This is a genomic window from Candidatus Brocadiaceae bacterium, from assembly GCA_012728835.1.
GTDB lineage: Bacteria > Planctomycetota > Brocadiia > SM23-32 > SM23-32 > JAAYEJ01.
Map to the genome: position 1 here is coordinate 1 of JAAYEJ010000005.1, position 57,477 is coordinate 57,477.

The 57,477-nt window shown below is 69.3% G+C and carries 47 protein-coding genes, 1 tRNA gene and 1 pseudogene (1 of these 49 only partly in view); 25 read left to right on the forward strand and 24 right to left on the reverse strand.

The features are described from left to right. Positions 1-669: 669 nt before the first annotated feature. From GXY85_00410 to GXY85_00425, 4 genes are all read left to right on the forward strand, one after another. Positions 670-1,872: a hypothetical protein gene (locus tag GXY85_00410; protein ID NLW49291.1), complete on the forward strand. Its 1,203-nt coding sequence runs from the start codon at positions 670-672 to the stop codon at positions 1,870-1,872. 113 nt (positions 1,873-1,985) lie between these two features. Next, the gene (locus tag GXY85_00415; protein NLW49292.1) at positions 1,986-3,512 is read left to right on the forward strand and encodes a hypothetical protein; all 1,527 of its coding nucleotides are present in this window, start codon (positions 1,986-1,988) and stop codon (positions 3,510-3,512) included. Between the two features lie 371 nt (positions 3,513-3,883). Continuing rightward, the gene (locus tag GXY85_00420; GenBank protein NLW49293.1) at positions 3,884-5,377 is read left to right on the forward strand and encodes a hypothetical protein; all 1,494 of its coding nucleotides are present in this window, start codon (positions 3,884-3,886) and stop codon (positions 5,375-5,377) included. 625 nt (positions 5,378-6,002) lie between these two features. Beyond that, positions 6,003-6,707: a GNAT family N-acetyltransferase gene (locus tag GXY85_00425; GenBank protein ID NLW49294.1), complete on the forward strand. Its 705-nt coding sequence runs from the start codon at positions 6,003-6,005 to the stop codon at positions 6,705-6,707. 225 nt (positions 6,708-6,932) lie between these two features. On the opposite strand, the gene GXY85_00430 is transcribed toward GXY85_00425, so the two are convergent. Further along, on the reverse strand, positions 6,933-7,547 hold the full coding sequence (locus GXY85_00430) for a hypothetical protein (GenBank protein ID NLW49295.1): 615 nt from the start codon (positions 7,545-7,547) through the stop codon (positions 6,933-6,935). A gap of 401 nt (positions 7,548-7,948) precedes the next feature. On the opposite strand from GXY85_00430, the gene GXY85_00435 reads away from it, so the two are divergent. The 3 genes from GXY85_00435 (at position 7,949) to GXY85_00445 (ending at position 9,374) form a co-directional block, all read left to right on the forward strand. Next, the gene (locus GXY85_00435; GenBank protein NLW49296.1) at positions 7,949-8,329 is read left to right on the forward strand and encodes a transposase; all 381 of its coding nucleotides are present in this window, start codon (positions 7,949-7,951) and stop codon (positions 8,327-8,329) included. A 76-nt stretch (positions 8,330-8,405) separates the two neighbouring features. Continuing rightward, entirely contained in the window at positions 8,406-8,669 is a 264-nt protein-coding gene (locus GXY85_00440; GenBank protein NLW49297.1) for a hypothetical protein, read from the forward strand. A gap of 117 nt (positions 8,670-8,786) precedes the next feature. Next, the gene (locus tag GXY85_00445; GenBank protein NLW49298.1) at positions 8,787-9,374 is read left to right on the forward strand and encodes a nucleoside deaminase; all 588 of its coding nucleotides are present in this window, start codon (positions 8,787-8,789) and stop codon (positions 9,372-9,374) included. Positions 9,375-9,399: 25 nt separating this feature from the next. On the opposite strand, the gene GXY85_00450 is transcribed toward GXY85_00445, so the two are convergent. Together GXY85_00450 and GXY85_00455 are read right to left on the reverse strand one after the other, a co-directional pair. Then, complete coding sequence (locus tag GXY85_00450; protein ID NLW49299.1) at positions 9,400-11,367, reverse strand: hypothetical protein; 1,968 nt, start codon at positions 11,365-11,367, stop codon at positions 9,400-9,402. A 182-nt stretch (positions 11,368-11,549) separates the two neighbouring features. Beyond that, entirely contained in the window at positions 11,550-12,464 is a 915-nt protein-coding gene (locus tag GXY85_00455; protein ID NLW49300.1) for a sugar phosphate isomerase/epimerase, read from the reverse strand. A gap of 188 nt (positions 12,465-12,652) precedes the next feature. Here GXY85_00455 and GXY85_00460 point away from each other — a divergent pair, with 188 nt between their 5' ends. From GXY85_00460 to GXY85_00505, 10 genes are all read left to right on the forward strand, one after another. Then, a complete protein-coding gene (locus GXY85_00460; GenBank protein NLW49301.1) occupies positions 12,653-13,525 on the forward strand; it encodes a solute-binding protein in 873 nt (290 codons plus the stop codon). A 39-nt stretch (positions 13,526-13,564) separates the two neighbouring features. Then, positions 13,565-14,551 (forward strand): hypothetical protein, encoded by a 987-nt coding sequence (locus GXY85_00465; protein ID NLW49302.1) that lies wholly within the window; start codon positions 13,565-13,567, stop codon positions 14,549-14,551. After that, complete coding sequence (locus GXY85_00470) at positions 14,548-15,852, forward strand: ABC transporter permease (protein NLW49303.1); 1,305 nt, start codon at positions 14,548-14,550, stop codon at positions 15,850-15,852. The genes GXY85_00465 and GXY85_00470 overlap by 4 nt, the downstream gene beginning before the upstream one ends. Positions 15,853-15,858: 6 nt before the next feature. Further along, complete coding sequence (locus tag GXY85_00475; GenBank protein NLW49304.1) at positions 15,859-16,587, forward strand: ABC transporter ATP-binding protein; 729 nt, start codon at positions 15,859-15,861, stop codon at positions 16,585-16,587. After that, positions 16,584-17,423, forward strand: a complete 840-nt coding sequence (locus GXY85_00480; GenBank protein ID NLW49305.1) for a solute-binding protein — start codon at positions 16,584-16,586, stop codon at positions 17,421-17,423. The genes GXY85_00475 and GXY85_00480 overlap by 4 nt, the downstream gene beginning before the upstream one ends. A 127-nt stretch (positions 17,424-17,550) precedes the next feature. Then, positions 17,551-18,297, forward strand: coding sequence for an ABC transporter permease (locus GXY85_00485; protein NLW49306.1), 747 nt, complete (start codon positions 17,551-17,553; stop codon positions 18,295-18,297). 46 nt (positions 18,298-18,343) lie between these two features. Beyond that, positions 18,344-19,444 carry an ABC transporter ATP-binding protein gene (locus GXY85_00490; protein NLW49307.1) on the forward strand — a complete coding sequence of 367 codons (1,101 nt, stop codon included), beginning with the start codon at positions 18,344-18,346 and terminating at the stop codon, positions 19,442-19,444. Positions 19,445-19,506: 62 nt separating this feature from the next. Beyond that, positions 19,507-23,418, forward strand: a complete 3,912-nt coding sequence (locus GXY85_00495; GenBank protein NLW49308.1) for a PQQ-binding-like beta-propeller repeat protein — start codon at positions 19,507-19,509, stop codon at positions 23,416-23,418. Between the two features lie 52 nt (positions 23,419-23,470). Next, on the forward strand, positions 23,471-24,385 hold the full coding sequence (locus GXY85_00500) for a carbon-nitrogen hydrolase family protein (GenBank protein ID NLW49309.1): 915 nt from the start codon (positions 23,471-23,473) through the stop codon (positions 24,383-24,385). A gap of 158 nt (positions 24,386-24,543) precedes the next feature. Next, a complete protein-coding gene (locus tag GXY85_00505) occupies positions 24,544-25,593 on the forward strand; it encodes a hypothetical protein (GenBank protein ID NLW49310.1) in 1,050 nt (349 codons plus the stop codon). 19 nt (positions 25,594-25,612) lie between these two features. Here GXY85_00505 and GXY85_00510 read toward each other — a convergent pair. From GXY85_00510 to GXY85_00555, 10 genes and pseudogenes are all read right to left on the reverse strand, one after another. Further along, a tRNA-Leu gene (locus GXY85_00510) sits at positions 25,613-25,700 on the reverse strand. Positions 25,701-25,742: 42 nt separating this feature from the next. Continuing rightward, positions 25,743-26,315, reverse strand: a complete 573-nt coding sequence (gene pgsA / locus GXY85_00515; GenBank protein ID NLW49311.1) for a CDP-diacylglycerol--glycerol-3-phosphate 3-phosphatidyltransferase — start codon at positions 26,313-26,315, stop codon at positions 25,743-25,745. A gap of 59 nt (positions 26,316-26,374) precedes the next feature. Continuing rightward, positions 26,375-27,064, reverse strand: coding sequence for a CvpA family protein (locus GXY85_00520; protein NLW49312.1), 690 nt, complete (start codon positions 27,062-27,064; stop codon positions 26,375-26,377). 1,603 nt (positions 27,065-28,667) lie between these two features. Next, positions 28,668-28,874 (reverse strand): annotated as a pseudogene (locus GXY85_00525) (hypothetical protein). 17 nt (positions 28,875-28,891) lie between these two features. Then, entirely contained in the window at positions 28,892-29,995 is a 1,104-nt protein-coding gene (locus tag GXY85_00530; protein ID NLW49313.1) for a PilT/PilU family type 4a pilus ATPase, read from the reverse strand. A 36-nt stretch (positions 29,996-30,031) separates the two neighbouring features. Then, positions 30,032-31,081, reverse strand: a complete 1,050-nt coding sequence (dapA, locus tag GXY85_00535) for a 4-hydroxy-tetrahydrodipicolinate synthase (protein NLW49314.1) — start codon at positions 31,079-31,081, stop codon at positions 30,032-30,034. Between the two features lie 181 nt (positions 31,082-31,262). Then, a complete protein-coding gene (locus GXY85_00540; protein ID NLW49315.1) occupies positions 31,263-31,490 on the reverse strand; it encodes a 30S ribosomal protein S18 in 228 nt (75 codons plus the stop codon). 198 nt (positions 31,491-31,688) lie between these two features. Beyond that, positions 31,689-33,104: a sigma-54-dependent Fis family transcriptional regulator gene (locus GXY85_00545; GenBank protein NLW49316.1), complete on the reverse strand. Its 1,416-nt coding sequence runs from the start codon at positions 33,102-33,104 to the stop codon at positions 31,689-31,691. Positions 33,105-33,247: 143 nt separating this feature from the next. After that, on the reverse strand, positions 33,248-34,165 hold the full coding sequence (locus GXY85_00550) for a DUF58 domain-containing protein (protein NLW49317.1): 918 nt from the start codon (positions 34,163-34,165) through the stop codon (positions 33,248-33,250). Beyond that, positions 34,158-35,087 carry a hypothetical protein gene (locus GXY85_00555; protein ID NLW49318.1) on the reverse strand — a complete coding sequence of 310 codons (930 nt, stop codon included), beginning with the start codon at positions 35,085-35,087 and terminating at the stop codon, positions 34,158-34,160. The genes GXY85_00550 and GXY85_00555 overlap by 8 nt, the downstream gene beginning before the upstream one ends. A gap of 119 nt (positions 35,088-35,206) precedes the next feature. Here GXY85_00555 and GXY85_00560 point away from each other — a divergent pair, with 119 nt between their 5' ends. After that, a complete protein-coding gene (locus GXY85_00560; protein NLW49319.1) occupies positions 35,207-35,668 on the forward strand; it encodes an FxsA family protein in 462 nt (153 codons plus the stop codon). 23 nt (positions 35,669-35,691) lie between these two features. On the opposite strand, the gene hisD is transcribed toward GXY85_00560, so the two are convergent. Both hisD and GXY85_00570 read right to left on the reverse strand, forming a co-directional pair. Further along, positions 35,692-37,044: a histidinol dehydrogenase gene (gene hisD, locus GXY85_00565; protein ID NLW49320.1), complete on the reverse strand. Its 1,353-nt coding sequence runs from the start codon at positions 37,042-37,044 to the stop codon at positions 35,692-35,694. Between the two features lie 50 nt (positions 37,045-37,094). Next, positions 37,095-37,319: a twin-arginine translocase TatA/TatE family subunit gene (locus GXY85_00570; protein NLW49321.1), complete on the reverse strand. Its 225-nt coding sequence runs from the start codon at positions 37,317-37,319 to the stop codon at positions 37,095-37,097. A 157-nt stretch (positions 37,320-37,476) separates the two neighbouring features. Between GXY85_00570 and GXY85_00575 the strand changes: the two genes are divergently transcribed. From GXY85_00575 to GXY85_00590, 4 genes are all read left to right on the forward strand, one after another. Then, positions 37,477-39,012 carry a DUF814 domain-containing protein gene (locus GXY85_00575; protein NLW49322.1) on the forward strand — a complete coding sequence of 512 codons (1,536 nt, stop codon included), beginning with the start codon at positions 37,477-37,479 and terminating at the stop codon, positions 39,010-39,012. Positions 39,013-39,080: 68 nt separating this feature from the next. Beyond that, positions 39,081-41,642 (forward strand): NTP transferase domain-containing protein, encoded by a 2,562-nt coding sequence (locus tag GXY85_00580; protein ID NLW49323.1) that lies wholly within the window; start codon positions 39,081-39,083, stop codon positions 41,640-41,642. A gap of 52 nt (positions 41,643-41,694) precedes the next feature. Further along, positions 41,695-42,396 carry a ribonuclease PH gene (gene rph, locus GXY85_00585; GenBank protein NLW49324.1) on the forward strand — a complete coding sequence of 234 codons (702 nt, stop codon included), beginning with the start codon at positions 41,695-41,697 and terminating at the stop codon, positions 42,394-42,396. 8 nt (positions 42,397-42,404) lie between these two features. After that, the gene (locus GXY85_00590; protein ID NLW49325.1) at positions 42,405-43,283 is read left to right on the forward strand and encodes a methyltransferase domain-containing protein; all 879 of its coding nucleotides are present in this window, start codon (positions 42,405-42,407) and stop codon (positions 43,281-43,283) included. A gap of 5 nt (positions 43,284-43,288) precedes the next feature. Here the strand turns inward: GXY85_00590 and GXY85_00595 are convergent, their stop codons facing one another. The 9 genes from GXY85_00595 to GXY85_00635 all read right to left on the reverse strand — a co-directional run bounded on the left by GXY85_00595 (position 43,289) and on the right by GXY85_00635 (position 54,137). Continuing rightward, positions 43,289-43,696 carry an Rrf2 family transcriptional regulator gene (locus tag GXY85_00595; GenBank protein NLW49326.1) on the reverse strand — a complete coding sequence of 136 codons (408 nt, stop codon included), beginning with the start codon at positions 43,694-43,696 and terminating at the stop codon, positions 43,289-43,291. Positions 43,697-43,718: 22 nt separating this feature from the next. Further along, positions 43,719-44,858, reverse strand: a complete 1,140-nt coding sequence (gene ugpC, locus GXY85_00600) for a sn-glycerol-3-phosphate ABC transporter ATP-binding protein UgpC (GenBank protein ID NLW49327.1) — start codon at positions 44,856-44,858, stop codon at positions 43,719-43,721. Between the two features lie 18 nt (positions 44,859-44,876). Next, a complete protein-coding gene (locus GXY85_00605; GenBank protein NLW49328.1) occupies positions 44,877-45,707 on the reverse strand; it encodes a carbohydrate ABC transporter permease in 831 nt (276 codons plus the stop codon). Then, positions 45,704-46,672: a sugar ABC transporter permease gene (locus GXY85_00610; protein NLW49329.1), complete on the reverse strand. Its 969-nt coding sequence runs from the start codon at positions 46,670-46,672 to the stop codon at positions 45,704-45,706. Before GXY85_00610 ends, GXY85_00605 begins: the two co-directional genes overlap by 4 nt. A 23-nt stretch (positions 46,673-46,695) precedes the next feature. Further along, on the reverse strand, positions 46,696-48,339 hold the full coding sequence (locus tag GXY85_00615; GenBank protein NLW49330.1) for an extracellular solute-binding protein: 1,644 nt from the start codon (positions 48,337-48,339) through the stop codon (positions 46,696-46,698). Between the two features lie 7 nt (positions 48,340-48,346). Next, positions 48,347-49,231: a tetratricopeptide repeat protein gene (locus GXY85_00620; GenBank protein NLW49331.1), complete on the reverse strand. Its 885-nt coding sequence runs from the start codon at positions 49,229-49,231 to the stop codon at positions 48,347-48,349. 118 nt (positions 49,232-49,349) lie between these two features. After that, entirely contained in the window at positions 49,350-50,930 is a 1,581-nt protein-coding gene (locus GXY85_00625) for an iron ABC transporter permease (protein NLW49332.1), read from the reverse strand. 793 nt (positions 50,931-51,723) lie between these two features. After that, entirely contained in the window at positions 51,724-52,782 is a 1,059-nt protein-coding gene (locus GXY85_00630) for an ABC transporter ATP-binding protein (protein ID NLW49333.1), read from the reverse strand. Further along, positions 52,782-54,137 carry an ABC transporter substrate-binding protein gene (locus tag GXY85_00635; GenBank protein ID NLW49334.1) on the reverse strand — a complete coding sequence of 452 codons (1,356 nt, stop codon included), beginning with the start codon at positions 54,135-54,137 and terminating at the stop codon, positions 52,782-52,784. Before GXY85_00635 ends, GXY85_00630 begins: the two co-directional genes overlap by 1 nt. Before the next feature lie 281 nt (positions 54,138-54,418). Between GXY85_00635 and GXY85_00640 the strand changes: the two genes are divergently transcribed. The 3 genes from GXY85_00640 to GXY85_00650 all read left to right on the forward strand — a co-directional run. After that, on the forward strand, positions 54,419-55,780 hold the full coding sequence (locus GXY85_00640) for an NCS2 family permease (GenBank protein ID NLW49335.1): 1,362 nt from the start codon (positions 54,419-54,421) through the stop codon (positions 55,778-55,780). A 22-nt stretch (positions 55,781-55,802) separates the two neighbouring features. Further along, the gene (locus GXY85_00645) at positions 55,803-56,171 is read left to right on the forward strand and encodes an FHA domain-containing protein (protein ID NLW49336.1); all 369 of its coding nucleotides are present in this window, start codon (positions 55,803-55,805) and stop codon (positions 56,169-56,171) included. 1,146 nt (positions 56,172-57,317) lie between these two features. Then, on the forward strand, positions 57,318-57,477 hold the 5' portion of the coding sequence (locus GXY85_00650) for a Flp family type IVb pilin (GenBank protein NLW49337.1). 32 nt of this gene lie beyond the right edge of the window; only the first 160 of its 192 coding nucleotides appear in the window; its start codon is at positions 57,318-57,320; the stop codon falls past the right edge of the window.

Consider the following 57,477-nt stretch of genomic DNA (forward strand, 5'->3'; position numbering starts at 1 on the left):
CTTGAGCCGATCCCGCTCCTTCTGGCTCATCTCGATCCGGTCTCCCTCCATCCGCTCTCCTTCCACCCGAAGGAAAGCGGACATTTCTATCCGCCGAAGACCGGACATTACTATCCGCGTATGACACCGTAGCCAGTTCATGCTTGACTACCCAATGTAGTTCGTGCTATGCTCCTTGTCATAGTGCAGGCAGCACGCACCTCGTGCGCAGTGCGGCAGGTGTCAGGACGGGTGGCAGTTCTGCGTTCAGAGCGTCCGGTACCATCTGGGGTGGTGCTCCCTTCGTGCGTAGTTTGGGGGGATGATGCTGAGAAGTGCAACAACAAGAGTTGCGGGGATCGCCTGGGTTGTTACGTGGCGTTTTTGAACGAGATCAAGATGGACTGTGATACGCGGATGAGTGATTTGGCGGGAGCGTGTGGGGCTACTGATTACGAGAAGACCTGCGGGGAACATTACCACTGCTACTGTGTGGGTCCATTTTGGTTTCGGCCACCGCAATGCAACTGTGATGATGTTGAACCGCACTGGAAGGGCGCGGTCAAACCGCTTACTGCCGGCTGTTGAGGCTATGGGTGAGTGAGTGTGTGGGCTGGGAGTGCGCGAGGGGCAGGCTGTGGCCTGCCCCCTCGTTGCCGAGCGAGGGTTTGAGTGCAGGAGGCACATGACATGCGGATGCACTGGAGGAGCGTGCTGGGGGGAGCTGGGGCCCTTCTGGTGGTGTTGGGGGGGAGTGTCCTGGGTTCGAGTGACTCGCTGGTGGCAAGTGCTGTCGCGGCGTCGAAGTCGTTTGATGAGGCGATGAGGACCGGGGAAGGGGAGTGTACGGTTCGGTTTGAGGGCGTCACCACCCATGGAGCGGACGGCCAAAAACTGTCGGGCTTCGCCCGCTACGTGCGGGTCGTGAATGTGCGCTTTGTGATGGATGACCAGCACATCCGAACAGACATGCGTGATGTGCGGAACGAGGTCAATGGCGTCGATGGAGAGCTCGTCGAGCGTGTGGGGGTTGAGGATGATCGCGTGCGGAAGGAGTATAAGCCTGGAGAGGACTACGCGTACGTGCACGCGAAGACAGACTTTCCGTCCGGGATAGCGACCTTGCGCTGCGATCCACGCGATGCCTTCCTGCCGCAGGGACATAGATTGGCCGATTGGGTTGCCGAGGCAGAAGCGCGTGGGGGTGCGGTTGAGACCGAGGCGAAGGACGAGGTGGTGCGGATCAGATTCAAGGAAGCGGATGGCAGCCAGGAGGCCGTCTTTGATGTGAACGTTCAGAGCGGCGGGATTCTTGCCGAGCGGTACTACCGGGACGGCGTCTTGGGCGAGGACGTCGAGCGTCAGTTCCGCCGAGCCGAGACCGATATGGGAGTTGCCCTGGTCCCCGAGCGCGTGCGGCTGCGCGCCTACAACCCGGATGGGGGCCTTGTCTCTGAGCGCGAGATGGTCTTCGCATCTTTCCATTTCAGGGATCGGGTGTCTCAGGCGGAGTTCACGTGGCGGGGGATGGGGGTGCCGGAACACGCTCGGATCGTTGACCGGACGGCGGGGGATGCCATGTACGTTCTCGGTGGGGAGGCGCACATACAAGACGCCCTGGACACTCTGGTTGCTGGTGCCGCAGAGGAGGAGGCGGGAGGCACGCTCGGCAGTGCAGCAGGGGACGCTGGAGGTCCATCCGTGGGAGTTGCTGAAGGGCCGTCGGATTCAGATGGCCCTGTGGGCAGTGACCCGATGTCGGCCGCGCATTCTGACGGACGCAGGGGAAGCAAGGCGGCGCTGTGGACAGGTTTTGCATGTGCTGCCGTAATCCTCTGCTTGCTCGTCGGGGTGCAACGTTGGCGACGGCATCGCCGAGAGAGGGGGAGATGACAATGGGGCGTTCTGTTGCGGTTGCGGTTTGTTGCGCGATTGTGGTCCTCGGCGCGCAGGAGGCCATTGCGGAGGACGAACCGCGGTTCGACTGGCGAAAGGACTGCGGGCCAATGGCTGCCTACATGGCAGCGAGGTACTTTGAGCACAGTGTCGACTTGAGCGAGTGTGTCGCTGGCTGCACGAGGAATGAGAGGGGAATGGTCGATGCGCTGGAGGTCGTCAGGGTCCTTGAGCGCTTGGGGTTGCACGCAGTCGGTGTGCGGGCAACGCCGAGGCAGCTCATGGATGCGTTGCGGCCCGGGCGAGGCGGGATGATCCATGTGGGTGGAAACCACTTCGCTGTCGCGTGTAACCCCAAGGAAGGCTCCCTTCTGATCCTTGATTCACGCGATGCCCGGCGGGGCTCGCCAAAGCGTATGGATGCCGACACATTGTCCTCGATCTGGGATGGGGTGACCATCATCGTCTCCGGAGGGGAGATCGAGCCCTACCTACCTGCCCCTCGTGCTGCGTCGGAGGCAGATCACGAGCGGGCTAAGTCGGAGCCCCTCCCTGATCGCACTGCAGAGCCATGTTCCGGAATCCAACAGGGGACCAGCGAGATCAGGCTCGAAGCCGTGGGTCCCGACGGCGTCCGCACTCTTGCAGTACCGGTCTCAGCTTGGACACCGTCGAGTACCAGTGGGCCGATGCCGCTCGATGATGGCGCCGTTCAGGACGTCCCGGTCAAGGTTGCACTGCAGGGAGATGGTCCTGTCAGGGACCCGACGTTTTTTGTTCGTGCCGGTTGTAAGGCGGGGCTGGAGCGCGCATTGTGTACGCATCCGTTCGAGGGGCGAGCAACCGAACTGCGCGTATCGCTGCCTCCGGGCGACGATTACTTGGCGGAGGTCACATGGGAGAGCGAAGGCGCCAACGGCCTGAGTTGGTGGTCAACCCTGTACCACCCCTTTGGGCCGGATGTGGACCTGAGTCTCATCGCCCTCACGGGGCGTTGTGCTCTGGCTGGCGGCGTGGGGCACTTGGCAGACACTGGCCCTGATCCCGCGGGAGGCGGCACGCGCGTTCCGATCTACCGGGCGTTTGTCCTTTACGACGTCGGAGAGGGAACAGAGGTATTCACGCGCCACCTCCAGCAGGATCCAGCTGTCAAGGAGCAGTTTGGGTTCGACAACCTACCATCCGGTGACGCGTCGCTTGTGACCGTTGGCGTTGTCCCCGGGGGCAGGCAGAGGTTCGTCTGGCGCAGGCGCGTTCACCTTGCGCCAGGGTCGGTGAGCCGTGCTGATCTGGAATGCCCAAGGCTCGGGGATTGCGCAGTCCGAGGTAGGATCACGGGGGCGAAGCCGCTGGACGGGGCCTGGCAGGCAGTGCTGCTGAGACCTCCGTCTGCAGATCCCGTTCGTTGGGCAGGAATCATCGACATAGTCCTTGATGACGCGATCTCGCTGATTGTGGCGGATCGCCAAGGCAACTACATCTTGCAGGGGCTTATTCCGGGTCAGTACACCCTTACGGCTCTGCAGTTGTTTGGCCGGGCGCCCGGCAGCCCGATCGTCCAGCAGTCCAGTCCCCTGACGCTTGTGGCGGGCGATGAGGCGTCCGTGGACTTCGACTTGGCACGTTCACCTGACTGAGGGATCCGCCTCGGCGCTCAGGTCGCTCTCCAGCGTAGCCCTATCCTCCGGGCGGGCACTGGCGAAGATACGATGAAGAGGATACCCTGTAAATCCATTCACCCCAGCCGGACTCTAACATCCCGGGTGGTCCAGTCAAAGGGGGCAGCTCAGTGGGGCAGATTTGTCGAGTTGCCTGTAGGCCCTGGGGTGCGTTGTCACCTGCGGGAAATGCTGCCGGGATGCGCACTTCTGCGAGTGCTGAACGTACAGTGCGGATCAGGAGGCATGGTATCGCGACCTCACGGGTTCTGAAGAGTGCAGCTGAATCGACAAGCAAGACAGAGTGGAGTGCTCTGGCGCGCCGGCATCTCTAAGCAGAGGTTAGGCCGATGAAGTCACTGGGTGGTGTGGCCGTGGGCTTAGTGAGTTGGGTGACAGTGTGGACACAAGTGGTGGGTGGGTCGGTTCTTGCAGCGCCGGCGACACCGGACGCCTCCGAGCTCTGCGCGCGGATAGCCTATGCTGCTAGCCAGCGTATTGAATCGGGCGTCTTCAAATGCCACTTGGTGAAAGCGTTTGATCCGACCCCGCGGCCGAAGGGGGCAATCGAGCGGGAGGTTGAGGAGTTTGAAGCGCAACTGCGGGCCGACGTGCGGTCAGGGAGGGTGCCTGCGAGTTGGCAGGAGGAGCTCGATGGGCATCGAGCGGGGGCTTCGTGGGAGAACTTCCTGCAAGACCCTCAGGTGCAGCATCTGGTTGAGGCGAAGATAAGGAGGACGGTTCAATCGCAGCGTGACTCTCTCGTTGACTTGTCGAAGACAACGGAAGAGGAGGCTGAGCTAAGATACGTGCTTGGCAAGGACGGTCGGGTTCGCAAGGAGACCACGTACGAGTTCTTCAAGCAGGGTGCCGAGGAAATTCCACAGTTCCGGGGGCGGCTGGACATCGTGGTATTGACACCGGAGCAGAAGCGGACCTTTACCCCCGCGCACAAAGTGGGGACTATTCACCTGGGCTTCGATCAGAATCGGCGGGTTCGGTTATGGGACATGAACTGCAGGACGCCGCTTGCGGGGGGGTGTCCAGCTTCGAGCCTTGCGAAGCCGGAGAACATGGTGTCAGTGTCCGAGGAGGAGACTGGAGAGGGCAATGCGCTGCGGGTAGTGTTCAAAGACTCATTCAGCGAGCCCGGGGTGGGAAACGTACACGTGTTGTGGGTGTTGCCCGACAAAGGGTACAGGCTGCTCCGGGAGGAGGTATACATCCATGGCAAACTGATTATGAAGGAGGAGTGCAGCGGATACATTGAGATTGAGCCGGGGCTGTGGTACCCGATGCGACAGAGGTCGGAGCTTGTTAAGGCCCAACTCCCTGCGGGTATTGAGGCAGCAGTTAAGGCCGGTCGATTGGATCGGGCCTCCGAAGAGGTTTTTGCCGCGCAGACGATCCTTGAGTGCCGTTCCACTGAACGCGTGTTCTCGGTGGTGCAGTGCAACGCTGTGATCCCGGAGGACAGTTTCGCGTTGCCATTTCCCGAGGGTACACGCGTGTACGACTACGTTGCTGGCAGCGAAGAGAAGGCCCTCATATACGTTGTTGGAGAGCGCGAGGAGGCGCCGACAGCCGCTCTGCTTGAGGGGCTCGCGGAGGACACAAGCACTGGCGTTGTGGCGACAAAGGGCCCTGATGACCACAGTAGCCCATTGCCTGCAGTGCCGCGGCGACCGCCAGATGCCAGCAGAGGGGGCACGGGACGAGGATCCGGGTGGTGCGCACCGGCAGGGCTGATTGCGGTGGTTTGCGTGGGTCTCTGTATTGCTGTTATGGTGCATGGAAGGCGCAAGCGCGGAAGGGCACAGAGAGGAGGGGCGGCAGGTGACTGATGGTGTGTGTAAGGAGCGCAGGGGGGGCGGGGGCTACGCACAGCGACTGGCAAGCATCCGGCGTGCGGGAGTGGAGCCAGCGGATTCCCACTGCAAGGGTGCTGCAGACTGGGTGCGTTTCCCGTGCAGGAACCCCAGTCGGATGCTCGCTGGCATGGCGACCGCGCCGCGGGATGCAGAGCGCCGTGTCCTGGCGGAGTTCGAGCAGTTGCCGGTTCCCGCGGATGCCTTCCTCCGCGCGCCGCTTCCTGCCCGCCCTGGGGGGACGGATAGAGATCGTGACTTCGCGCGGAGGTCTGGGCTTCGAGCCAGTCCCCAGACTGCCGTAGGCCGCGCTTCGCGCCGGCCCAGTGGGGCCTGTCGGCTGTGGGGGCCTTCTGCCGTGCAACACCTCCTTGGGTCATGTTAGGCGGAGGCCGTGATCGATGGGGCGGCAGTCGCGCCCTCTGGCCATCCATGCTATACTTGCCCTGGTTCTTGGCGCGCAACCGGTGAGCTTGAGGCGGATGGGCGGCCTTGCCACGGCCAAGTCTCGTGCATTGTGGGTGACCGTCGGTTCATTGCTGGCATGTAGGCGGACGTGATGGGCATTATTAGGACGGGCTGGCCGCAAGTCAGAGGGAACTTGGCCCAGGAACTCCTGGTGGATCCCTATGTGGTCTGGCATGCGCGGGCGACCGATTCTACCGACTTTCTGCTGGTTGGCTCGACGCGGGACTCACGGAACCTCGCGCGTGTCTATCCGAGTGCTCCGAAGCACGACGTCTGGCTCGAGGCCCACGACGAGAGCGCGGCATCCTTGCTGCATGGACTACCTGCACGGCGGAGCTTGTTCTTTCAAGGAGCGACCTCTCTCGGATTGCGCCTGATCCAGGAAGCATTCGTCGGTGCGGCGGACGTGTGTGGTGTCTTCTGCGTTGCTGACCGCAGCCGGTTCCAACCGGTATTCCGGCATGAAGCCCGGAAGCTTGAGCCGCGAGATTGGCAAGCTCTGGAGCGTTGCGATGCGGAGTACGAACCTCCAGGGCCCGGCAATGACTGGGAGCGTGTGTACGGAAGCTACAAGGGCGACGAACTCGCCGGCTACGCGTGGGCTTGGTGCGCCGACGGGATGGCGGAGGTGCACGTGAAGATCCGCCCCGAGCACTGGCGCCAGGGCTACGGCCAGAGCGTGGTGTCAGCGGCGACGGAGGACATGCTCCGAGCGAACGACGTCGTCCTCTATCATGCCACGGGGGAGAACAACCTGGCGAGTCTACGCCTGTGTCTCTCCCTCGGTTTCACACCAATCAGAACAACGTTCGCGTTCACAGGCGTGCGCCGGGCATGACCTCCCAGCCTTGGGGCCTGCCCGCGAGGGAGATGATCCTGACGGGGCGTGGCGAGCCCGGTCCCCCTATCCGACACCGCGATGCACGGCAGATCGCCGGACAGCCAGTTCTGTCGCGCCTGCCAGTCCCCCAGTGCCCCAAGTGGCAGGCCACCCTCCACTACTTGGCAGCGCCAACCGTTCTGGGACGGATGTTGGTGATCAAAGAAACCAGGCGCCCGCCACTCAAGACTCAGCCAATTCCAGGGGCGGGCTCTCCCCGACGCGGTCCGCAACCAGCCCTGCAAGCCCGAGGATAGTAGGGGCAACGTTCGTGACGGTCGCATCTGCCAGCCGGGAGGGCACGTTGCTCAGAATCGCTCCAGGGACTACGGCGGGATCGACAATGTGGTCGCCGCACCAGTGTCTCTCATTGCGCGTCACAACGTCGACGCTCAGGCCGCCGACGGCCGTCTGCCAACCCATGCGATAGCCCGGTGCCATGCCGGGGATGAGGTCCGGCCCCTCGCTGCGGTGCGGGCCGTTGTGGATCTGGTGGCCTCGGTAGGCGACGCGCACAGGCTGGGTGCCAGTTTGGGGATCGCGGTAGGCCTCCAGGCGGGCGGCGATCTCTTCAATCGTCTCTGACTGTTTGGAGGGGTCGACAACGCCGTTCCCCTCGCGACCGCGGAGGTTGATGTACAAACTTGAGAACCCACAGCCATAGGCCACGGTCCGCGACCAGTCAACCAGCCTGTAGAGGGCGGCCTCGTCTTCCGTCTTGCCTGCTCTGGGTTCGGGTAACCGTTCACGGATTTCCTGAGAATCTGCCCTCGCGGTTTGCGTATCCTGCCGCATCATGGCAGACGCAGCGACATCCGAATGCCCCAACTGCAGGCGGCTCGAAGCCCTTCTGGTCGCTCTGGAAGCACGCGTGACGGAGTTGGAGGCGCACAACGCCGCGCTTGAGTCCGAGATTGCCCGGCTGCGCAAGGACTCCTCCAACTCGCACAAACCGCCGTCCAGCGATATCGTCAAGCCGCCGGCGGCCAGGCGGCGGCGCGGCAAGAAACGCCGCATCGGTGGCCAGCCGGGCCATCCGCGACACGAGCGGACGCCCTTTCCGCCCGACCAGATCGACCAGACGCGCCAGTATCGGCTCGAGTGCTGCCCCGACTGCGGAGGGCCACTCGAAGAGGTACGGCGAGCGGCTTCTGGATCGCCTGCGCGTTCTGTTCGGGATCATCCACCGGCGGCCGAGCATGGCGCCGGACCGGTTCGCGTGCGCCCTGGAGACCCAACGGAAGCTGATCGTGCACGTGGCCACGCATCCGCCGTGGGGGAAGGAGGCGCGCAACATGGCCGAGCGGTTCCGTCGACACGGCAAGGCCCACTTCCGTTTCATCACGACGCCGGGCGTGGAGCCGACGAACGACCTTGCGGAGCAGGCGCTGCGGTTTGTGGTGATCGACCGGCGGATGACGCAGGGCACGCGGGGGGAGGCCGGACGGCAGTGGTGCGAGCAGTTCTGGACGGTGCGTGCCACCTGCGCCCAGCAGGGCCGCTCTGTCTTCGATTCTCTTCACGCTGCCGTCACCGCCCATTTCGCGGGCCAGCCGGCGCCGTCGCTTCTGCCGGCTTGACCGGGAGACCCGTGAACGGTTACGACATTTCTATCTGCCGTGTATAGTGGACATTTCTATCTGCGGTTGACACGCTCTGGAAGCCGGAGACCTGGACCTGTACGCCGAATACACCGGGACGGGACTGGTCAACATCCTCCGGCGCCAGGTGGTGACGGATCCCGACGAGGTGTACGGGATCGTCGCCAGGTCCTTCCGGGAGCAGTATGGCCTGACTTGGCTGCAGCCGTTCGGCTTCAACAACACCTACACGCTGACGATGCGCCGGGAGCAGGCCGAGGCGCTTGGCATACGGACCATCTCCGACCTGGCCGACTACGTCCGCACAACGGCGCAGTAGGGCCGGCGCAGAACGTGCAGGTATGTGCGGGCACTGGCATTGCGCGAGGCCATGGGCTATCCTCGCTGGTCGCTGCCGGTCTTCGCCTGCACGGCTTTCGGAGGTGCGGCCCGCACCATGACGCCCGAAGTCTCCATCAGGATCCCGGACTGGCTGGACGCCCACCTGCGGACGCTGGATGCCGTCCACCCGGAGGGGGACGAGCGGATGCGGCTGGTGATCGAACTCTCCCGACTGAACGTCCGCCACGGCACCGGCGGCCCGTTCGGCGCGGCGGTCTTTGCCCGGGACAGCGGCCGACTGCTGGCGGCCGGCGTGAACTGCGTGGAGACGTCCGGCCGCTCGGTCGCGCACGCGGAGGTCGTTGCCATCCTGGCGGCTCAGGCCCGGCTGGGCACATACGATCTGGGAGGCCCCGGCCGGCCCGAGTACGAGCTGGTCAGCAGCGCCGAGCCCTGCGCGATGTGCCTGGGGGCCGTCTGCTGGTCGGGCGTGCGAAGGCTCGTCTGCGGCGCCCGCGACGAGGATGTCCGCAGAATCGGGTTCGACGAGGGGCCGAAACCGGCCGACTGGACAGCGGCGTTCGAGGCCCGGGGCATCCGCGTGGTGCGCGACGTCCTGCGGGACGAAGCCGTCTCGGTGCTCCGCCTCTACCAGGCGGCCGGCGGCGTGGTCTACAACGCACGGCAGGGGAGCGGGCGCTGACCTGCCGGCCCTGTTGTCGCGCCCGTCAACGCCGCCCGCCGCGTCGGGACGATGCACGGCGGGAACCGCCGCCCCTCCCCGCATCCTCCACCGCCGTGCGCATGCCTCCATCGTCCCGCCGCCGTGCCTGGGCCCGCGGCTGCTCCGTCCGGGGCTCCCGGACCGCCGGTCGCATGTGCGGACGCGGGCGGCTGTCGCGCAGCTCGGCGGCGGGCTCGGGTCGTTCGGGCATTCGCCGGGCCGGCCGCTCGGCACGGGGCTCGACACGGCGCACCTCAACGCGCGCCTCCGGGCGCCGCTCGCGGGGCTCAGGCCGGGGACGAACGATCTGCCGGGCTGCGCCCGCCGGAGCGGCTGGCGGATCGTCCGACCTCCGTCGCGCCGGCGGAGGGGCCCGGCGCGTCAGATCCTCCGCGCGACGGGCGCGGCCCGCCTCGAGGCGAGCCGGCCGGCCCCTGTCGTCGGCCCCCTCCCGCGACCCGGCGGGGCGGGCCGTCGGGGGCAGCGGCCGGTCATCGCGAGCCGCAAGGGTCGTCGCCGGCCGCGCGTGCGGCCGTCCGTGCGAGAGGGAGGCCGTCGACGGGCCGTGCACGCGGCCGGGCGGCATGCCGGGGCGGTCGCCCAGGTGAGCCACCCGCTTCCGGGCATCCGCCAGCCCGCGTGTGACGGCCGGACGGCCGGACCAACCCGAGGCGGCGACCACGGCATGGGAGCGACGGTCCAGGCGCCGGCGCACGTGCGGGTCGGCATGCCGTCCCGGCGCGGGCCGGCCACGATGACCTGCCGGATGGCCGATGCCCTTGACCGTTCGGATATCCTTCACGACGCGGCCGCGGTCCACCATGATCGCCTTGTCGCAGATCGACGTCCTGCGCGAGACGATCGCGAAGCCGAGCCGGGCGTCGAAGCAGTCGAAGGACGCGTAGTGCCAGAATCCGATGGACACGCCGGACGGACATCCGACCGACAGGCTCACCCCGAGGCCCAGCGGCGGGCAGCACACGACGGGGCGATGGTACCAGTCGATGGGCGCCCAGAGGAGGCCGTCCGTGCAGGCCACCCACTGGACGTGTGCGGGGCGCCACCGCCAGCTCGGCCGCCACAGCCAGCCGTGGTTGACGGAGAAGCTCCAGAAACCGTACCGGGAGGTGACATACTCGAACGAGCACTGCGGCACCCAGTACCAGCCCACGGGTTCGTAGTGCCGCCAGACGCCCTGGTAGTACGGCCTCCAGGTCGCCGTCGGGGCCGGCTTCCAGTAGGTGATCCCTTCGAGCGCCACCCACTCGCCGCTGCGGCCCAGTTCATAGGCCCCCACGGCGTAGTGCGGCACGGTGTCCGGCAGATGCACGCCGGCCACCACGGCGTCGCGCTGCAGGTGCCACTGCGCCAGCCTGTCGGCAAGCACCCCGGTCATCGGTTCCAGTCCCGTGAACGCCCCCTCAGGGCTGACGCGCAGCCGGAACCTCTCCTGCATCTCGGCGGTCGCCTCGCCGCTGCTCAGCACCTCGACTTTGCCGGAGAGGGCGCAGACCGTGACCCCGCCGTCCGGGGCGACGTCGATGCGCGCCAGGGCCGAGTCGGCCATGGCGAGGGCGCAGGCCGGCGTTTCCACGGAAACGACCCGGCCGGGCACCGGACCCGCGGCGACGTAGAGCGATCCCTCCCAGAGCCGGTAGCGGTGTTCGGTGATGGAGAGCACGTCGAGCCCGGACGACTCGCCGAGGCGCAGGAAGACCCGCTCCGGCATCTCGAGTTCGGCCAGGGAATCCTCCTCCGTCAGCATCGTGTCGTCGGCAGCGACCAGCTCGTTCAACTCGGCCTGCGACCAGTCGTCCTGCTGTCGCCCCCAGGTCAACAGCCCTCCCTCGAGCGCGCTGACGCGCCCGAAGGCCCGCACGCCGTCCTGCTCGACCGCCGCGACGGCCGGGAGCAACACCGCTGCGACCAGGGCTGCACAGGCAATCGTCGGGAACCAACGTGAACGTCCCATGGCCACCCCTTTCCGCCCAAATTCGGTATCAGGTCTTTATGTCCATTATAGGCGTTTGGGCACCGATAACAATACCGTGAAATGCCGTGCGCATCGCGGGCAGGCCGCGTGGGCGTCGCCCGGGGCGTCGGTCGGGCACTGTGTGCGGCCGGGGACGGCCGCGCTGCCCATCCGGGGGCGCCTCACGCGACGAACTGCCTCAGGAAGGCCGCGCTCTGGCGGAGGGATGCCTTGCGGCGCTCGAGGGACCCCTCGAACGCTCGGTCCTCGACTTCGACGCACACGGCACCCCGGTAGCCGGTGTCGGTGAGGGCCCCGAAGAACCGGCCCCAGTTCACGTCGCCCAGCCCGGGGAGCTTCGGCGTGTGGTACTGCAGGGGGTGGGCCAGAATGCCCACCTCGTTCAGGCGCTCGCGGTCCACGCGGGCGTCCTTCGCGTGCACGTGCACGATCCGGTCGGCAAACTCGCGCACGGCGCGCGCGTCGTCGATCTGCTGCCACACCAGGTGCGACGGGTCCAGGTTCAGGCCGAGGTTCGGGCTGGGGAGTTCCCTGAACATGCGCCGCCAGACGGCGGGGCTGTGGGCCATGTTCTTGCCGCCCGGCCACTCGTCGCCGGTGAAGAACATCGGGCAGTTCTCAATGCCGATGCGCACGCCGCGCGCCTCGGCCTCGCGGACGATGGGTGGCCAGCGCTTCAGGAACACGGACCAGTTGTCGTCGATCGATCTCGTGTGGTCGCGTCCGATGAAGGTGTTGACCACGCCGACCTCGAGGCGTTCGGCCGCGCGGAGGGCCTTCTTGAGGTGGCTGATGTAGACGCGCGCCTCCCGTCCGTCCGCAGCCAGCGGGTTCGGGTAGTAGCCCAGTCCGCTGATCGCAACCCCCGCGTCATCCAGGAGTTGCCGAATCCGGCGCGCCCCGGCGGCCGTCAGGCCGGCGACGTCCACGTGGGTGACGCCCGCGTAGCGGCGCTCGGCCCGGCCGGCCGGCCAGCACATCACCTCCACGCAGTCGAACCCCTCCTCGGCAGCGAAGCGGACGACCGACTCCAACTCCAGATCCGGCAATATGGCACTGACGAAACCGAGCTTCATGCCGATCCCTCCTCGAACGCAGGACGCCGGCCATCCCTGTGACCACCGGGTGCCCCATTCTACCGCCCGGCGGTCGCGCATCCAAGCCGGCAGTGGATGCCGGGATGTCCGCGGCCATTCGATTCGGCCGTCGGGAGCCGTTATATTGGGATGGAGGTCATGCTCCTCGATGTTCATGGGGTGGGATCATGTGGGTCAGACGCTGCGGTCCGATGGTGGTGTGCCTGCTCCTGGGCGTTCTGTGCGCTTCGGCGCCTTCCTGTGGCCGTTCGGATGAGCCGGAGCCGCGTGCTCGCAAGGGCGCGCCCCGTGCCGACGCCACGACGGAGGCCACTCCGACCCCCTACGACACGGGGGAGTTCGAGCAGCTCGCCGCCGACCGGACCATCATCCTGCACTGCGGCAATTCGATGCGTCCGGCGGCCGAGGTGCTGGCGGCGGCCTTTCAGAAGACGCACGGCATCGGCGTTCAGTTCAACTTCGGCGGGTCATCCGAGCTGATCGCCAGCCTGGAGCTGGGTCAGAAGGGCGACCTCTACATGCCCCACGACCCGTATGCGAGCATGCTCGACGAGAAGGGCCTGCTGGAGCGCTACGAGGTCGTCGGCTACCTGGAGCCGGTCATCGTCGTGCCGCCGGGCAATCCGGACGGCATCCGCTCCCTGCGCGACCTGGCCACGCGGCCGTTGAAGGTCGGCCTGCCCGACGCCCGCTACGCCACCTCCGGCAAGCTGGCCATGGCGGCGTTCGAGCAGATGGGCCTGGCCGAGCAGGTGCGGGCCAATATCGGCATGGAGGGCCGGAGCAACAACGACGTCGCCGTGGCGGTGGTGCACGGCCACGTGCAGGCCGGCATGGTCTGGAACTTCCTCGCCCGCTACTACGAGGGCCGGTTGGAGGCGGTGGCGCCCGGGGTGGAGTTCCCCGAGACCCGCGTGACCCTGTGCCTGCTGAAGAGCGCCCAGGACCGCGAGGCGGCCGAGATGTTCATGCGGTTCGCCTCGTCCGAAAGGGCCAAGCAGGTCTTCCGCGACATGGGCTATCTGAAGAGCCCACGGTAGGACGGATCCCCCGCGCCCGGGGACGGAGGCATCCCTGCCATGAACGGCGTCGCACGGCCCATTCTGACCATCGCGCTGGCCGTCATGGTGTCCGGCACGGGCGCCGGCCGGGCCGAGGCCTGCGTCACACCGGTATTCCAGTTCGCCCTGGAGAACTGGACGCCGTGCAACCTCGACGTGGCCGTCGTTCATCGGGACAAGCTGTCTGCGGACCAGGAGGCGGCCGCGAACCTGCTCCGCCGAGCGGCGCACGGGGACGGGAGCGCCGCGAACGTCGACGTGCGGCTCGTGCGCGCGGGCAAGGACGGCGACTCGGGCGCACCTCTGCCCAGGATCGAGCTGCGCCTTGCCGGTGCGCGGCAGCCTGCCGCTCCCGTCTGGACGGGTGAACTGACGTCCGCCGGCGCGCAAGCCGTCCTGGATTCGCCCGCGCGCCGCGAGATCGGCCGGCTGCTGCTCGGGCGCAGATCCGCGGTCTGGGTCCTGCTGGAGGGCGGCGACCGCCGCCAGGACGAACGGGCGGCCGAGACACTGGAGCGGATGCTGCCGCGACTGGAGGCGACGCTCCAGCTTCCGGATCCGACGGCCTGGGAGGCCGCCGCCGGAACCGTCGCCTCGACGATCGACTTCGCCATGGTGCGCGTGCGCCGGGACGACCCGGCCGAGGCCGTGCTGGTCGGCATGCTGCTCGGCACGGAGCATGACCTGACGGACTTCGAGCGCACGCCCATCGTCTTTCCCGTGTACGGACGGGGGCGGGTCCTCTACGCGCTGGTGGGGCCGGGCATCAACGACCGCACGGTCACGCGGGCCGGCGAGTTCCTGGTCGGGCCCTGCTCGTGCATCGTCAAGGCCGACCATCCGGGCGCGGACCTGCTGCTGTCCGTCGACTGGGCAGCGGAGGTGGTGCCCCTCGGGCGGCCGGATGCGATTGCGCCCGCCGGCCTGAGCACCTTCCTGGACCGCCAGGCCCGCGCGGCGCGCCTGCTCTCCGAGGACGGCGGACACGGGGGGGACCCGCAATGACCCTCTGGGGCCTGGTCGTCAGGGAAGCCCGGTTCCGTCTGGGAGGCTTCTGCATCGGGCTTGTCTCGGTCGTGGCGGCGATCGCGTGCCTGACGGGCGCCGTGACGCTGCTGCACGCTCACGACATCCGTTCGGACCGCGTCCTGATCGAACGCGAGAAAGCGACGCGCGAGGAGATGGCGCGCATGGAGGACGACTACCGTCTGATCATGCGCGACCTCGGCCACAACGTCCTGATCATCCACCGGGATCAGGACCTGGCCGCCCTCGTGGCCGCCGGCTACCCCGAAGTCACCATGCCCGAGGAGTATGTGCACCGCCTGGCCGACCGGGGTATCGCGACGCTCAACCACCTGCTGCCCGTGCTCCAGAAGCGGACCGTCTGGCCGGAGCACGGCGTGGAGATCCTCCTGAGCGGCACGCCGGGCCAGACGCCCAACCGCGCCAAGAAGGGGTTCCTGACGGCCGACGGCACGGCCTACCGCGACCCGATCGTCGCAACGATCCCGCACGGTGCGGTGCGGCTCGGCAACGGGGTGGCCCGGCGGCTGGGGCTGCATGAGGGGGACAGGGTGGTCCTGATGGGGGAGGAGTTCGTCGTCGACCGCGTCCTGCCGGGCGAGGGGAACGTGGACGACATCGCCGTGTGGTGCTCCCTGGAGAAGGTGCAGCAGTGGCTGGGGCTGGAGGGGCGCATCAACGGCATCCTGGGTCTGGAGTGCATCTGCGAGGTCGACCGGCTCGGGGAGGTGGCGCGCGAGGTCGGGGCGATCCTGCCGGACGTGACCGTTCTGGAGTTCAGTTCGCGCGTGAGAGCCCGTGCACAGGCGCGCGGGAGGGCCGGGGAGGCCCACCGCACGGCGATCGCGGCCGAGATGGAGCATCAGCGCCGGATGCGGCGGGAGAGGGAGCTGTTCGCCGCTGTGCTGGTGCCGGTGGCCCTGACGGCGGCGGGGCTGTGGGTCTTCTTCCTGGTGCTGGGCAACGTGCGCGAGCGGCGGACGGAGATCGGCGTCCTGCGCGCCCTGGGCGTGCGGCAGGCGACGATCATGGGCGTCTTCCTGCTCAAGGCCGTGGCCATGGGCGCGCTCGGCGCGGTGCTCGGCTACGTCGTGGGAGTCGTGGGCGGGGCCCTGTGGGGAGGTGTGGGGCCGACCACGGCGGACTTCTTCGGGTCCTTCCGCCTCCGGCTGTTCCTGGCTGCCGTTCTGGTGGCCCCGGCGCTGTGCGCCGCCGCGGCCTGGCTGCCGGCGATGCGCGCGGCCCGCCAGGACCCGGCCGAGGTGCTCAGGGACCGCTGAGCGGCGATGGAAGGGGAGGAGGCGATCGTGTCCGCAACGCTTCAGATCGACGGCGTCGGCAAGACCTACCGCCGGCCGGACACGGTCCAGGCGCTTTGCGACGTCTCCCTCCGGGTGGAGCCGGGCCGCTTCCACGTGGTCCAGGGGCCGAGCGGCAGCGGCAAGACCACGCTGCTGCTGGCCGCCGGCGGGCTGCTGGCGCCGGATGCGGGCGTCGTGCGCGTGGACGGGCAGGACCTCTACGCGTTGTCGGCCGAGCACCGGGCACGCTTCCGCGCGGAGCACATCGGCTACGTGTTCCAGCAGTTCCACCTGATCCCCTATCTGAGCGTTCTGGACAACGTGCTGGCCGCCTGCCTGGCCCTGCGCAGGCCCGGCGCCCGTGAACGGGCCGGGCAACTGATTGCCGAACTGGGCCTGGCCGGCCGCGCCCGGCACTTCCCGTCCGAACTGAGCACGGGGGAGCGCCAGCGGACGGCTCTGGCGCGCGCGCTGCTGAATGACCCCCGGCTGATCCTGGCCGACGAACCGACCGGCAACCTGGACCGCCGCAGCGCCCAGGTCGTGCTGGCGCATCTGCGGGACTTCGCCCGCCGGGGCGGCGCCGTCCTCATGGCCACCCATCAGAGCGACGTCCCGGCGGACGAGGTGCTGCACCTGGACGGCGGAACGCCCGCCGGCGGCCCGGAGACCGCGCGCCGTGCCCCCGATCCGCCCTGCGAGGACACCCGATGAACGAGCCAGGCCGGGCCCTGTGGAGGATCGCGCTGCCGGCCCTGACGGCGGTCGCGCTGGTGACCGGGCTCCTGCTGGTCTTCCGTTCCCTCGCGCCGGCAGAGGACGGCCCGCGGAGCCTTCTGGTCTGCTGCGGCGCCGGGCTGCGCCCGCCCGTGCAGGAGGCGATCGAGTTTTTCGAGCGCCGTTCGGGCGTCCGCGTCGAGGCCGACTACGGAGCCGCCAACCTGCTCCTGGGCCGGATCAAGCTCTCCGGCCGCGGCGACGTGTTCGTGCCGGGCGACGCCTTCTACGTGGCCGAAGCCCGCCGCGAGGGGATCGTGGTCGAGGAGCGCCCTGTGGCGTCGTTCGAACCCGTCATCATGGTCGCCCGGGGGAACCCGAAGGGCGTCCGCGAGGTGGCGGACCTGGCCGCGCCGGGCCTGCGGGTGGGCCTGGTGGACGAGCGGACCGCCGCCATGGGCCGCATCACGCCGGAGTTGCTTCGCAGGAACGCCGTCCCGCAGGACGATGTCCGCCGGAACACGGTTCTCGACACCGTCACGGTGACGGAACTGGCCCAGGCGGTCGCACTCGGGCACGTGGACGCCGGCCTGGTGTGGCGGCCGGTCGCCCTGCAGTATCCGGACGCCGCCGAGATCGTCGAGATCCCGCCCGACCGGAACGTGCGCTCCCCGGTCTCGGCCGCCACTCTGACGACGGCGGCGCACCCGGATGCCGCCAGCGCGTTCGTCGCGTTTCTGGCCGGGCCGATGGGGCGCGAGTGCTTCCGGCGACATCGGTACGCGCCCCCACAGGAACACGAGCCGCGGCAGGCGTCCCTGCCGGCTGACTGAGCAACGCGGAGTCGGCGCCATGTCCTCCCACTCGAACAGAAGGCCGCACAACCACACGGCGGACAGCCGCCGAACCGCCCCGGCAGGGGGGCCGCGTCTTCTGCGTCTCGTCGCGGGAGCGCTTCTTGTGGCCTACACGGGGTTCATTGCCGTGCTGCTGGTGGTCAGCCTGCTGTACGTGCGTCCCGCCGACTTCGCCGCCGTGATCCGCAGCGCGGACGTCCGGCACGCGGCCTGGCTGACCACGTGGACGTCCCTGTTGAGCGCGTTGCTGGCGCTGGGGTTCGCCTTGCCGGTCGGCTACGCACTGAGTCGCTTCCGGCTGCCCGGTCGGGCGGTGCTCGACACGCTGGTGGACGTGCCGATCATCCTGCCGCACCTCGTGGTGGGCGTGGCGCTGCTGATCTTCTTCCGCACGGCGCTCGGGCGTGCCATCCAGGGCCTGGGCCTCGCGTTCGTGTATGCCCCGGAGGGAATCGTGCTCGCCCAGTTCGTCTGCGTCTCGCCGTATGCCGTCCGCACGGTGAAGGCCGCCCTGGACGCGGTGGACCCGCGCATCGAGGACGTGGCGCGCACGCTCGGATGGCCGGCGCACCAGGTGTTCCTGCGGGTGACGCTTCCGATGATCCGCAACGGCATCGTGGCGGGCGGCGTCATCGCGTGGGCGCTGGCCATGGGCCTGTACGGCCCTCTCATGGTCTTCGCGGGGACCACGCGCAGTCGCACCGAGGTCATGGCGACGTCGGTGTACCTGGAGCTTTCGGTCGGCCGCATCGGCCCGGCATTGGCCATCGCGATCCTCCTGGTGCTCTTCACGATGGCCTGCCTCCTTGTGTTCAAGCGGCTGGCCGGGAGGACGGGCTCGCTGTGGTGAGACGACCCGCGATGAACGGAAGGGGAGGGACCGGCCCGCCGGCGCCATGCTTCGTGTAGAGCACATCGGGCTGCATCTGGGGAGCTTCGCGCTCAAGGACGTCTCGTTCGAGGTCCGGCGGGGGCAGCGCTTCGTCCTGCTCGGGCCGACCGGCTGCGGCAAGACGCTGCTGGCGGAGATCGTCTGCGGCCTGCGGGCGCTCGATGCCGGGTGTGTGCGGCTGAACGGGCGGGACATCACGCGCCGGGACCCCGCACGCAGGAACATCGGCTACGTGCCCCAGGACTACGCCCTGTTGCCGTTCAAGACCGTCGAGTGCAACGTGGCCTTCGGTCTGGAGGCGCGCCGACTGGCCCGCGCGGAGGTCGCCCGCCGGGTCGGCGAGATGCTCGAACTGCTCGGCATCTCCCGCCTGGCCGCCCGTCTTCCCAGACACCTCTCGGGCGGCGAGCGGCAGCGCGTCACCCTGGCCCGCGCGCTGGTCATCCGGCCCGATCTGCTGGTCCTGGACGAGCCCCTCAGCGCCCTGGACGAGGGCAGCGGCGAGGAGACGATCGCGCTCCTGCGCACGCTGCAGGCGGAACTGAACACGACCACGCTCCACATCTGCCACCGGCTGGAGGAGGCATTCGCTCTGGCCGACACCATGGGGCTGATGCGCGACGGCGCGCTCGAACAGGTCGCCCCGCCGCCGGAGCTGCTCAGCCGCCCCCGCAGCCGCTTCGTGGCGCAGTTCCTGCGCCTGTCCAATCTGGTCGAGGGCGAGGTGCGTGACCTGCCTGAGGGCCGGGCGTTCTGCGTGGACGGCGCGGTCTGGACGCGGACGGACCGCCCCGGCGGCCCCGCGCGGGCCGTCGTCCCGCTCGATGCCCTCTCGCTGTCGCTGACCAGGCCGCCGGACGATCCGCGTCAGGTCGTCGTTGCCGACGTGATCGCCGAGAACCGGCCGTGCGCCCTCCGTCCGTTCGTGCGCCTGGGCGGGCGCCTGCGGCTGACCGTCCCCGGCGCGTTCCCGGCAGGGGCGTGGACGGAGGGACGGACGGCGTATCTGGCCGTGCCGCGTGACCGGCTGCACGTCGTGCCCGAGGGGCCCGCGGAACCGCCGGAGCGCACCGGTGGACCGGGGGGAGACGATCTGGTAGGGTGAGCCCGAGGGCCGGGTGGACCGGCCGGTCGGGTGCCGAGACCCGGAGCAGGAGACGGGACGTGATGAGGAGCCTTACCGGCCGGGCGAACAGGCTGTCGGCAGCGGTGGTCTGCGCCGTTCTGACCGTGTGCGGCGTCCTGGCGGGCGCCGGCTGCGCTGCCGTTCCCCCCCGGGACTGGCCGATGTGGGGATACGACGCGGCGCGCAGCGGCGCCACCCCGATGAGGATACCGAAGAGACTGCATCTGCAGTGGCTGCGGCGTCTGGGCACGCCGCGCCCCGCCTGGCCCCTGCAACTGGACGACATCGGCAAGCTCGACTTCGACCTGTCGTACACGCCGGTGGTCATGGACGACCTGGTGTTCGTGGGCTCGATGGTCAGCGACCGCGTCACGGCCTACCGGATCGACGACGGAGCGGAGGTCTGGCGCTTCTACACGGATGGGCCGGTCCGCCTGGCGCCGGCCGCATGGGACGGCCGCATCTACCTCGTCTCCGACGACGGGCACCTGCACTGTCTGAACGCGCAGACGGGCGAGCAGTTGTGGCGCTTCCGGGCCGGACCGACCGACCACCTTGTGCTGGGGAACTGCCGCGTCGTGAGCATGTGGGCGGCCCGCGGCGGCCCGGTGGTCAAGGACGGAACGGTCTACTTCGCCGCCGGCGTCTGGCCGTTCATGGGCACCTTCGCGTACGCCCTGGACGCGGCGAGCGGCGCGATCGTCTGGCAGAACACGGGGGAGTCCACCAACTGGCAGCGACAGCCCCACGGAGGCGCCTACTCCTTTGCCGGCATCTCGCCGCAGGGCTACCTGGCCGCCACCGAGGACCGCCTGGTGGTCTCCGGCGGCCGCTCCACCCCGGCGCTGCTCGATCGGCACACGGGCGAACTGCTGTATCTGGACGTCTACGGCAGGGGAGTGGGCGGGTACCGCGTGGAAGCCGACGGCGAGCACTTCTACAACCACGGCGCCCGCCACCGCCTGGAAGACGGCCAGCGCGACGGCGACGGACTCCTGGTCAACGAGGTCCTGCTGGAGCGCGCCGAGCGCGTGGCCGACCGCGTGGACGGCCCCATCTTCACCGTGCTGGCCGCCAGGGGACGCGTCCTCCTGACGACGGCCGACGGCACGCTGTACTGCTTCGGCCCCGAGGTCTCGCAGGACCCCCTCGTCCACGACGAGCGGGCCGGCTTCGTCGGCCGGGCTGCCGTTTTCCCGCCGCCCGACGGCGAGCGGGGGGCCGCCATCGTCCGCCGGGCCGCCGCGATCGGCGGCGGGTATGCGCTCTTCCTCGGCGTCGGCGACGGCGAACTGATGGAGACCGTAGCCCGGCGCACGGAGCTGCACCTTGTGGGCGTCGACCCCGACCGGGAGAAGCTCGAGGCCCTGCGCCGCCACTTCGACGACGCCGGCCTGTACGGCACCCGGATCGCGCTGCTCCCCGGCCGGGCGGCGGACCTGAAGTACCCGCCCTACATCTCATCGCTGATCGTGGTCGAGGACCCGGCCGCGTGCGGCCTCTCGAACGACGAGGTGTATGAACTGCTGCGCCCCTACGGGGGTGTGGCCTTCGTCGGAGACGACGTCCTGGTCCGTGAGGGCCCGCTGCCCGACGCAGGGCAGTGGACCCACCAGTATGCCGACGCGGCGCGGAGCGCCGTCAGCCGCGACGACAGGGTGCGCCTGCCGCTCGGGCTGCTCTGGTACGGCACCGTCAGCAACAACAACGTGCTCCCGCGCCACGCCGCCGGCCCCCGCCCCCAGGTGGCCGGCGGGCGGCTGGCGATCCTGGGCGTGGAGTGCATCGGTGCCCGGGACGTCTACACGGGACGCGAACTCTGGGTCCGCTCGTTCCCGGGAGTCGGCCATCCGTTCACCAACCTCGAGTTGGAGGAGAAGTGGCGCGCCGGAGAGGACGTCTACATGAGCAACATCCCCGGGGCCGCCTACATCGGCAGCCCCTACGTCACGCTGCCGGACAGCATCTACCTCCGCTACCGTGGCCGCATCCACCGCCTGGACGCCGCCACGGGGGAGACGCTGGCCGAGTTCCCGCTCTACCCGGAGGGCACGCCGCCGCCCAATGACTGGGGCCCCGTCAGCGTCTGGGAGAACCTGCTGATCACGTGCACCGATCCGCACGAGTTCGACGACCGGAAGCTCGGCTGGAGCGAGAGCTGGAACGCCACCTCCAGCAGCCGTCTGGTGGTCATGGACCGCTTCACCGGCGAGGTGCTCTGGACGAGGGCCGCCCGGATCGGCTTCCGCCACAACGCCATCGTGGCGGGCAACGGGCGCGTCACGGTGATCGACGGCCTCTCGGAACAGGCGCTCGAGTTCATGGAACGCCGCGGCGCCGCCCCCGACGCCGCCTCCCGAATCATCTCCATGAACGCCCCCGACGGACGGGTCCTCTGGGAGGCCGACAGCGATGTGTTCGGCACCTACCTGGCCTACAGTGAAGAACACGACATCCTGCTGGAGAGCGGCAGCGCCGACGGACGCCGGAGGCTGCCCGACGAACCCGTCCCCAACGTCACGGCGCGGTGCGGCGCCGACGGCCGCACCCTCTGGACGGGCACCCTGCAGTTCCCGGCCGCCATCGTCGGAGACCTGCTCTTCCCCGCACGGCCGGGCGAGGCACTGAACCTCCGGGACGGCACCCCCGCCGCACGGCCCCACCCGATCACCGGCGAGGAGATCACCGAGCAGTACTGGAAGGCCTACGGCTGCGGCGCCGCCAACGCCAGCACCCACATGCTGCTCTTCCGCTCCGGCGCGGCCGGGTTCTTCGACCTGGAACACGGCAGCGGCACGGGCAACTTCGGCGGCTTCAAGAGCGGCTGCACCGCCAACCTCATCGCCGCCGACGGCGTGCTGAACGCCCCGGACTACACGCGAACCTGCCGCTGCTCCTACCAGAACCAGACCTCCCTGGGCCTGATCCACATGCCCGACGCCGACCTCTGGACCGCCGTGACGTTCGGCCGCGGCCAGGGGCCGATCCAGCGCCTGGGCGTGAACCTGGGCGCCCCGGGAAGCCGACGCGCCGACAACGGAACCCTGTGGACGCCATACCCCTACACCGGCGCCCCCGGGCCGGACCTCGGCCTGCTGGTCAACACCGTCGACTTCGTCGACGTCCCCGTGCGCATCGTCGGCGTCTCCGCCTCCTCCGGTGAGGACCCCGCCGGCACGATCGACGGCAATCCCGCCACGCGCTGGCGCATCGGCGACGACCGGCAGGGCCGGTTCGACCAGTGGATCGCCTACGAACTGAACCAACCGGCGGACATGGACTGCCTGGACCTGGCCTGGGCCGGCCCGCGCGGTACCCGCCTGCAGATCCAGACGAGCCCGGACGCGCAGGACTGGACAACCGTCCTCGAGATGAAAGGACAGGGGACGGGGCGGGAGGCGCGCACCTGCACCCTCGCACCAACCCGCGCCCGGTGGCTGCGCCTCACGTTCGGCGAGCACGACGAGCTGCGCGAGGACGCCAAGGGGGAACGGCTGGCCGAGTCCGCCTCCGTCTACTCCCTGCGATTGGGGGGGCTGGTCGACCCCGACGCCTATGCCTACTTCCTGCCCAAGCCCGTCTTCCGCAAGCACACGCGCCTGGTGGACGGCGCCGACGGGCTCCGCTGGGTGGCCGCCTCCGGCATCCGGGGCCTTCGCTACTTCAGACTGCAGAACGTCAACCCCGGCGGGGGGCTCTACACCGTCACACTGCACTTCGCCGAGCCCGACGACCTGCGTCCGGGCCAGCGGGTGTTCGACATCCGCCTGCAGGGCAAGGTCGTCGCCGAGGAGTTCGACGTGGTCCGGGAGGCCGGCGGCCCCGACCGCGCCGTGACGCGGACGTTCACGAACGTGCCCATCGCCGAGTCGCTGCTGCTGGAACTCCAGCAGGCGCCCGGTTCCCCGCACCCTCCGCTCCTCTGCGGAGTCGAGTTGGTTCAGGAAGGATAGTCGGAAGACGCGGCATGAACGGCAGGTTCTTCTCCAGCCCCGGGGGATCAGAATGACCAGGGGATCTTGGCTCTGCGTCGGCGGCGTGCTGCTCGCGGTTCTCGTCGTCTGCACGCGGGCAGCGTCTGCAGAAGGGCCGCCGCCGGCGACCGTCAAGGTGGCGGCCGTGCAGTTCGTCTCGGTGATGGGCGATCCTGAGGGCAACCGGGCGCGTCTGGAGCCGCTCATCCGCGAGGCGGCGGGGCAGGGGGCGAAGATCATCGTCCTTCCCGAGACGGCGATCACCGGCTATCTGTCGCACGACATCAAGACCACCTGGCAGGTGCCCGGCCGGGCCGTCACGCCCGGGCTGGCCGGTGCCTCACCCGCTGCCGCGGCGGAGACCGTCCCCGGCCCGTCCACGCGTGCCTTCGCGAAGCTGGCGGACGACCTGGACGTCTACCTGACCGTGCCCGTGCTGGAGGTCGATACGAAGAGCGGGCAGCACTTCAACACCGTCGTCCTCGTCGATCCCGGCGGTGCCGTCCTCCTGCACTATCGCAAGCTCAACCCCTGGCCCTATGCGGAGCGCGGGTGGGCCGACAGGGGCGACCGCGGCTACGCCTACGTCGACACGCCCTATGGGCGCCTGGCGCTGCTCATCTGCTACGACGTCAACTTCGAGCCGCCCGTGCTGAAGACGAAGAAGGTGGACATCCTGCTGTACCCGATCGCGTGGGTCGACGACGAGGGCAGCGACTGGTTCGATGCCCGCCTGCCGGCCATCGCGCGCGAGAACGACATGGCCGTCGTCGGCGCGAACTGGACGGTGCCCGAGAAGCCGGCCTGGCACGGCTACGGCCGGAGCCGCATCATCGACCGCCGGGGCAATATCCTCGCGCGACCTGCCGGCGATCTGGGGGAAGAGGTACTGTACGCCGAGTTGCCGGTCGCACCACCCTCCGGCAGGGCTCCGGCTGGTGAATGACCGCGTGCACAAACGGCCAGGGCCTCGGAGTTGTCGGGGCCGTACCGGCCCCCTCCGTGGTTCGCCCGCGCTTGTTGCTGTCCATTGCCCGCTGTAGGATTCCGGGGATACGCTGCGGCGTGCGGGCCGCAGGTTGTCCCTTTCGGAAGGACCTTTTCATGAACAGCAAGGAACGCGTTCTGGCGGCGTTCGAGTTTCGGCGGCCGGACCGCATCCCGCGGTTCGATGGGTTCTGGGAGTACCCCGACTCGTGGGCCGAGCGCTTCGGCCCGCGGGAGGACCAGACCGACATCTCCATCTGGGTGCCCGACGAGGGCGTCTTCCCCTCGCGCGTCCGCGTTCTGGAGGAGACCGCCGAGCACACCATCCGCGTCGATTCCTGGGGCCGGACCGTCCGCCGGCACAGGGGCGCGCACTTCGACGAAGTCCTCGCCGTGCCGATCCCCGACGGGGTGGACCCCGACACCGTGCAGTTCGATCCGCCCGACCTGCCCCTGCGCTTCGAGCGCGGGCAGAGCGAGACCGTCGGGTCCCGTGACCTCGCGCGCGACAAGGCGCGGTTCTGCGTGTTCGGCAAGACGGGCGGCCCGTTCCTGCGCACCTCGTTCGTGCGCGGCGAGACGCAGTTCCTCATGGACATGGCGGGCGATCCGCCGCTGGCCCGGGCGCTTGTCGACAAGCTGGCCGATCACTTCATCGGCATCGCAAGGGCGCAGATCGAGCGCTGGTGCCTGCAGGAGACCGGCGTCTGGATCTATGACGACATGGCCATGAACCAGGGCCCGATGTTCAGCCCCGCCTCGTTCGAACAGGTGCTCCTGCCGGCCTATCGACGCATGGTGCGCGAGTACAGGGCCGCCGGCGCGCGCTACGTGATGTTCCACTCCGACGGCAACATCCTGCCCGTGCTCGACATGCTGGTGGACGCCGGCATCGACGGCATCAACCCGATGGAAAGGCGCGCGGGAATGGACCCGGCCACAATCCGCGCGCGGCACCCACGGCTCATCCTCACGGGCGGCATCTGCAACGTCGAGACGCTGCCCCACGGGCCCGCCGAGCGGATTGAGCGCGAGGCGCGGGAACTCATCGACATGGGGCGGGACGGCGGCGTGGTCATCGGCCCGCACTCCATCGGCCCCGACGTCCCCATCGACAACTACGCGGTCTACCGCCGCACCTGCCTGCAGTACGGCGTCCTGGCGTGATCCAAGCGGAAGGAAAGGGTGGTGCGGATGGGGGGATTCGAACCCCCATGAGCTTGCGCCCACTAGGTCCTGAACCTAGCGCGTCTGCCAGATTCCGCCACATCCGCACAACGCCCACATTCTAATCGAGCCGACGGGCGCGCGCAAGTTCACGCGCGGGGCACCTCGTCGCCGGCGGCGGCGCTGTGGAGCCAGAAACGCACCAGGAAGCCGTAGGACAGCGCCGTGGTGCCCGCAAGGCACCAGAAGAGCAGGGCCTTGCCGCCCGGCAGGGCACGCCCGGTCGACTGGAGCAGCAGGTGCGCGTAGGCCAGGCCGACGAAGCCCGTCTGGAGGCAGAACTTCGTCTTGCCCATCCAGTTCGCGCCGAGGGGCCGGGCGGGGGTGGACCGTGCCTGTCGGACGGCCGTGACGGCCAGCTCGCGGGCCATGTTGAGCAGCGCGAGCCACAGCGGGACGAGGCCGCGGTCGGCCAGGACGAAGAGCACGCAGAGGACCAGGATCTTGTCCACCAGAGGGTCCAGCACGGTCCCGAACGTCGACTGCGCGTGCAGCCGGCGCGCCAGGTAGCCGTCGAGCCAGTCGCTGGCCGTGGCGACGGCGAACAGCAGCGCGGCGGCGGCAAGCGGCAGGGGGCGGTGGGCATAGGTGAGTGCGACGATCGCCGGCACGAGCGCCAGGCGGGCCAGCGTGATCGCGTTCGGGAGGCTCCGGGCCGCCATGGGAGGGGCTCCGCGAGGAATCGACGGGATCGACGGTGACCGCGCGGCCGGGATCCGGGTCAGGACTGTGCGGGGATCTGCGGCACGATGTCCAGCGTGATCTCCGGGAAGTTGCGGTATTGCCAAATCCGGCCGCGGTCCCATTTGCCGTTCTCGTTCACGTCCAGGTAGCCGTCTCCGGTGTCCGCACGGCCGTTGAGGTTCTGGTCGGTCTCCAGGGGTTCGTCGTTCAGGAGGAAGTGCCTGCCGCCGCCCATGCGGCCCTGCACGTGGTCATACACGCGCAGCATGGCCGCCCCGGTGTCCAGGGCGGGAGATGCCTGGAAGCGTCCCATGTCGCCCGGGAGGAACCGGGCGAACGGGAGCATGGAGACGAAGATCAGGAGGGCACCGGTAACGACGACGGCGTTGAGCAGCCCGGCCGCCGGCCCGGCGATACGGTCGACCATGCGGATGGCGGGGATGCTGGGCACGGTGTAGGTCACCTTCAGCCATCGGCCGAGGAAGAGGATGCCTCCGAAAAGCAGGGCGAACGAGATGGCCTCGAAGTAGCCCCTGGCCATCGGGTCGTTGCTCACGAACGCGGCGATGACGCCGGCCAGCTTATCGCTGAACGTCATGGCGCAGAGGAACCCGAAGAAGTTCCGCACCAGGGCATACGTGGAGAAGAACAGGCCGTCGCGGTAGCCGGCGATGGACATCAGCACCAACAGGGCCAGAACCAGAAGGGTGGCAAGCGTGCCGCTCATCGTGTTCCTCTCACACAGTTCAACCCTTGAGAACTCGGCGCACTTCATCCAGTGTGGTCAGGCCGGCGGTCACCTTGGCGATGCCGTCCTGGTACATCGTCCGGAACGCCGCCTTGCCGGCGGCCTCGCGGATGCTCTCGGCCGAGACCTTGGGCCGGGTCAACGCCTCCTTGACCGCGTCGGTCAGGATCAGCATGCCGAAGAGGCCCGTACGCCCCAGGTAGCCGGAGTTGAGGCAGTTCTCGCAGCCGACGGGGCGGAACCAGTGGCCCGGGTCCTCGGGGGCGATGCCCAGCTTCTGCAGCATGGCGGGGTTGGGCTCGACCTCCTCGCGGCAGACGGTGCAGAGCTTGCGCACCAGCCGCTGCGGCACGACGCAGGTGAGGGCCCGGTTCACGGGGTCGGGGCTTCCCGCGAGCTTCGCGAGCTGCACCACGGCCTGGGGCGCGTCGATGGCGACCAGGCCGCCCAGGGTCAGCCCCTCCTCGCAGGCGAAGTGCAGGGCCTTCCCGGCCCGCTCGGGCTCCTCGAGCGAGTCCAGCAGGATGGCGCCCGGGCCCTCTCGAAGCAGTTCCTCGTAGAACGCCCCGAACGGCCGGTCGGTCGGAATCGTCCAGTCCCGCACGTGCTCCACCTTGTGCCGGGCGAAGCTCAGAAGGGCGATGTCCGTCGTGAATGCGTCGATTGCCCCGGCCAGTGCAAGCAGGGTCGTCGTCTTGCCGGACTCCGGGGGACCGCAGACCAGCAGGGCGCCGCGGTTCTGGGTGACCGTTGCCCGCATGCGCTTGATGATGGACTCGTGCGCACCGAGCGCCTCCAGGCCCTGGGCGTGCAGGTCGAAGGTCCAGTCGGGCAGGGCGAGCGTGAGAAGGGGCTTGCCGCCGGCTGCCGCGATCTGCACACCCACCTGCGCCTCGCCCATGCCGGGCAGGTCGGCCGACAGCGTGCCGGTGCCCTGGCGCATGCGCCCGCCCTGGGCCAGGCCGGCCAGGTCGGCGGCAAGCGCCATGATCTGGTTGCCGAGTTCCACCTCAAAGCTCTCCACGTTGTGCAGGACGCCGTCCATGAGGAACTGGGCCACGAACGTCTCGCCCGCCGGCTGGATGCGGACCTTGCGGCTCCTGGTGGCGCCGGCACGCAGGACGAACTCCAGCAGGACGTCGGCGGCTTCCGACAGCGTCGGCTTCTCCTGGAGGACGTCCTCGGTGGTCCGGCCCGTCTCGTTCTTGAGCACGAAGGCCGGGCCCTGTCGGCGCGCGCGCGACGGCAGGGCCGCCAGCTTGCCGAGGCCCGGCACCTTGCCGACGATCGCGGCCCAGCGATGGGAGCCCAGAAGGCGGTGGCGTTCCGGCACGACGCGGTCGCGGAGCACAACGTACGTGCAGAAGGCGGCGGCAACGGTCACCAGCAGGAAGAACCCGAACGCACCGTGCACCAGCACGGACAGGGCCAAGCCCAGCCACCCGCCCGCCAGCAGGACGGTCGTGTAGATGGTGAAGTCGATCCCGACGCCCCGGGCGTCATCGCAGACCCACGAGGTGGTGTAGAGCCAGACGGCCGTCGCCACGATGACCAGCACGAGCCACAGGGGGTTGATGAAGAAGGCGCCCTGCGGCGCCGCCTCCGTGGCCTCCGCAGCGGGCACCTCGGCCGGGGCCGCTTCGGCCGGCACGTCGGCCGCCGCCTCCGCGGCCGGCGCCTGCGCGGCCGCCTGGCCGAACGCCACGCCGCCGGCGAAAAGCAGCGGGAGGAGGGCGATCAGGAGCGCCACGCTGAGCCTGCGGGATCGAGAGGCAATGGTCGTGTTCATTCCGGGGCGTCCGTTGCTTAGCCAATGGATCGGTGGGCGATGTCGATTCCCTTCAGGGCCATCTCCAGTGCGTCCTTGTTGGGCGCGTACTCGCGAGCCACCTTCTTCTCGATGAAGCCGGTGCGGATCATGTCCACGAACGACTGCGTCCAGGTCTGCATGCCCTCGTCGCGACCGACGGCGATCAGGTCGCCGATGCGGGCGTCCTTGCCCTCCTCGATGGCCTTGCAGATGGAGGGGTTCGAGAACATGAGTTCGACGACGGGCACAACGCTGACGCCTTCGCGATAGGATGGGATGAGCTTCTGGCAGATGATGCCGCGAAGGTTGAAGCTCAGGCTCTGGCGGATCAGCTTGTGCTTGGATGGCTCGAACAGGTCCAGGATGCGCCCCATCGTGCCGGCGGCGCTGGAGGCGTGCAGGGTGCCGAAGACCAGGTGGCCGGTCTCGGCGGCCGTCAGGCCGGCCTGGAAGGTCTCCGGGTCTCGCATCTCGCCCACGAGGATCACGTCGGGGTCCTCGCGAACGGCCGCACGCAGGGCGTCCGGCCAGCTGTGGCAGTCCAGCCCCAGCTCACGCTGGTTGACGATGCTCCGGGCGTCGTGGTGCAGATACTCGATGGGGTCTTCGATCGTCAGGATGTGGCAGCGCCGCTTGCGGTTGATCATGTGGAGCAGGCTGGCGAGCGTCGTCGACTTGCCCGAACCCGTGATGCCGCAGACGAGAACGAGGCCCTGCATCTCATCGGTGAGGCGCGCGAGGCTGGCCGGCAGGTGGAGGTCCTCCAGGGACGGGATCTTGTCGGTCACCAGCCGCGCGGCAAGGCTGAGTTCGCCGCGCTGGAGGAAGAGGTTGACCCGGACGCGCCCCTTGGCGAACGTGTGTCCGAGGTCCAGGCTGCCCTTCTGGTAGAGTTCGGTCATGCGGTCATGGCCGAGCCACTCTTCGACCAGGGAGTAGATCTGCTTGCCGGTCAGGGGCTCCATCTTGGCGCGGTGCAACTCGCCGCCGATCCGGTAGATGGGCGGGTTCCCTGCCTTCAGGTGCAGGTCGCTGGCACCCAGCTCAGGCAACTGGTTGAACAGGACGTCGAGCTTGATGCCCTTTTCGGTCTCGGCCATAGGGATCCTCCCGGGAGCCGATCGCGCGGCCCGCCGTCAATCGTGATAGCAGAGGTCCTGCCAGTACTCGGACTCCGACAGGCGACGTTCGATGTCCACGCCGAAGGCGTCCCCGATGGGCTGCAGTATCTCCGGGTTGGCGGCCCAGACAGCCCGCGCCGCATCCAGAACGACCTGCAGGCCGCGCTCGGTCATCTTGCCGAGCGGGCGGCGCACCGGTCCGACGGGCATTCCGAGCACTCGCATCAACGTCTTGACGGGCAGCGGGTTGCGCGCCTTGCACGCGCGCGGCCCGTAGGCGCTCTCTTCCTGCGTCTTCACCGTCACAATGTCGAACAGCGGCCTCAGGGCGGCGCTAAGCCGGTCGGCCTCGACGGCGTCTCCGTCCAGCAGGGCGCGCGTCAGACGGGAGACGGCGGCCGGAGCCACGTTGGACATAACGCTGATCACCCCGCAGGCCCCGATCGCCTCGTCGGCCATCATCGATGCGGTGATGCCGTCGTCGCCACTGAAGATCTGGAACTCCGGTCCGCAGAGCCGGCGCGTCCGGCGCATGTTGTCCGGATTGCCGGTGGCTTCCTTGACGCAGCGGACGTTCGGGCACTCCTCGGCCAGCAGGGCCAGGTCCTCCGGCAGGAGCTGCGTGCCCGTGCGGCCGGGGATGACGTAGGGGATGACCTGAACGTCGGCGAACTCGCGGGCGAGCGGCGCCATGTACTCGCGCCGGATCTCGATCGAGCTGGGGCCGTTGTAGTACGGCTCGACCAGAAGGACGGCGTTCACACCGTTCCGCACGGCGTGGCGGGTGCTCTCGGTGGATTCCGCCGTGCTGTTGGACCCGGTGCCGGCGATGGTGCAGGCACGGCCGCCGACAATCCCGGCGGTCTCGGCGATGATGCGGGTGTGCTCGGCCCAGGTGACCGTGGGGCTCTCACCGGTCGTCCCGACGGCCAGGATGCCGGCCACCCCGCCTGCCAGTTGGAACTCCACCAGTTCGCGCAACGCCGCGTAGTCGACCTCGGCCCCATCCGCGCCCGCGAACGGCGTCACGCCCGCGGTATGACACCCCTCAGGAACCCGATACACCAATGCATCCCCCTGCCAACCTGAGGCACCGACGCCCGACGGCACGCTCGTGCCGGATCCGTAGCGTCATTCTATCGCCGCACGGCTTGATGTCAAGGAAAGCGGCGCGCCGCGGGCGAAAGCCGGCGCCGCCATGGGCGCACCGCGCTCGAGCCGGAAGAGCGTGCAGACCGGCAGGGTCTCACAGGTAGGGCAGGAGCGCCAGGAAGCGCGCAAGCTTGACGGCCCGCTTCACCATGCGCTGATGGCGGGAGCAGTTGCCGGACCGCTTCTTCCCGAACAGGGCCGCCTCGCCGGACACCAGCCGCTGCAGGTTCTCCAGGTCCTTGTAGTCCACAGCCTGAATCTTGTCGCGGCAGAACCGGCAACGGTTCTTACGGGTTCGCCTCGTCCGTTTGCGTCGGGCCACTGCGCACGGGCCTCCTTCGGGTATGCGGTGCTCGTCACGTCCCTGGAAACCCCGGTGATCCGGGGATGCCGGGCAGGAACCGACATGATAGCCCCACGGCGGGCGCTTGTCAATCGCATGCGGCGTCCGTGCATGTCCCCGTGCACGCGGTGCACGCGCGCCGTGGTGGGCTCGCGGGGCACGCCGAGGGAGGCGGCGTCAGAAGCCGTCTGCGGCCTCGCGGCCCGGAGGCGGTCCCTGTTCCTTCAGGGAGTCCAGGTCGATCTTGTAGCGTTCCAGCTTGTTGTAGACGGATTTCTCGCTGATCCCCAGCAGGCTGGCCGCCCGGCGCTTGTTCCCCTCCGTCTGGCGGAGGGTCTCGATGATGCAGAGCCGCTCCACTTCCTCCAGCGGCGTGCCGGCCAGTATCCTCAGCTCGCCGGACGATGGCTCGCCTGCGGCCTGCACGCAGTCCGGAAGCTGCTCCGGCGTGATGGAGCCGTTCCGGCAGAGGACCAGGCTGCCCTCGATGATGTTCTCCAGCTCCCGTACGTTGCCGGGGTAGTCGTAGTTCATGAGCACCTGCATCGTCTCCGGCTCGACCGCCGGCACGGAGCGGCCGTTGCGCCTGGCGAAGCGCTCCAGGAAGTGCTGCACCAGCAGGGGGATGTCCTCCTTGCGGTCCCGCAGGGGCGGCACCTCGATGGTGACGACCTTGAGGCGATAGTAGAGGTCGAGACGGAAGCGGCCCGCCTTGGTCGCCTCCTCCAGGTTCTGATGCGTGGCCGCCACGATGCGGACGTCCACGGGGATGCGCTCATGGCCGCCGACGCGCTGGACGGCCCGGTCCTGGATCACGCTCAGGAGCTTGACCTGCAGGTCCAGCGGCATGTCCCCGATCTCGTCCAGGAGGATCGTGCCGCGGTTCGCCTGCTCGAACAGCCCGATGTGCTGCTGAAGGGCGCCCGTAAAGGATCCCTTCTCATGGCCGAACAGCTCGCTCTCCAGCAGATCGCGGGGGATGGCGCCGCAGTTCAGCTTCACGAACGGATGACGCGCGCGCGCGCTGTTGCGGTGCACGGCGAAGGCCACCAGCTCCTTGCCCGTGCCCGTCTCGCCCAGGACGATCACGTTGCTGTCGACTCGGCGGACCAGGTCAACGCGCTCGAACACCCGCATCATCAGCGCGCTGTTGCCGATCAGGCGCTTGCCCCGCTGGCCCACGGCCAGCAGACGACGGGTCTGGAGCGTCCCATGGCTCTTGAGAGCCTCCCGGCCGGCGCCGTCGATCGCCTCGGCCAGGCTCGTCCGCTCCAGGGGACGCGACAGGCAGCGGTAGGCGCCGAGCTTGATGGCGCGCAACGCGTTGTAGGCGTCGCCGGTCTCCGCCACGGCCACGGCCATCAGGTCCGAGTGGCGGTTCCCCGCCTGCCGGAGCAGGTCCAGGCCGCAGGCCTGCTCGTCGGAAACGTCCACGAGCAGCACGTCGACTCCGCACTCGCGCACCGCCCGCATGGCGGCCGCCGCGTCCGCGGCCACGAGCACACGCGGATACCGCTGCTCCAGAAACTGACAGAGCTTGTCACGAACAGGCGAATCCGACTCAACCACAAGGACCGTCAGACCACACCCCATCGTTCCTCCCCCCCCCTGGCGCCCATCCGACCCCTGCCGAGCGCCGTTCGTCCATAGGCGCCTGCGGCGCCCGACCCATCTGACTACGGCTGCCATGGTACGATGCGGCGAGGGCGAAGTCAACTCGGGACATGCGGGCTTCCTCAGATCGCGGCCTCGTCCCGCCTCGGCCCCCTCGCCGCAGGCCGCCCCGACGCCAGGAGGGCGCACAGGGGACGGAACCAGTCGTCCGTCGCATACATGTGCACGTGGCGGACGCCGCACCCGGTGAGATGTTCGGCCGTGCGGACGGCGTCACAAACTCCGCCGGAAAAGCGGCCGACGGCGCGGAGGATCGGTGCGCCCGTCTCGGCGTCCCGACCGGCCACGAACGCCCGGCCGCCCGCAACCGCGGCCGGGGCGACCTCCAGGCGGACCGCCCGCAGGTCGTGCTTGCGCGCACACGCGGCCAGGCGCCTGCACACCGGGGCCTCGCGGAGGGAGGGGCGGTGCAGGAAGTCGCTCAACAGCAGGATGACCGCATGGCCGCGAAGGGCGCGGATCCGCGACAGCACCGGGCGGATGTCGGTCGTTCCGGCGCCGGCCGGCGCACAGAGGGCGCGGCTCACAATGCTGAGGACATGGCGCTCGCCGCTGCGGCACGGGATCGCGCGCACCGCGTCTCCCCCGAAGAGGAACGCGCCAACCCTGTCCCCACTGCCCGCCGCCGCCAGGCCCACGGCCGCCGCCAGGGTGCAGGCCGCCTCGCGGGGCGTCCGCCCGGCTGCGCGCACGTCCATCGAGGCGCTCACGTCCATGGCGATGACGACGTTGACCTGCCGCTCCTCGGCATACCGGCGGACGTACGGGCGCGCACGCCCGGCGCTGGCCGGCCAGTCGATGCGCCGCACGTCGTCGCCCGGCTCGTAAGGCGTCAGCTCCAGAAACTCCAGGCCCGACCCGCCGACGGCGCTGCGATAGGCGCCCGCCAGCGCCGTGCGCACGCGGCGCAGAACGTGCAGGCGCAGCCGGCGAACGCGCGCAAAGACGTCCGGCGGCACGAGGGGCACGCAATCAGACATCCCCGGCCTCCCGGATGGGGGAGAGTGCCTCCGCCCCGCCGGATGCCGTCAGCTCCACCACCACGGCCTCCGGAGGACAGAGGAGACGGAAGGGGGTGGCCGGGGAGGCCCCCAGGCCGTTGCCGAGCACATAGGTCGTGGGGCCGCTGCGGAAGGCGCCGCTGGCCAGGCGCCCGGGCAGGGTGGAACGCGTCACCAGGGCCCCGACGATGGGAAAGCGCACCTGTCCTCCGTGGGTGTGCCCGCAGAACGCCAGGCACGCGCCGCGCCGGCCGGTCTCTTCGCGCACATCCGGGCTGTGGGAGAGCACAACGACGGGCAGGCCGGACGGAACGCCCGCCCAGGCCGCCGAGTGGTCCGGCTCCTCCACAAACGCGTCCTGGAGCCCGACGATCGCCAGGCCGACGCCCTCCTCCGTGCGCACGACGCACGACTCGTCCTCCAGCACCCGCACCGAACCGGCGGCGAGCGCCTGCTTCACGTCCGCGGCCGGATTTGCCCGCGAACGCTTCCTGCGCCTCCACCGGGGCAGCAGGCGCATATAGGCTTCGGAGACGCCGTAGCGCCAGTAATCGTGCCCGGCCAGCACGGCGAAGGAGCCCAACCGCGGCTGGAAGACCCGCACGGCCCGGGCCAGGCTGCCCACGCCGCCCGCCCGGTCGATCAGGTCGCCGGTCCAGACGACCAGATCGTACGGTTCGCGTCGGGCCAGGTCCTCCAGGAAGCGCAGGATCGGCTCGTCGCGGCCGTGGAAGTGCGTATCGCTCAGGTGGAGCACCTTCAGGGCGGGCAGCCCCAGCGCCGCCGCATCGAATCGGAAACGGCGGGTCCGGAAGCGGCGGGGCTCGACCCAAACCGCCCAGACGGCCACGGCCAGGCCCGCAAGCAGGGCCGGGAGCAGGATCGCTGCGGGAATGGTCATGGAACTGACACCGCGGGCCGTGGTCGCGTAGAATGGTGCGGGAACAGGCTCCACCCGGAGGTCAATCTACCGTCCGCATCCGGGCGGTGTCAAACCCGCACCGAACGAAGGTGGTGGCCATGCTGTGGCGGCTCATGCTGGTGATGACGCTGGTGCCGCTGACCGAGCTGCTTCTGCTGCTCCGTCTCGCGGACCTCTTGGGCTTTGTCCCCACCGTGGTGCTGGTGGTCGGCACGGGCGTCGCCGGAGCGGCGCTGGCTCGGGCGCAGGGCCTGCGCGCGGTCGAGGGGATACGCCGGAAGCTCGAGCAGGGGGAGATGCCGGCCGACGATCTGGTCCACGGCCTTCTTGTGCTGGTGGCCGGCGCGCTGCTGCTGACGCCCGGCGTCATGACGGACACGGTCGGGTTCCTTCTGCTCGTTCCCCCGGTCAGGGCGGCCGTGGCCGGATGGATGAAGCGCCGGCTGTCCGCCCGGCTGGCGGGCGGTCGGGCGTTCATCCATGGGGGGTGGGAGTTCGGACCGATCCGGGAGAAGCCGCCCGACGGCGCGCCGCCCCTTGAGGACGTGGAGGAGCCGTAGAACCCCGGCCGGCTCAGGCGGGGTCAGCGGGCGGGGGGGGCCTCGCGCCCCGGCAGCATGCGCACTTCGACCGACCGCGCGTGCCCCTCGAGCCCCTCGGTACGGGCCAGCCGGGCGATGGTCTGTGCGTCGTCCTCCAGGGCGGTTCGGTCGTAGCGGATCACGGCGACCCGCCGCAGGAAGTCGTTGGCGCTCAGGCCGCTGGCAAACCGGGCCGTCCGGCTCGTCGGCAGCGTGTGCGATGGCCCGGCCACGTAGTCGCCGACGGCGACGGGCGTGTACAGTCCGACGAAGACGGCGGCCGCGTTGCAGACCTTCTCCGCCACGGCCTCCGGGTCGCCCGTCATGATCTGCAGGTGTTCGGGCGCCAGCCGGTCGGCGACCTCCGCACATTCGTCGATCGACCTGCACACGATGACGGCCCCGTATTCGCTCAGACAGCGGCGGGCCGCGTCGGGATGCGGCAGGCCGGCCAACTGCGCCTTGATGGCGCGCAGGGTGTCCTCGGCGAACGACTCCCGGTCGGTCAGCAGCACGGCCGAACCCGGGTTGTGCTCGGCCTGGGCCAGCATGTCCGCAGCCGCGCACTCGGCGTCGGCGGAGGCGTCGGCGATGATGACCACCTCGCTCGGTCCCGCCAGCATCTCGATGCCGACCTGCCCGAACACCTGCCGCTTGGCCGCGTTCACGTAGGCGTTCCCCGGGCCGACGATGAAGTCGACCGCCGGCACCGACGCCGTCCCGTACGCCAGCGCCCCGATGGCGTAGGCGCCGCCCAGGCGGTAGACCTCGTGCACCCCGGCCAGATGCGCGGCCAGCAGGCGGTCGTCCGACACGGTGCCGTCCGGGCGCGCGGGCGTGGCCATGGCGATGCGCCGCACTCCGGCCACGCGTGCCGGAACAGCCGTCATCAACACGCTGGACGCCAGGGACGCCGAAGACCCGGGGATGTAGACAGCCGCCGACCTCACGGGCCGGTAGCGCACCGAAAGCACCCGGCCCCGGTCATCGGTCGGTTTCGGAACGCGCGGCAGGATCGATTCCTGGAAACGCCGAATCCGCTCGGCGGCCAGTGTCAGCGCATCCACGAGGGCCGCCGGACTGCGCGCCACGGCGCCCTCGATCTCCTCCGGACGCACCCGGAGTTCGCCCGGCTCCAGCCGGCAGCCGTCGAACCTCTCGATCCCCTCGATCAGGGCCTCGTCGCCCCGCGCGCGCACGTCGGCCAGGATGCGCCGCACGGTCTCTTCGACAGGCTCGCCGGCAGCCTGGGTGGACGCGCGCAAACCCTCGTCCAGACTGAGCTTACGCATCAGCGACTGGAAACGGTGGTCGAACGCGGCGTCGTCCGTGCGCCATATGTGCAAGTGGGCCACCGAGACACCTCCGTGTTCAACGCGGGGACAGCGCGACGCCGCGCGGCCGCTCAGCCGGCCGGGTGCCGGGGCTTCTCGGACGGCAGGGCGGGGGTGTCGGGGCCGCCGGCGGTGTCCAGATCGTCCTCGACCTCACGCAGGCCCTGCTTGAAGGACGAGACGCTCTTGCCCAGGGACCGCATCACGGAGGGCAGGCGCGACCCGAACAGCAGCAGGGCGACCACGAGGACCACCAGCACCTCCCAGTGTCCCACGCCCCCGATGAACGCAACCATATACCGGGCCTCCCTGACCGAATGACGGTGCGTGCTGCCCGCCCGTTGCAGCATCCAGAGAGATTATACATCCCCGGCGGCCTGCCTGCAATCCGTGGACCCGGAATCGCCGGCCCATGCCCCGGGTTTGACGCCGCACCATCCGGCGGCTAACCTGATGGTCATGAGCCTCTCCACCGCAGAACTCGCCGCCGTTGTCCGCAATCTGAAACCGCTCCTGGAGGGCGGACGGATCGAGCGGATGGACCAGCCCGAAGCGGACCGCCTGGTGCTCTACGTGCGCAAGGGGCCCGCCCTGTACTGGGTGCTCCTGTGCACGCATCCGCAGTTCGCCCGGCTGCACCTGCTCACGAACCGGCCGCCCCGCAGCAAGCCGGCCTCCGGGTTCTGCTCGATCCTGAGGGATCACGCCACGACGGCGGAACTGAACGTCCTGCGCCGGGCGCCCGGAGACCGGATCGTCGTCGTCGAGTTCACCGGCCGTGACCGGCTGATGCAGCCCCGCCCCATGCGGTTGATCGCCGAGATGTTCGCCCCGGGCGGCAACTTCGTGCTGACGGACGAGGCCGACAGGATCCTGGCCGTCAACCGCCGCGTCGACTCGCCCCGGCGCCGGCTGGTGCCCGGGGCCGTCTACGAACTCCCGGAACCGCCCCCGAAGAGCGAACGGGACGCGGAGAACCGCTTCGATGGGCTGGCCGACGCCGGGGATGCGCCGGCGCTGAGCCGCGCGGTTCAGAGCCTCTACGCGACGCTCGAGGCCCGGGAGCGCCTCGAAGGACTGCGGGCCGGCCTGTCGAAGGCGCTGCGGGCGGCCGCGAAGTCCGCACGGCGCAAGGCGGCCGGCATCGGCCGGGCGCTGGACGAAGCGAGGAACGCGGACGCCATCCGGCGGCAGGGGGAACTGCTCAAGATCGCCCTGCCGAACGTGCCGCCGCGCCGCGACCGGATCGAGGTGGACGACGTCTTCGACCCGGCGCTGCCGAAGGTCGTCGTCGAGCTGAACCCCGCGCTCTCGCCCGAAGAGAACATCGAGTGGCTGTTCCGACGCTACAAGAAGGCCCGGGCAGGGGCCGACCGGCTGGCCGAGCGGGCACGGGAGGCCGAGGAACGGCTCGGCGCCGTCGAACGGCTGGCGAAGGACGCCGCCGACGCCCGCACGGAGGCGGAGTTGGCCGTGCTCCAGGACGCGGTTGAGCGGCTGGGAGTGCCGACCGGCCCGCGCTCCGCCGCCCGGCCCCGGCCCGCAGAGGCCGCGCCCCGGGGACCGCGCACGTTCCGCTCAGAGGACGGCTCTGAGATCCTGGTGGCCCGCAGCCGCAGGGAAAACGAGCACCTCACGCTCAGCATCGCCCGGGGCAACGACTACTGGCTGCACCTGGCCGACTGGCCCGGGCCGCACGTCATCGTACGGGCGCCCAGGGGGGAGGTCAGCGAGCCTGCGCTGCTGGACGCCGCCCATCTGGCCGTTCACTTCAGCAGGCTGCGCGGGGCCGACCAGGCCGACGTGCTCTACACGCAGTGCAAGCACGTGCGGCGCCTCAAGGGCGGCAGCCCGGGCCGCGTGAGCCTTGCGCGCGCCCGCACGCTGCGCGTGCGCATCGACCCCGAACGCCTGGAGCGCCTGCTCAGGCCCGCGCCCGCCGGGCAGCGCCGGGGCGGGCCGGGCGGCGGCCGTGCCGCGCGACCTTGACAATCGGCCCGCCGTCCTCTTCAATGATGGGCCGACCTTCACTTCGCCCCTGGGGGATTCCTTCGCGCATGTACTCCGAGTTCTGTTCCATTACGCTGGCGGCCGGCTGGGGCAGTCGCATGCCGGCCGATTCCCCGCCCAAGCCGTGCTGCAAGGTCGGGCCGGTCTCGGTCATCGAGAACGCCCTGCGGACCTTCGAGGATGCGGGCATCCATCGCCACGTGGTCGTCGTCGGCTATCGGGCCGAGGAGATCATGGCGGAGGTCTGCCGGCGCCGGCCGGACGTCCTGTTCGCCTTCCAGCCCGAACGACGCGGCACCGGCGACGCCGTCCGGTGCGCCATGGACCTGCTGAACGCGGCGTCCCGGCCCGGGCACGTGCTGATCTGTGCGGGCGACAAGGTCGTCGAGGCCCGGGCCATCCGCGGGATGCTGGAGGAGTACCTGGCGTCCGAGCACGACCTGTGCGTCCTGGCCGGTCCGTCCGAGCACTACGGCTACACCGGGCGCCTGATCGTGCGGGACGGCGGCGTGCAGGCCGTGATCGAACAGGCCGACGTGCAGGTCCGCCGCCTGGCCGCCGCCCTGCAGGAGATGGCGCCGCAGGAGCGTCCGCAGACGGTGGGCGAGTTCCTGGCCCTGTCCGCCGGCTACATCCGGCGCAAGGCGGGGCCGGGCAAGTACCTGCCCGCGCTGGCCGGGCTGGTGGCCCGGCCGGCGGACACGCCGCTGCCCTGGGACGCCGTGCAGGCGGCCATCGCGGGGCTGACGGACGGCTTCCACATGCGGAGCGGCCGCATCGAGCTGCGGGAGGCCGTCGAGGCCCACCTCTGCAACTTGAGCGTCTACGCGGGCCGCTTCGACCTCCTGTGCCGCAAGGTGCGCGACCTGCGCACGAACAACGTGCAGCGGGAGCTGTACTTCACGGACGTGCTGGACATGATGGCGGCCGACGGACACCGGGTGGGCCTGTTCCGCATCGACGACCCGGCCGAGGTGATGGCCTTCAACACGCCGGCGGAACTGGAGGAGGTGCGGCTCGTGCACGCCGTGCGCACGCAGAAGCACGTGCGCTACCCGGCCGCCGAGCAGTGGCTGAACTACCTGGCCTGGCACGGCCCGGCCGGCCCGGCGACGACCGCAATGGCGGGGCTGGCCGCGCGCGCCGGACGCGACCGCGCCGCCATCCTGGTCCGTTCCCCCGGACGCATCAACCTGCTGGGCCGGCACGTGGACCACCAGGGCGGCCGCTGCAACCTGATGGCCATCAACCGCGAGGTGGTCATCGCGGCCGCCCCGCGGGACGACGATCGCATCAACCTCTGGAACGCCGATCCCGGGGCCTATCCCGACTGCAGCTTCGCCTTCGGCGAGATGGCCGCCGACATGGCCTGGGAGGACTGGCTGCGGACGCTCGGCACGCAGCATCTGCGCCGCATGGCGTCCGGACGCGGGGCCGACTGGGGGCACCTGGTCCAGGGCGCCGCGTTCCGGCTGCAGCATCGGTTCCGGGGGCGGCGCCTCAGGGGTATGGACGCCTTCGTGTGCGGCGAGATCCCCGTCGCGGCGGGGCTCAGCTCGTCCTCGGCGCTCGTCGTGGCGGCCGCCGAGGCGCTGGCCGAGCTGAACGCCCTGAACGTGCACGCGCGCGAGTTCGTGGACCTGTGCGGCGAAGGGGAGTGGTTCGTCGGCACGCACGGGGGCAGCGGCGACCACGCCGCCATCAAACTCGCCCGCAGCAGGGAGGTCATGGCGGTCTCCTTCTTCCCCTTCGACGTGGTCGGCCACCACCGGTTCCCGCACGACTGCGTCCTGCTCGTCTGCCACTCCGGGCTGCCCTCCGACCTCGGCCCGGAGGCCCGCACCCGCCTGAAGGCGCGGGTGGCCTGCTGCCACATCGCGCGCGAGATCGTGCGCGAGAGCCGGCCGGCGCTCGCCGACCGCATCGAGCACCTGCGCGACCTGAATCCCGAGCGCCTGGACCTGTCGCTGCCCGGCCTCTACGCCCTGGTCAAGGACATCCCGTGCACAATGGATGCACGTGCAATCGAGGCGCTGGCCGGACGGCGGGCGGCCGTCAGGACGGCCGTTGAGGCGCTGGACCTCCGGAACGGGCAGTTCCCCGTGCGCGACGCGGCCCTGTTCATCGTCTCCGAATGCGCGCGCGCACGCATGGCCGCCGACCTGCTGGACCGCGCGGACGCGGCCGCCCTGGGGCAGGCGATGAACGTCTCGCACGACGGCGAACGCGTCGCCGCCGCGCCCATCCGGGCCACCGACCGCTACCTGGACGGGCTCATCGCGCGCTCCGCGCGCCCCGAGTCCCTGGTCGAGGCAGGCGTGGCGCTCTGGCAGCAGCCGGGCGGCTACGGCTGCAGCACGCCGCAGATCGACCGGATGGTCGACTGCGCGCGCACGCAGCCCGGGGTCCTCGGCGCGCAACTGGCCGGGGCGGGGCTGGGCGGATGCGTCATGGTGCTGCTGAAGCGGGAGGCCGTCGAGCCGACGCAGCAGGCACTGGCGGAGGGGTACTACGAGCCGAACGGCCTGGAGCCACGCACCTTCGTGTGCGAACCGTCGGGGGGAAGCCAGGTCCTCACGACCGTCGAGGCCCCGCCGGCGGCGCCTTGAGTCGGATTCCACAGGCAGAGCAGGAGGCAGGGCAGTGCGCACGGACGGACGGATGCCGGACGAAATGCGGGCAATGACCATCGAGCGGGGCTACACGTGCCACGCGGAGGGCTCGGTCCTGATTCACGTCGGCCAGACGCGCGTGCTCTGCACGGCGATGGTCGAGGACCGCGTGCCGCCGCACTGCATCGGCAAGGGGAGGGGCTGGGTGACGGCCGAGTACTGCCTGCTGCCCAGCTCCGTCCCCGAGCGGCGCAGTCTGCAGCGCCCGGTGGGCGGCCGGACCCACGAAATCCAGCGCCTGATCGGCCGGGCGCTCCGCGGCGCCGTGGACCTGCACCGCATCGGCGGACGCACGATCTGGATCGACTGCAACGTGATCCAGGCCGATGGCGGCACGCGCACGGCGTCGATCACCGGCGGCTTCGTGGCCCTGGTCGATGCCCTCTGGAGCCTGAAGGAGCGCGGGGCCTTCGAGAGCATCCCCCTGACGCAGGGAATCGCGGCCGTGAGCGTCGGCGTCGTGGAAGGGCAGCCCGTCGTCGACCTGTGTGCGGACGAGGACCGGGCCGCCTCGGTGGACATGAACGTGGTCATGACGCACGACGGCCGGTTCGTCGAGGTGCAGGGCACGGCCGAGGGGCTCGCCTTCAGCCGAGACGAGCACGACGCGATGCTGACCCTGGCGCAGGACGCAATCGCGCGCATCCGGGGCCTGCAGGCGGAGGCCCTGGGCGAACGGCTCGTCCTCTGAGGCCCGCCATGCATGAGACGGCGGGAACCCCCGTGTGGAGGCCGGCGTTCGTGGTCTCCGGCCGGACGGCCCGGCGCATCGCCCGGGCCCCGGACGGCCCCCTGGAGGCCAGCCTGGACCTGGGCCGAACGCGCTCGACCGTGCGGATCGAGGCGGACTCGGCCACGCTTCCGGACGGCCGCACGGTGGACAGGGCGGCACTTGCCGAGGCCGTCTCCGACGGCGAGGACTGCATCGAGCTGACCCCCGCGGCCCCGCGGAAGGTCTACGCCTACAGCCGGGAACGTTGCTGCTACTACAAACTGTTCCAGCCGTTCGAGGACCGCCCGCCGACCATCGTCATCAACGGCGCCACGATGCACGCCATCGTGGGAAAGGACCCGTGGCAGGACGCGGCGGCGAAGGTCGGGCAGGTGGTTGCGCCCCGGCGCGGCGGGCGCTGCCTGGACACCTGCTGCGGGCTCGGCTACACGGCCCAGTTGCTCGTGCAGACCGGCTTCCGGCCCGTCGTCTCCTGCGAGGTCGATCCGAACGTGCTCGCGGTCGCCGCCGTGAACCCCTGGTCCGAGGGGCTCTGGTCCGAGGGGATCGAAGTCGCGCCGAGGGACCTGCGCGACATCGTGGCCGACGCGCCGGACGCCCGCTTCGCGTGCATCTTCCACGACCCGCCCACGGTGCACCAGGCCGGGGACCTGTACGCGGAGGAACTCTACCGCGCATTCGCGAGGGTCCTGGCGCCGGGCGGCGTCCTCTACCACTACGTGGGCGAGCCCGGACGGCGGGTGGGCCGCGACTACGCGCGCGGGGTGATCCGCCGCCTGCAGGCCGCAGGCTTCGCGGACGTGCGGCGGGCGGTGGCGGGCGTGCTCGCGCGCAAGACGAGATAGCGGCCCTACGGCGGGCCCGGGAGCCGGTCCACGAGGTCGGCCAGCGTCACGCGGACCAGGAAGTCATGCGCCTGCCGTTCGGCCTGCGCGAAGACCTCGTCGATCAGCGGCGCGTAGCCGGCGCCGGCAGCCGGCGCCCGGGTGCGCCGACGGGACTCCACGGCGGCGACGACCTCGGCGACGCTGATCAGGGCGGGGGGGCGCATGAGCGCGTAGCCGCCGGCCGGGCCGCGCGTGCTCCTCACCAGGGCGCGTCGCTTGAGCGCCAGGAGCACGTGCACGAGGTAGTTGGACGGGGCGCCGGTGCGCCTGGCGATGTCGCGCAGCCTGGCGGGCTGGTCCTGCGCGTGGAGGGCCGCCAGGTCCAGCGCGGCCAGCAGCGCGTAGCGGGTCTTGGCGTCGTAGCTCTGCATGTCGTCCCGAGCGAAGGGGACGTCAGGAGGCGGCCGGAGCGACCGGGACGCGTCGGGTCAGGGAGTCCTCGCTCTGACCGTCGAAGATGTGGGCCTTGCGCAGGTCGAACGCGATGCGGGCCTGGTCGTTGACGCGCATCCTGCTTCGGGGGTCGACCTTGGCGACGATGTCGTGCTTCTGTGTGCGCCCGCGCAGGTAGACCAGGGTCTCGGCGCCGAGCGGCTCGACGACCTCCACGTGGAGGTCCGCAACGTTCTCCGGCGGCCCTTCGGTGAACAGCGCACTGTCGTGCAGGTCCTCGGGACGGATGCCCAGGGACACGGCCTTGCCGATGCAGCCCTGCACGCACGAGGCCAGTTCGTCGGTCAGCGTGAGCGTCACGTCGTCGGAGGCGAAGGCCAGCCCGCCCTCGCGCCGCTCGATCGTGCCGTCGATGAAGTTCATGGGGGGGCTTCCGATGAAGCCGCCGACGAACCTGTTGACCGGATGGTCGTAGAGCCCCAGGGGGGCGTCGACCTGGAGCACGTACCCGTCGCGCATCACGGCGACGCGCGAGCCGAGCGTCATGGCCTCCACCTGGTCGTGCGTGACGTAGATCATGGTGGCGCCGAGGCGTTCGTGCAGACGCGCGATCTCGACGCGCATCTGCACGCGCAGCTTGGCGTCCAGGTTGCTCAGGGGCTCGTCGAACAGGAACACCTTGGGCTGGCGGACGATGGCGCGCCCGACGGCCACGCGCTGGGCCTGGCCGCCGGACAGCTCGCGGGGGCGGCGTTTCAGCAGGGCGTCGATCTCGAGCAGCTCGGCCGCGTGCCGCACGCGCCGGTCGATCTCGTCGGTCGCGTATCCGCGCAGCCTCAGGCCAAAGGCCATGTTGTTGTAGACGGTCATGTGGGGGTAGAGGGCGTAGTTCTGGAAGACCATCGCGATGTCGCGGTCCTTGGGCAGCACGTTGTTGACGACCTGCCCGCCGATGGAGACGCGCCCGGAGGTGATGTCTTCCAGGCCGGCGACCATGCGCAACGTGGTGGACTTGCCGCATCCGGACGGGCCGACCAGCACAAGGAGGCTGCCGTCCTCGACGGTCAGGTTCACGTCGTTGACGGCCTTGACGCCGCCGTCATAGACCTTGCATACGTTCTCGAACTTCACTTCCGCCATCGGATCTCTCCCGCGCCGTCAACCTTTGATGGCGCCTTCGCCGACGCCGCGTATGAAGAAGCGCATGGTGAACGCGAACAGCACGACCAGCGGGATGGCGGAAATAAAGTAGGCCGCCATCAGGGGGCCCCATTCCTTCACGTAGGCGCCCTGGAGGTGGTAGAGGCCCACAGCCAGGGGCAGCAGTTCCGGGTCGCGCAGGGTGATCAGGGGCAGGATGAAGGAGTTCCACGTGCTGACGAAGTTCAGGATTGCCAGCGTGGAGATGATGCCGCCGCACTGGGGGACCACGACGTGCATGACCTGCTGGAAGTGAGAGGCGCCGTCGATGCGCGCGCACTCGAAGAACTCCTTCGGCATGTCCTCGATGAAGTTCCGCAACACGTACAGGCAGAGCACCTGGCCGCCGGCGGCCGAGACGATCGACAGGCCGATCAGCGAGTTGAGCATGTTCAGCCGCTTCATGAGGTTGAACAGCGGGATCAGGTTGGCCACGCCCGGCATCAGCATCAGGAGCAGCAGGGCCATCCAGAACAGGTCCCCGAGCGGCACCTTGTAGCGGCCGAAGACATAGGCGGCGATGATCGCGACGGCAAGCGTCAGCACGGTCGTCGTGACGGCCAGGAACACGCTGTTGGCGATGTGCACGCCGACGGTGTTCCAGCCCACCACCCAGTTGCCGAAGTGGAGGGGCCAGGTGGGGAGCCAGGTTTGGTTGTAGAACTGCGCGTTGCTCTTGAAGCTCACGACCAGCATGACGTAGAAGGGCATGAACACGAGGGCCAGCATCACCCACAGATAGGCGTGCTTCAGGAAGCGCGCACCCGGCCCCTCGGACATTCTGCTCATTTCTTGACCTGCACCAGCTTGTTGTTGACCCACGTGAGCACGACGATGACGAAGAACAGCAGGATCCCGATCGCGCACGCGTAGCCGGCCTCGCGCGCCCAGAAGGCCTTGTAGTACATGTAGAGCCCGGGCACCATGGCCGCGCCGCCGGGGCCGCCCTCGGCGCCCAGCAGCACCAGGATGAGGCCGTAACCCTTCAGAACCCCGATGATCATCAGCACCAGGTTGACCCGCACCTGCGTGGCGATCAGGGGCAGCTCGATGTAGAGGAACTTGCCGAACCACCCCACGCCGTCCAGCTCCGCACACTCGTAAACGGACCGCGGTATCTTCTCCAGGCCCGACAGGTAGATCAGCACGCCGATGATGCCGATCCACGGGAACCCCCAGAAGATCAGCGCCGGCAGCACCAGGTCCGAGTCACCCAGCCAGGAGGGCGTCACGCCGGCTTCGAAGATCGCCTTCTGCGCCAGCCCCAGTTGAACCAGCCATCCGTTGGCGGCCACCAGCAGATCGAGCAGCCGGCTCCAGGAAAGGAACGCGTTCAGCAGGCCGACGACGGGGTTGTAGAAGAACTTCCAGATCAGGAGCATCACCATCTGCGGAACCACCATCGGCACGACGAACAGGAGCCGGTAGAGGTAGCGCATCTTGTCCGACGTCGTGCGGTGGATGACCACGGCGGTGATCATCGAGGGGATCATCTTGAACAGGTCGGCGACGAACAGGATCAGGACGATGATGAAGGCCCGTCCCAGGACCGGGTCGGAGAAGGCGCGGCGGTAGTTCTCCAGGCCCACCCAGGTGGAGACCTCGTCGCCGTCCCACAGGTAGAAGCTGTAACGGATGCCGGTGATGGCCGGCAGGTACATGAACAGCCCGACCAGCAGCACGGTCGGGAGCAACAGGAGGTACAGGGGCCAGTAGGACCTCAATTGCGATAGTCTGACTCGTTCGCGCGCCATCCGGCTCCTCGACTACGTTCCCGCTACGGTTTTGCGGCTACGCTGTCTATCCACACCCGTATGTCATTGTGGCGAGTGCCGAGCTGCACCACGTAGGCTTCCATGATGCGCTGGTACTGCGCCTGGCTGTCGGCCGTCAGGGCCTTTTCGGCGCCGACTGCGCCGGCCAGGGCGGCTCGCCGCAGGGCGGCGAAGCGTATCTGCTGGCTGAGCGTCTGCTCGCCGTTTCTGAATTCGGAGGCGACGCCCCCCGGCAGTTCCCGGTCGTAGGCCGCCATCAGGCTCTCGACGAAGGCCCGGTAGTCGATCTTGCCGCCCAGAAGCTCCTTGAAGGTCTGTTCGAAGGCAAGCTCCGCGCCGGGCGCGTCGTAGGTGATGCACGAAGCATAGCCTTCGATGAGAGGGGCGAAGGGCTGCAGATGCTCCGCCAGCCGGGCTCCTTCGGCTACGGGCAGCCAGGACATGGTGCGGTTGAGCTTCTCGTTGGCCTCCAGGGAGGTGGCGAAGCGAAGGAAGTCGAGCGTCGTCTCCACGTTCGGGGAGTCCTTGATCACGCCCATGGGGAATCCGCCCCGAAGCCCGGCCTCCGTCGTGGGCCCCGCCACGAGCGCGCCGTATCGCGGGTGACTGGGGGAGGGCAGGGGGATTTCGGCCACGGCCAGGTCGAACTCGGCCTGAACGCGCATGACCTCGAAGTCCCACGTGCCCGTCGTGATCATCGCGGACTGGCCCTGCAGGAAGAGGAACACCGCCTCGTCCCGCCCCAGGGCCGTAAACCCGGGCGCAAAGTACTCGGCCAGTTCCTGAATCAGCGCGAAGTTGCCCTGCAGGGCGGGTTCGTCCATCCGGACCGCCCCCGAGTAGAGGGGGGCCGCCGACTCGATTCGGCTGACCGTGCCGTTGAAGTCCCGGTCCAGGCGGTCCAGGTAGTCGGCGGTCAACGCGGTTCGGTAGGTGTTGAAGAACTGGCGGAAGTTGTACCACGAACCCGCGATCGGCTCCATGATCACGCCCTGCTCCTCGCCCCAGGCCTTCAGGCGGTCGCAGAGTTCGGTGAGGTCCTCGAAGGTCTCCGGGAACGGCCCGTCCCAGACCTTGCGTACCAGGTCGCGGTTGTAGAACAGCCGGACGGTCGAGGTCGCGATCGGCACGCGGAAGAAGCTCTGAAGCTCCTCGGAGTATCCCCCCTCCATCTCGTCGAAGAAGGCCTGCCTCCAGGGGACCCCCTCCAGGGGCGTGCCCGCGTTGTAGGGGTTCGGCTCGTCCACGTAGCGGTCCAGCGGCAGGAAGTAGCGGGCGTAGAACTTGGGCCACAGCGACCAGCCCACGGCGCCTCCGGACCCGACCTCGATCATGTCCGGGGCCGTGCGCCCGATCAACTGGGTGTTCACCCACTGGAAGTAGCCCTGCTCCGGGATGAGGATCTGCCGCACCTCCACGTCCGGGTGGAGCGCGGTGTAGTCCGCAATCAGATCGTCGATGGCGCTGCGGATGCCCGGCTCCAGTTGCCAGTGGGCGAACCGCAGTATCGTCTTGCGGCCCTGCCCCGGGGCCCCGCTCCGGCCGCGGAGGATGTTGGTGGCGACAACCGCCGTCGAAGCCAGGTACACGGTCACAAGCAGCAACAGGGCAGGGTAGCGCCGCAGCTTAATCCATAGGGATCGCACGATTCTCTCAGGCTCCCTCTTGGGCCTTCAGAGCGCGAACACGCTCCAGGCTCTCCCGGGCGCGGTAGAAGAGAGTGGTCCGCTTGAACTCCCGGGCGTAGCGTTCGTAGTACGTTGCCGCCAGATCGTAGTCCTTCAGTTCGTTCTCGGCGATGCGGGCGATCTGCCACAGCACGACGCTGCGGGTCTTGACCCCGGCGATGCCCTTCTTCTCCGCGATGATCAGGTGGTCGACCGCCTCGCGCATCTGCCCGATGCTCTTGTAGTGGTTCGCCAGCATGATGTGCATGGAGGGCGCGAGCCGATTGTCGGGATCGGTCTGGAGGCGCTGCTCGAGGACGTTTGCCCCGCGTTCCTCGCGTCCGGAAGGCGGAAGGCTGAATCCGGCGGGTGCCGCCTTGTCGGGCATAGGCTCCAGCAGCGAGGCGGCCAGATGGATCACGGCTTCGTCCGCGATGGGGTCGTCGGGAAAATCCCGAAGCAGGGCCATCAGGCGGGCCTGGCCCTCGTTCGTCCGGCCCTCGAGACCGGCCGTCCCCTCCGCCAGGTCGACCAGGGCCAGCCCCAGCGTGCTCTGCCGGAGAGCGTCGGGCGTTTCCAGTTCACCCAGCCGCTCGTAGCTCTCGCGGGCCCTCGGAAAGTCGGGGTTCGTCCGCAGGTGATGCGTGGTGGCCAGACCCAGCAGGGCGGAGTACTGGTCCTCGGCGGTGGCTTCCGGTGCGGCGGCGACGCCTTCGAAGACGCTGACGGCGACGTCGAAATCGCCGGTCGAGTAGGCGCGCCAGCCTTCCTCCAGCCGGGCGCCCCCGGAGCCCTCGCCGGCACCCTCTCCACAGCCTGCCGCCAGGGCGACACACGCGGAAACGAGCAACAAACCGATGGCCCTGCGCACGGGAACCTCCACAGCCATACCTCAACTGTACACGTCCGCCCGCCGGGATGCGGCATTCCCGGCACCGGCCCTTACTCTAACGGCTCGCTCAGGATTGTCAAGGAAACCCCGCGCGTTTCTACACGCGGAAGAGCTGCCCCATCCTGCGCCCGAGCAGCGCGCCGGCCGCCAGCAACGACAGGGCCAGGAACACCATCGCCCAGACGCCCAGCGCGCTGGCGATGTACGGGCCGTCCTCGATGCGCTGTGTCAGCACGAAGATGGCCTTGGTGATCGGGTAGAAGCGCTCCTTCATGGCCAGGATCAGGCTGTCGCTGACCTCCAGCATGGCGAACGAGAACACGAGGATCCCGCCGGCGATCAGGTTGGCGCTCAGCAGGGGGGCCGTGATCCGCCGCACGGCGCGCATGGGCGGGCTCCCGAGGTTGATGGCCGCTTCCTCCAGTTGCACGTTGACCTGCTGGAAGCCCGCATAGGCGGCCCGGACCATGTAGGGCAGGCGCCGGATGCCGTAGGCGATGACCAGCAGCGGGACCGGGTTCTCGCGCGGGTCCAGCGGCGTCCACGAGAAGGCCGCCACGTAGCCGAACGCCAGCACCAGGCCCGGCACGGCCAGGGGCAGCATGACCAGGGCGTCGAGCACCTGCGCGCCGCGGAACTTCGTCCGCACCAGCAGGTAGGCGATCAGCACGCCCAGAACCACGTCCAGCCCCGTGCTGAGGCTGCTGTAGCCGATGCTGTTGCGGATGCTGGACAGGGTCAGCGAGTGGCCCAGCGCGTCCTCGAAGTGGGAGAGCGTGTAGCGCTCCGGCAGGACGGTCATGAACCACTCCGCGCGCAGCGAACTGAAGATGACGGCCAGGTGGGGCAGGCAGGCCGCCGCCACCACCAGGAGCACGAACGAGACGATCAGCACGCTCCGCACGGGGCCGGCCGACCTCTCCGTTGATGCCGAGGGGCCCCGGGTCAGGGACTGGTACGCCTTCAGGCCGAAGAGCCGCTTGGTCAGCAGGAAGATGAGCGCCGTCAGGGCCAGCACCCCGACGACGAGCGCGTAGCCCTGCGGGTTGTTCTCCAGTTCGTTCACCTGGTTGAATATCTGCACGGCGACCACCCGGTTGTAGCCGAACACGAGCGGGGTGCCCAGGTCGGTGAACGCCCAGATGAACACCAGCACCGACCCGGCGAACAGCCCGGGCATCATCAGGGGCAGGGTGATGCGCCGGAACAGCCGCGGCCCGTGCGAGCCCATGTTCATGGCCGCCTCCTCGAGAGACGGGTCCACGTTGGCCAGGGCGGCGGCGAAGTTCAGATACATGATCGGGTAGAGATGCAGAACCTCCATGATCACGACGCCCCAGAACCGGGCCCCGCCGAGCCAGTCGATCGGGCTGCCGATCACGCCCGCCTGCATGAGCAGCAGGTTCAACGAGCCGAACCGGGCGAGCACCTGCCGCATGCCGATCGCCCCGACGAACGGGGGCATGATCATGGGCACCAGGAGCAGGCCGCTCAGGAGGCCCTTGCCGGGGAAGCGGTACCGAACCACCAGCAGCGAGAGCGGCAGGGCGACTGCGGCCGTCAGAAGCGTCACAACGCAGCCGAGCGCCAGGCTGTTCAGAATCGAGCTGCGCGTCAGGGCGTCGGTCCAGAAGTACTTGAAGAACGCGAACGTGAAGTGCCCCGCCTCGAACCGCATGGGCCGGATCGCCTGTGGAAACGCCGCCTCGATCATGAGCCGGTTGACCCGCTCCTGGCGGTGGGGCGGCAGCGCGATGTCGACGATGGACGAGGCGCCGCGCGCCTCCAGAGCGGCACGAAGCCCCGGGACGCCCCCGGCGTCCAGAGCGGCCGTCAGGTCGCGCTCGAGCGCGCGCCCGAAGACCTCCGCCAGCGGAGGCCGCAGGGCCTGCCAGTCCCACTCCTCCGGCGGCTGTGCCCTGAGTGCGGCGGCCAGTTCGGGACGGGTCGCCTCCAGTTCCGCGCGGAACCACTCGGGAGCGTCCTGCAACACCTGCTGCAGTTCGCCGACGGACAGGAGCCCCGTGCGGCTGTCGATCTGCCGCCGCGCCTGGTCGGTCCGCACGGCCATGGCCCGGCGGCCGGGCGGGGTGGCCGACAGGTCCCCGAACGCCTCCGCTTCCGTCAGGTCGCCTCGCGAGATGAGTCCGTTCAAGGCACGGAGGATCTCCTTGCGGGCATCCGGCGGGGTCGCCGCACCGTCCGCCGCGGCCTGAACGGCCTGCCGGGCCTCGGGGGGCAGCGCCCGGGCCAGGGCGCCGGCCGGCCCCGCGGCGTCGGTGGAGACGGCCGCGGCCGCGCTGAGCGCCGGCCAGTCCGTCACGTCGCCGGGCGTTACCTTCCACGAGCCGTCGAAGAACGCACCCTTGCAGGAATGGGCCAGCGGATACACGAGGAAGGCCGCCAGGAAGCCGAAGACAGGCAGCACAAGCAGCAGTGTCCGCACGCGCTTCATGCCGGAGGCTCTCCTGTCACTCGGGCAAGATGACGGCGTCGGCCGCCTCGAAATGAACGTCGATCCTCTGGCCCGTCTGCGGCGACTGCTCGCCCGGGTTCCCCTGGAACGCCTTCAGATCCTGGCCGCCCGCCGAGAGGACGAACTGCTCCACCTCGCCCAGGTAGAAGCTGCTCTCGACGACGGCCGAGAAGGCGTTGACGGGGCCCGGCCCGAGCCGCAGGCCCTCCGGACGGACCATGCAGACGGCGCGGCGGCCCGCCTCGGGGACGTTCGGGCCGAGCACGGCGTGCAGATCGCCCAACTCGGAGCGAAGCACACCCCGGCCGCCGGCCGCCTCCACCAGCGTGCCCGCGACCATGTTGGCCTCGCCGATGAACTCCGCCACGAACCGGCTCACAGGTCTGCGGTAGACCTCCCGGGGCGTGCCGATCTGCTCGACGCGTCCCATGCTCATCACGGCCAGACGATCGGCCATCGACAGGGCTTCCTTCTGGTCGTGGGTGACGTAGATCGTGGTGATCCGCGTCTCGTCGTGGATCCGCCGGATCTCGCGTCGCATCTCCAGACGAAGGCGGGCGTCCAGGTTCGAGAGCGGCTCGTCCAGCAGGACGACGTCCGGCTCGACGACGAGCGCACGGGCCAGGGCGACGCGCTGCTGCTGTCCGCCGGAGAGCTGGTTCGGCATGCGCTCCGCAAACCGTTCCATGTGGACCGTGCGGAGGGCCTCCGCCACGCGCCGCTCGCGTTCCGGCCCGTCCACCTTGCGTTCGCGCAGCCCGTAGGCCACGTTCTCCCCCACGGTCATGTGCGGCCACAGCGCGTAGTTCTGGAACACCATGCCCGTGTTGCGCCGGTGGGGGGGGACTCTGTCGATGGGGCGCTCGTCGAACAGGATCGAGCCGCCGTCCGGCTGAAGGAAGCCGGCGATCAGGCGGAGGATCGTCGTCTTGCCGCAACCGGACGGGCCGAGCAGGAAGAACAGCTCGCCCTTGCGAACCTGGAACGTCGCGTCGTCCACGGCCACGGTCCCATCGTAAGCCTTGGTGACGTGTCGCAGCGAGACGCCGGCCATCATCTCTCCTTCGCCAGTCGACGGTAACGGGTCTTGGCCTCCTGGGACCAGCGCGCCACCATGTCCGCCCGGAACGCGGCATCGCCCCAGCGGTCCTCGGCCATGCGCAGCAGATCGTCCTCGCTGATGGGGGGCTCCAGCAGGGCGCGGACCCTGGGATCGCCCTCCGGCAGGTCCCGCAGCACGCGCCAGGCCGCCGCCAGTTCGGTGTGCACGTCGATGATGCAGGCGCCGATCAGCGCGTTCAGAATGCCCCAGCGCCGGTTCTTCTTGTCCAGGTCGAACTCCACTCCGGACTCGAACTCGTAGGGGTCCATCCCGACGGCGGCGTACTGGCGGTAGCGCTCCACGAGCCCGCGCATGACGGGCAGCCGGTACAGGCCGTATCGCGCCGGGCCGCCGGGCGTCCCCGCCCGCTGCATCCAGATGCGCTGGCCGTGTTCGGACAGAACAAACCCGACGAACAACTCGGCCAGCTCCGCGTCCGGCGCTCCCTTCAGCACGCCGATCCCGTCCGGGTTGATCACCGTCAGGGCCTGGGGCAGGCAGAAGGCCATGCGATCCTCGCCCGCCTCGGCAACGGCTCGCAGCCCGTAGGTGTCGATCGCCATGCCGCAGGCGGCCTCGCCGGCCGAGACGTCCAGGGGCACGTCGCTGGCGCCGCGACTGAAGCTACGGCAGTTCGCGCACATCCGCATCACGTTCCGCCAGCCCGTCTCCCAGCCATAGGCCTGCAGGATGATCTCGAACGCCATGTGGATGCTGCCGCTCTGGCGCGGGTCCGCGCCGGCCACCCAGGAGAAGAACCCGGGTCGGCCCAGGTCAGCCCATTCGCGGGGCTCCGGCAGCCCGAGCACCCCCAGGACAGCCTTGTTGTAGAGGATCCCGAACCCCGACAGGCAGGCGCCGAACCAGAGCTGCCCCGCGTCGTAGACCTCCGTGCCCGCATGCGACTGGGGGATGGGCGCCAGAACCTCCGCCGGCAGACTGCAGCGGTGCAGAAGCCCCAACTGCGAGAACCGCAGGAACGGATCCGAGCCGCCTCCGAAGAAGATGTCGACTTCAATGCCGCCGGGGCGCGACTCGAACTGGTCCTCCACCCACTGGATGGCCGTGGTCGTGCCGCCCGGATCCAGCCACTCGATGTCCGTCAGGAAGCCGCGCGTCTCGGCCGTCCACTCCGCAAAGGCACGCGCGAACTCCCGGCGGATGGCCTCGGCGTGCGGCGTGACGATGACCAGCTTGCGGGAGGGCAGATCGGAGGTGTTTCCCTCCTGGACGCGGACGGGCTCCGGGCGCAACAGGAAAGGCACCCCCAGAACGACGGCGAACGCGCAGACGAACGCCGCCTGCATCGCCCGCCTCCCGCGCCCGCCCGATGTGCTTGATTGAGTCATCATGACCCGGCCGCCGAACACCGTTCGCCACAGCGTCGCAAGCGCGGTAGTCTAACGGCTGGAATGCCCGTTGTGAAGTTCACCCGGCATTTTCCGGTCTTCGCCGAGTGCCCCGTCCCCGTGCCGGTCCGTGCCCGCCGGGCGTACGGATCCTCCGCGGGTTGACCACCGGCCGGGCCCCTCGTATAATTGCCGACCCGCGGGCCGGGCCGGCAAGGGGGGCGAAGGGAACCGGTGCAATGACACACCTCGAACGGATGTTCCGGATCCGGGAGCGGGGGAGCACCGTCGGCAGGGAAGTGCTCGGGGGCGTCACCACGTTCATGGCGCTCTCCTACATCATCTTCGTGCAGCCCGCGATGATGCATGCGGCCGGCATCCCCCTGGCGGGGGCCTTCGTGGCCACCTGCGTGGCCAGTGCCCTGGCCTGCATCCTGATGGGCCTCCTGGCGAACTACCCGATCGCCCTGGCGCCGGCGATGGGCCACAACGTGTACTTCGCCTACGTCGTCGTCCTGAGTCTCGGCCTCACCTGGCAGCAGGGCCTGACGGCCGTCTTCGTCGGGGGCTGCGTGTTCGTGCTGCTCTCGTTCGTCGGCTTCCGCGCCCGGCTGATGGAGATCATCCCCGACAGCCTCAAGAGGGGTATCGCCGCCGGTATCGGGCTCCTGATCACGTTCCTGGGCCTCCAGTACAGCGGCCTCGTGGTCGGATCGCTCGCCACCGGCGTCCAGTTCGGAGACATCCACAACCCGACGACGCTGCTGGCCGTCTTCGGCCTCGCACTGACGCTGGCCCTGATGGCGCTGAACGTGCGGGGCGCCGTACTCTGGGGTATCGTCGGGACGACCCTCGTCGGCCTGGTGGGCACGCTGGCCGGCCGGCCGCTGCTGAACCTCCAGACGAGCGGGCACGGCGCATTCTCGCCCGCCGACTCGATGCTGAAACTGGACTTCGCCGGGCTCTTCCGTGCCGAGGGCTGGCTGACGATCATCCTGACGTTCCTGTTCCTGGACGTCTTCGACACCGTCGGCACCCTGATCGGCGTGAGCGAGCGCGCGGGACTGCTGGACGAGTCCGGGCGGCTCCCACGAGCTCGCTGGGCGCTCTTCAGCGACGCCGCCGGCACGGTCATAGGGGCCCTGATGGGCACCAGCACCGTCACCAGCTACGTGGAAAGCGCCGCCGGCGTCCAGGCCGGGGCCCGCACGGGCCTCGCCAACATGGTCACGGCCGTCCTGTTCCTGCTGGCGCTCCTGGCGTATCCGGCGCTGGCGGTCGTGGCCACGTGTCACAGCTACACGGAAGACGGGTTTCTGATGAGCCAGTACCCGGTGCTGGCTCCCGCGCTGATCGTCGTCGGCTCGATGATGCTCAAGAGCCTGGCCCGGCTGGACTGGGACGACGCCACCGAGTTCCTGCCTGCGTTCCTGACCGCCGTGCTCATGCCGCTGGCGATCAGCATCACCGAAGGGCTCTCGTTCGGGTTTATCAGCTACAGTGCGCTCAAGCTCGTCACCGGTCGCGGTCGCGACGTGCACTGGGCCTTCCATGCCGTCTCGGCGGTGCTGATTCTGCGCTACATCGCCGTGCCGCCTTGACGGCCAGACTCGCGGAGTACCCATGCAGGAACCGAACGGCAACACGATGATCCTGGTCGCCCTGGGCGACGACAAGGGCACGACCTGGCCGCTGACCGCCGGGCAGTCCTACACGATCGGTCGGAGCCGGAAGTGCGATCTCCGCCTCGGCGACCGCACCGTATCCGCCCGACACGCCGCGCTCGAATCCCGCCAGGGGCTCTGGATCGTCCGCGACCTGCACAGCTCCCACGGCACATTGGTCAACAAGCAGCGCCTTCTGGGGCCCAAGCCGCTGTTCGACCGCGACACGATCCAGTGCGGCAAGACCCTCCTGGAGTTCCGCAGCTACGAGGAACCGGATCCGGCCGACCTGCTGGAGATCGAGCGGGGGCTCTCCATCCGCCAGTAGCGTGCGCCGCAACGGCTCGGCGTGCGCCGCAACGACCCGGCATGCACGGCAGCAAACCGGCATGCGCGGCAACAGACCGGCATGCGTCGTAACCCCTCGGCGGCCGCCGCAGCGACCCGTCATGCGCGGCCACTCGCTTGGCCCCGGCGCGGCCCTGGCGGAGGACGGCCAACCCCCGGCAGGGGAGCGACGCGCCGGCGACATCCCGCCAACGAGGCCCGAGAAGCCCCAGGCCGCAGCATGCCATTCACCCTCGGCATGACGTCCGATAATCAATATTATGTATTATTCGGGGGGGGCGGGCGCCCGGGCCGTTTCGTCCCGCGACCTTCCTCGGACATGCAGGGCCGCCGATTCCGTCGAGGAAGCCCGGCGCCCCGCCCGCTATCGGCAAACGCCCGGGCATGCCGACGATCCGTGCACTGACCATCTCCGTCAGCACCGAGTCCTTGCGCGAGCCGCCGGAACACCACCGACCCGCCGATTCCGGCCGCGAAGCCGGGTTCCCGGCCCGGAATCCACGCGATCTGTCGACGCCGCACGGACACGCCCTCCGCGCGTCGCCCCCGCGCTCGGTCCGCTCGGCTTCCGGCCGGGTCGGCGTGTGCCGCACGACCCGGGCCACGCGAGCCGCGGATCGAGACACGAGACGCCCGCGCCTCTGCGTTCGCGCAGCCGTTCACGGCCTGCGACGGCCCGCGCCTGCCGTCCGTCGCGCAATCTGGAGGGCGTGTGGACGCGTGCCATGGCCCGTCTGCCCGGTCTGCGGCGTGTGGGTATCTGTTGTGTCGGCCGGACGCCGCCCACTGACGGAACACGGGCGATGCGGGCGGAGATGCGGCCCACAGCCCGGCTCCCGCGCGATTCTGCTTGCTTTTGCGTGGGGAGTGATGTAGACTATTGCGTGGGTTGGTGCGCAGCGAACTGGTGACAAGTGCGTCAGAATGGAGCATCCATGGAGCGGCGTCGGCTGGAAAGCACGCGAAGCGACGGCCTCCGTAAGATGCACACTGTGAAAGAGATACAGGATGCCGCGCGGGACCATGGCCGGGCTTCGCCTGCCTTGGGCCGGTGTCGGCATAGGGTTTGCTTGACTGTCCGGTCGTTACAGACGTACTTCTCACCTTTTCAAAAGGAGGGCGGCGCATGAGTCGCCTCATGTTCAAGGTCTGGATGGCGCTGCGGTCCAAGAAGGGCCAAAGCTTGGTTGAGTATGCTCTGATTCTCGCTCTGGTGGCGATCGTCGTCATCGTCGCCCTGACGGCGCTGGGCGGGTCGGTCGAGGACAAGTTCGTGGACGTCACGA

What these genes read in the sequence shown, in the direction of transcription:
- GXY85_00410 (NLW49291.1), top strand. Translation starts at nt 670, where the DNA reads ATGCGGATGCACTGGAGGAGCGTGCTGGGGGGAGCTGGGGCCCTTCTG.
- GXY85_00415 (NLW49292.1), top strand. Translation starts at nt 1,986, where the DNA reads ATGGCTGCCTACATGGCAGCGAGGTACTTTGAGCACAGTGTCGACTTG.
- GXY85_00420 (NLW49293.1), top strand. Translation starts at nt 3,884, where the DNA reads ATGAAGTCACTGGGTGGTGTGGCCGTGGGCTTAGTGAGTTGGGTGACA.
- GXY85_00430 (NLW49295.1), bottom strand. Translation starts at nt 7,547, where the DNA reads ATGATGCGGCAGGATACGCAAACCGCGAGGGCAGATTCTCAGGAAATC.
- GXY85_00435 (NLW49296.1), top strand. Translation starts at nt 7,949, where the DNA reads ATGGCGCCGGACCGGTTCGCGTGCGCCCTGGAGACCCAACGGAAGCTG.
- GXY85_00445 (NLW49298.1), top strand. Translation starts at nt 8,787, where the DNA reads ATGACGCCCGAAGTCTCCATCAGGATCCCGGACTGGCTGGACGCCCAC.
- GXY85_00450 (NLW49299.1), bottom strand. Translation starts at nt 11,367, where the DNA reads ATGGGACGTTCACGTTGGTTCCCGACGATTGCCTGTGCAGCCCTGGTC.
- GXY85_00455 (NLW49300.1), bottom strand. Translation starts at nt 12,464, where the DNA reads ATGAAGCTCGGTTTCGTCAGTGCCATATTGCCGGATCTGGAGTTGGAG.
- GXY85_00460 (NLW49301.1), top strand. Translation starts at nt 12,653, where the DNA reads ATGTGGGTCAGACGCTGCGGTCCGATGGTGGTGTGCCTGCTCCTGGGC.
- GXY85_00465 (NLW49302.1), top strand. Translation starts at nt 13,565, where the DNA reads ATGAACGGCGTCGCACGGCCCATTCTGACCATCGCGCTGGCCGTCATG.
- GXY85_00470 (NLW49303.1), top strand. Translation starts at nt 14,548, where the DNA reads ATGACCCTCTGGGGCCTGGTCGTCAGGGAAGCCCGGTTCCGTCTGGGA.
- GXY85_00475 (NLW49304.1), top strand. Translation starts at nt 15,859, where the DNA reads ATGGAAGGGGAGGAGGCGATCGTGTCCGCAACGCTTCAGATCGACGGC.
- GXY85_00480 (NLW49305.1), top strand. Translation starts at nt 16,584, where the DNA reads ATGAACGAGCCAGGCCGGGCCCTGTGGAGGATCGCGCTGCCGGCCCTG.
- GXY85_00490 (NLW49307.1), top strand. Translation starts at nt 18,344, where the DNA reads ATGCTTCGTGTAGAGCACATCGGGCTGCATCTGGGGAGCTTCGCGCTC.
- GXY85_00495 (NLW49308.1), top strand. Translation starts at nt 19,507, where the DNA reads ATGAGGAGCCTTACCGGCCGGGCGAACAGGCTGTCGGCAGCGGTGGTC.
- GXY85_00500 (NLW49309.1), top strand. Translation starts at nt 23,471, where the DNA reads ATGACCAGGGGATCTTGGCTCTGCGTCGGCGGCGTGCTGCTCGCGGTT.
- GXY85_00505 (NLW49310.1), top strand. Translation starts at nt 24,544, where the DNA reads ATGAACAGCAAGGAACGCGTTCTGGCGGCGTTCGAGTTTCGGCGGCCG.
- pgsA (NLW49311.1), bottom strand. Translation starts at nt 26,315, where the DNA reads ATGGCGGCCCGGAGCCTCCCGAACGCGATCACGCTGGCCCGCCTGGCG.
- GXY85_00520 (NLW49312.1), bottom strand. Translation starts at nt 27,064, where the DNA reads ATGAGCGGCACGCTTGCCACCCTTCTGGTTCTGGCCCTGTTGGTGCTG.
- GXY85_00530 (NLW49313.1), bottom strand. Translation starts at nt 29,995, where the DNA reads ATGGCCGAGACCGAAAAGGGCATCAAGCTCGACGTCCTGTTCAACCAG.
- GXY85_00545 (NLW49316.1), bottom strand. Translation starts at nt 33,104, where the DNA reads ATGGGGTGTGGTCTGACGGTCCTTGTGGTTGAGTCGGATTCGCCTGTT.
- GXY85_00550 (NLW49317.1), bottom strand. Translation starts at nt 34,165, where the DNA reads ATGTCTGATTGCGTGCCCCTCGTGCCGCCGGACGTCTTTGCGCGCGTT.
- GXY85_00555 (NLW49318.1), bottom strand. Translation starts at nt 35,087, where the DNA reads ATGACCATTCCCGCAGCGATCCTGCTCCCGGCCCTGCTTGCGGGCCTG.
- GXY85_00560 (NLW49319.1), top strand. Translation starts at nt 35,207, where the DNA reads ATGCTGTGGCGGCTCATGCTGGTGATGACGCTGGTGCCGCTGACCGAG.
- GXY85_00570 (NLW49321.1), bottom strand. Translation starts at nt 37,319, where the DNA reads ATGGTTGCGTTCATCGGGGGCGTGGGACACTGGGAGGTGCTGGTGGTC.
- GXY85_00575 (NLW49322.1), top strand. Translation starts at nt 37,477, where the DNA reads ATGGTCATGAGCCTCTCCACCGCAGAACTCGCCGCCGTTGTCCGCAAT.
- GXY85_00580 (NLW49323.1), top strand. Translation starts at nt 39,081, where the DNA reads ATGTACTCCGAGTTCTGTTCCATTACGCTGGCGGCCGGCTGGGGCAGT.
- rph (NLW49324.1), top strand. Translation starts at nt 41,695, where the DNA reads ATGCCGGACGAAATGCGGGCAATGACCATCGAGCGGGGCTACACGTGC.
- GXY85_00590 (NLW49325.1), top strand. Translation starts at nt 42,405, where the DNA reads ATGCATGAGACGGCGGGAACCCCCGTGTGGAGGCCGGCGTTCGTGGTC.
- GXY85_00595 (NLW49326.1), bottom strand. Translation starts at nt 43,696, where the DNA reads ATGCAGAGCTACGACGCCAAGACCCGCTACGCGCTGCTGGCCGCGCTG.
- ugpC (NLW49327.1), bottom strand. Translation starts at nt 44,858, where the DNA reads ATGGCGGAAGTGAAGTTCGAGAACGTATGCAAGGTCTATGACGGCGGC.
- GXY85_00605 (NLW49328.1), bottom strand. Translation starts at nt 45,707, where the DNA reads ATGAGCAGAATGTCCGAGGGGCCGGGTGCGCGCTTCCTGAAGCACGCC.
- GXY85_00610 (NLW49329.1), bottom strand. Translation starts at nt 46,672, where the DNA reads ATGGCGCGCGAACGAGTCAGACTATCGCAATTGAGGTCCTACTGGCCC.
- GXY85_00625 (NLW49332.1), bottom strand. Translation starts at nt 50,930, where the DNA reads ATGCGGTTCGAGGCGGGGCACTTCACGTTCGCGTTCTTCAAGTACTTC.
- GXY85_00630 (NLW49333.1), bottom strand. Translation starts at nt 52,782, where the DNA reads ATGGCCGGCGTCTCGCTGCGACACGTCACCAAGGCTTACGATGGGACC.
- GXY85_00635 (NLW49334.1), bottom strand. Translation starts at nt 54,137, where the DNA reads ATGCAGGCGGCGTTCGTCTGCGCGTTCGCCGTCGTTCTGGGGGTGCCT.
- GXY85_00640 (NLW49335.1), top strand. Translation starts at nt 54,419, where the DNA reads ATGACACACCTCGAACGGATGTTCCGGATCCGGGAGCGGGGGAGCACC.
- GXY85_00645 (NLW49336.1), top strand. Translation starts at nt 55,803, where the DNA reads ATGCAGGAACCGAACGGCAACACGATGATCCTGGTCGCCCTGGGCGAC.